We start from the raw sequence: 57,671 nt of genomic DNA, 5'->3' as shown, positions 1-57,671 counted from the left end.
CGCGCGACCATCGCTTTGTCGCGCCGCAACCGGGGGTTGATGCCGACGTTGCCTTCGTTTCGCGCGACGTCACGGGCCTGTCCACCAAGCATGCCGTGCTGCCCGCGACCCAGGCGTTCTACGACGCGATGCTGGGTGCGCCCAGCCTGCGCTGGGTGCATGCGCACTCGGCCGGCGCCGACCGGCCGGTCTACCTGGAACTGCGTGCGCGTGGCGTGGCCGTCAGCACCTCGTCGGGCGCCAACGCCGCCGTGGTGGCGCAGACCGCGCTGGCCGGGCTGCTGGCGCTGGCGCGGCGCTTTCCGCAACTCATGCGCGCCCAGCGGGCGGTCCACTGGGCGCCGCTGATCGGCACCGGCCTGCCGCGCGACCTGGCCGGACAGACCGCCGTGATCGTCGGCTGGGGGCCGATCGGCCAGCACGTCGCGGCCTCGCTCCGGCTCCTCGGGCTTCGCCTGGTGGTCGTTCGAAGCAGTGCCGAGCCCGCTGCGGCAGACGTGGAGACGCTGGCTTTCGAGGAGATCGGCCGCGTGCTGCCCCGGGCCGACTGGCTGCTGCTGGCCTGCCCGCTGACGCAGCGAACCCGTGGCCTGGTCGATGCGCGCGCGCTCGCACTGCTGCCACCCGGCGCGCACCTGGTCAACGTGGCGCGCGGCGAGCTGGTCGACGAGCCGGCGCTGGTCGAGGCGCTGACCAAGGGGCGCCTCGCCGGTGCCTTTCTCGATGTCTTCGCGCACGAACCCCTGCCGCCCGAATCGCCGCTCTGGCAACTGGACAACGTGATCGCCACGCCCCACAGCGCGGGTTTTTCGGACGGCAACGAAGCGCGCGTAGCAGAGCTTTTCACCGACAACCTCCAGTGCTGGCTGGCCGGGGAACCGCTGCGCAACCGGGTCGCGTGACACGGGCCGCCGTGCTGCACAGGCGCCGCGCAGCGGCATACACTGGCCGCTCCCAGACCCGACATGGAGCCCGCATGAAGCGACTCGCTGCCACCCTCGCCCTGACCCTCACTGCCGGACTCGGCCCGCTGCACGCGGCCACGCTCGAGACGCGCAGCTACACCGTCGAGATCACACCACTGTGCGGCGAGCGCGTGACCGACTGCGAGCAGTTCGCCTATGCCGGCACGCACAACCGCAACGGCAGCCGCATCAACCTGACCGGCAAGCCCGGCATGCGCGCCTGCCCGCCAGGCTGCGACCCGACCGGCTACCAGTTCTACAACGGCAATGTGAGCTACTTCGTCGGCAGCGACGGCTGGCTGATCGTGCACGACGGCCGCAAGATCGTGCTGCGCGAGCGCGGCACCTGGCGCAACTGAGCGGCGCAAGAAGCATGAAGAGCACCGCACCGATCGCCCCCGGCCTGGCACGCGCCTTTGCACCCGCCGGCGTGCTGCGCGCCTCCATCAACCTCGGCAACCCGATCCTCGCCAACCGCGACAAGGCCAGCGGCGAGCCGGTCGGTGTCTCGATCGACTTGGCGCGCGCACTGGCCGCGCGGCTCGGGCTGCCGATCGAACTCGTGGTGTTCGACAAGGCCGCGCAGTCGGTCGATGCCGTGAAGAACGGCGCGGCCGACATCGGCTTCTTCGCGATCGACCCGGCGCGCGGCGAGGGCCTGCGCTTCAGCGCGCCTTACGTGCTGATCGAGGGCAGCTACCTGGTGCCGCAAGGCTCCGCCCTGGAGCACAATGACGAAGTCGACCGCGCCGGCACGCGCGTGGCCGTGGGCTCGGGCAGCGCCTACGACCTGTTCCTGACGCGCGAACTGAAGCAGGCAACGATCGAGCGCGTAGCCAACGCGCCAGCCGTGCTCGCGGCGCTGCAGGCAGGCCAGGTCGAAGTGGCCGCAGGCATCCGCAAGCTGCTGGAAGACTGGGCGCAGCAGCACGCTGCGCTGCGCCTGCTGCCCGGCCGCTTCATGGTGATCCAGCAGGCCATGGGCCTGCCGGCGGATCGCGGCGCCGAGCCGGCCGCCGTGCTCGCAGACTTCGTGGAAGCCATGAAGGCCAGCGGCTTCGTGGCGGATTCGCTCCAGCGCCACGGCATCGTGGGCGGTACCGTCGCCCCTGCTTCGGCCTGAATACCGCGCGTTTTCCCTGATTTTCTGGACGGCTGATCGTCAGCTTCGGTTTCTACGATGAACAGCAGCACGGCATCCGGGCTGCATGTCCGGCGCGCGACCGTGCCTTGTTCTTCCACCATCGAAGGAGACATCAGCCATGCAGATCACCGGTATGTTGCAGGGCGCCCGCCTGCTCGAGTTCGCGGGCTTCCCCGCCTCCGAAGTGCTGGGGCCCGGCGCGAGTGAAGAAGAGATCAAGGCCCTGATCGACAAATACGGCCTGATCTTCATCAAGCCCGTGTTCAAGGGCGGCATCGGCAAGAAAGGCAAGGCCGGCCTGCTGGGCCGCGCCAAAGACCTGCAGACCGCACTGGCCGAAAAAGAGCGCCTGTACTTCGCGGAGCACCAGGTCGGCCACGTCAAGGCCAAGGCCAACGGCGTGACCTTCGAGGCTGGCGTGCCGGCCAAGCACGAAGTGTATTTCTCGATTAGCGACTCGACCCGTTTCCGCGCGCCGATGATGACGCTCACGCACATGGGCGGCATGGACATCGAGGAGCTCGACAAGAGCCAGGTGGCGATGGTGCCGTTCGACCCGCTTACCGGGCTCAAGGCCTTCGTGGTGGCCAACGCGCTCACCGAAATCGGCGCACCGAAAGAAATCATCTCGCCGCTGGTACAGCAGCTGCCCAAGCTGTGGGAGCTGTTCCACAACTTCGGCATGACCACGCTGGAGCTCAACCCGATCCGCATGCGCGAGGACAAGAAGGGCCGGCTCACGCCGGTGGCCTGCGACTTCAAGTGCGGCTTCGACCGCGACGACCCGCGCTGGCTGCGGCTCAAGCTGCCGCCGCACCTGTTCGCCGCCGACTACTCCAGCTTCGAGCAGGAGATCAACACGCTGCGCACCCACCAGGGCCAGAGCGACGTGTACGTGATCAACGACCGCGGCACAGTGCTGGCGCCGACCTTCGGCGGCGGCGCCAACTCGCTGGTCACCGAGATGCTGGGCGACGACGCGATCATCAGTTCCGATTTCGGCGGCAACCCGCCCTACGAAAAGATGAAGGAGGTGGCGCGCATCTGCTTCAAGCACTGGCTGCGGCAAGCCAACGTGCTGTTCATCATCGGTGGCAAGAGCAACAACACCGACATCTTCGAGACGCTGCGCGCCATGGCCGATGCGCTGCGCGAACACTTCAGCGCGCACGGGCCGACGCCGCTCTACGTGGTGGTGGGTCGCGGCGGGCCGAACCTGGTGCGCGGCATGGGTGCGCTGCGCGACACCTGCGATGCACTGGGCCTGCCCTACCGGCTGTTCGGCTTCGACTCCGACATGAGCGAGGTGATCCAGTTCGCCAAGAAGGTCGACACCTGGATGAAGGCCGGGGGCCGCGCGCAGGTTGCGGCACGCCTGGGCATCACCGCTCCCGCCACAGCCACCGTCACCGCCTGAAGCACGAGGAAACATCATGCACAACAACTGGCAGAACAAGGGCGTGGGCGGCTTCAAGTACCACGTCGGCATCAGTTCGCTCACGCAGGTCGCATCGCGCGACGACCGCGTCTGCGTGCTCAACATCCTGGGCGGCGAATCGAGCGAAGTCACGCCCGTGAGCCACGTCTACTCGGGCGGCAACGTGGTCTGCGGCACCGCGCCCGGCAAGGGCGGCGCCGTGCTCGAAACCAGCATCGGCAACATCCCGGTGTTCAACAACGTGCGCGACGCGCTGGCCGCGGGCCACCGCTTCAACTGCGGCGTGGTGTACCTGCCGCCCTCGGCGGCGCGCGATGGCGTGGCCGAGCTGATCCGCGTGAACCCCGACCTGCGCAAGATCTTCATCATCACCGAGAAGATTTCGGTGCACGACGCGCGCGAGATCCGCGCCATGGGCCAGCAGCACGGCATCGACATCTTCGGCGCCAACGGGCTCGGCGTGGCCGACTCGTGGAACCAGGTGCGCATCGGTGGCGCGCTCGGCGGCGACAACCCGGGCGATTCGCTGCGGCCGGGCTCAATCGCGATCTTCTCCAACTCGGGCGGCTTCTCGACCACCATCGCGCAGTACCTGCGCATGGCCGGCTGGGGCACCACCACGGTCGTCAGCAGCGGCAAGGATGTCTACATCCACTACGCCGCGCCGGAGTTCGCGTTTGCGCTGGCCAACGATGCGCGCAGCAAGGCGGCGGTGCTGTACTGCGAGCCGGGCGGCTTCTACGAACTCGAGGCGAAGTTCACCAAGCCGGTCGTGGCCTGCGTGGTCGGCCGCTGGAAGAGCAAGCTCACGCGCGCCGTGGGCCATGCAGGCGCCATGGCCGGCGGCAGCGACGACGCGCAGGCGAAGGAACGCTGGTTCATGGAGAAGTTCGGCGTGGATGCGCTGTTCACCCCCGAGAACCCGGTGGTATCGGCCAAGGGTGCGGTGGTGGCCAACATCGCCCACATACCGGCCGCGCTCACGGCAGTGATGCGGGCCAATGCCACCCTGCCCGACTTCGCGCCCGAGGGCAACCTCGCGCTCAAGCCGTGGTTCGGCTCCGACGAAGGGCTCGACCTGCCGGATGAACTGCGCCTGCCCGTGGTGGAGGCGCTGGCGCCCTACAACGAACAGGTGGCGGTGCTCAACACGCAGATCGGCGGCGTGGTGCCGCGCCAGGCCATGAAGGACGCGTCAGGCGCCTCGCAGATGGACGCGAAGACGCAGGTGAGCAGCCTGCACGGCATGAGCATGCTCGACGCGGCCACGCTACCGCTCGAATCGAACGTGGCGCTGGCGCTGGTGCACGACGCCGGCGGCGAGAACGACCGCCGGCTCATCGCGCCAACGGTCGCGGCCTACATCAACCTGTACGGCCGGCCCGAGCTTGCGGCGGCCGAGGCCAGCCGCGAGGCCGGCAATGCGCCCAACGCTGTGCTGGCCGCAGCGGCGTCCATCGTCGGGCCGAAGCGGCAGGAGGCCGCACGTGCGGCACTGCACGTGATGATCGAACGCTTCCATGCGGCCGGCCTCGGCAACGAGTTCGGTGCGTCGCTGAACGAGGCTTTCGACCTCGGCAAGGTCGACACCTCGAACCTGCCCGCGATGACCACCAACGTGCCCGACGCGCGCGCCGAGGCGCTGATGGCCGGCGTCGCGGCGCGCGGTGGCCGCTCGGTGTTCCTGCGCTGGCTCCAGCACCTTGGCGGCCATCCGACCGAAGCTGCGGTGCTGGCAGCGATCTCTGCCACTCTGGCCTGGGGGCCGTTGTCGCGCAAGCGCATCTCGCGTATCACGGCCGAGAGTTTTCCGTGGTGGCTGCAGCTGTTCGGCACGCTGATCGGTGCGTCGGCCGGTGCGTCGAAGCACACGCCCGATGCCTTCTGCGGCATCCCGCAACAGCAGATGCTGAACTCGCTGAGCCTCGGCGAGATCGCCTTTGCCGCGCTGCTCGGCCACACGCCGGGCGAAGACGACCTGTTCGCGTTCCAGACGCTGGTGGGCCTGCTGCTCACCAACGGCCCGGGCGCCATCTCGGCACAGGGCGCCAAGGGCGCGGTGTCGGCCGACGGGCCCGAGCAGCCCGAGCGCGTGCAACTGAACAAGGCGCTGGTCGGCTTTCTCACGCACACCGGCTACGCGCACGGCGGCAATGGCTACGAAGGCATTGCCTACCTGAATGACCAGTTCAAGGACAGCGGCCTGAAGGACCCGAGCAGCAAGCAGCACGGCGTCGATCTGCAGGCGCTGGCGGTCCGGGCGGTCGAACAGTACGCGCACTACAAGAAGCAAAAAAAGACGCTCGGCAGCCTCGACATCGCCAAGCTGCCCGGCGTGAACCACCCGGTGTTCAAGGACAAGCCAGTCAACCACGACCCGCGCGAAGTCTTCATCGCCGAGCTGTTCGACCGGCGCGGCGAGACCAACGTGTTCCACCAGTTCTACCGCGCGCTGGTGCAGCAGCTGTTCGATGCCGGCGTGTCACGCAACGTCTACTGCGTGAACATCGACGCCGTGATCGCAGCGCTGTTGCTGAAGATGCTGTGGAAGCCGCTGCAGGCCGGCGAGATCGGCGAGCGCGATCTGGAAACGGCGGCCTTCACGATCTTCCTGTACCCGCGCATGCTAGGCTGCGCCGCCGAGATCGACGATCACCTGAACCGCGGCCGCAACATGGACACGCGCACCGCCGCGTCGCTCTGCAAGTTCTTCGCGTGACCCTGCGCGGGTGGGCAGCGGCTCAGAGCGCCAGTTGCCGGCAGAGCTGGCCGGGTGCAAGCCGCTGCGGCTGCGCCGGCCACACGTCGAGCAGCGCCACCATCTTGGCGTTGCGCGGCGCAGCGAGACCGTTGGCCTGCGCGAGCCGCACCACCTCGCCGCAGAACGCGTCGATCTCGGTGCGCCGGCCGAGCGCCAGGTCGTCCGCCATGCTGGAGCGGGCCTTGGCGTCGATGCGCAGCATGCGCGCGGCGACGATGCGAAACAGCCAGGTGGGCAGGCGCAGCACCGTCGGCAGGCGGCGCGCCGGCACCGCGGCAAGCTGGGCCGGCGCGATGCCGGCCGCATCGAGCGCGGCCATGGCCTCGTCGATCAGAGCGGCAAGGCAGCGCCGGTAGCCGCGCTGCAGCAGCTCGTCACGCAGCGGCAGACCCGACAGCGCATTGACCGGATTGTTGAGGTTCAGCAGCAGCTTGCCCCATTGGATCGCCAGCAGGCCGGCGCGCAGATCCAGCGGCACGCCGGCGCGCTCGAACACCGGCAGCCAGGGCAGCAGCAGCGCATCGTCATGTGCCGCGAGGCGCCCGACCGTGCCGCGGTGGAACGCGCCCGGTGCGAGCTCGGCAATGTTGTACGGCACCATCGCGGGCAGCACCTTGAGCGACGGCGCCGCGGCCGATGCCACGGCTGCATTGGAGATGCCGTTCTGCAGCGACAGCACCAGCGTTCCGGGGGGCAACACCGCCGCCAGTTCGGCCGCGGCCTCCGCGGTGGCGCTGCTCTTCACGCACAGCAGCACCAGGGACGGTGCCGCATCGACCGGCACGGCACCGGCCAAGCGCAGCGCGCTGGCCGGCACGCTGTGCGCCGTGCCGTCGATGGCGCTGAGCGTGAGGCCCTGCTGCGCGATGGCGTCGAGCACGCGCGGCCGACCCACCAGCGTGACCGGCACGCCGGCCGCCGCCAGGCAACCGCCGACATAGCAGCCGACGCTGCCGGCACCCATCACGAGTACGGCGCCGGCTGTCATGAAATCAGTTTGCGCGCTCGGCGACCCAGCCCTGCACCGACTTGAGCGCCGCGGCCAGGCCGGCCGGATCGGTGCCGCCGGCCATCGCCATGTCGGGCTTGCCGCCGCCCTTGCCGCCGACCTGCTGCGCCACGAAGTTGACCAGCTCGCCGGCTTTCACGCGGCCCATGGTGTCGGCCGTGACGCCGGCCGCGATCTGCACCTTGCCGCCATCGACAGCGGCCAGCACGATGGCGGCGGTCTTGAGCTTGTCCTTGAGCTTGTCCATGGTGTCGCGCAGCGTCTTGGCATCGGCGCCATCGAGCTTGGCGGCCAGCACCTTGATGCCGTTGACGTCGACCGCCTGCGCCACGAGCTCGTCGCCCTTGGACGAAGCGAGCTTGCCCTTGAGCGACCCCACTTCGCGTTCGAGCGTGCGCACCTGGTCGAGCACCTGCGTGAGCCGGCCCTGCAGTTCGGCGGCCGGCGCCTTCAGGGTTTGCGCGGCCGTGTGCACGGTCGATTCGAGATCCTGCAGATAGGCCAGCACATTCGCGCCGGTGATCGCCTCGACCCGGCGCACGCCCGCCGCCACGCCGCTTTCGCTCGTGATCTTGAACAGGCCGATGTCGCCGGTGCGCGAAACGTGCGTGCCGCCGCACAGCTCGCGGCTGGAGCCGATGTCCAGCACGCGCACGGTCTCGCCGTACTTCTCGCCGAACAGCATCACCGCGCCGGTCTTCTGGGCCGACTCGATGTCCATAACGCGCGCCTGCGTGGCCACGTTGGCCAGGATCTCGGCGTTGACGCGCTTCTCGATCTCGAGGATCTGCGCGGGCGTGACCGGGGCGTTGTGCGCGAAGTCGAAACGCGTCTTGTCGGCATCGACCAGCGAGCCCTTCTGCTGCACGTGCTCGCCGAGCACTTCGCGCAAGGCCTTGTGCATCAGGTGGGTGACGCTGTGGTTGCGCATGGTGGCGGCGCGCCGTGCGCCGTCGACCGCGGCCTTGACGCTGTCGCCGACCTTCAGCGTGCCCTGCGTCTGCGTGCCGTGATGGCCAAACACATCGGCCTTGATCTTCTGCGTGTCGTCGACGCCGAACTGCACGCCCTCGGCCGTGAGCAGGCCCTGGTCCCCGACCTGACCGCCGCTCTCGGAATAGAACGGCGTGTTGTCGAGCACCACGATGCCGGGCTGGCCCTCCTTCAGTTCCTGCACGGCGGCGCCTTCGAAGTACAGCGCGACGACGTTGGCGCTTTCTTCGAGGTGTTCGTAGCCGGTAAAGGTGTTGCCCGCGCCGGTGTATTCAACCTTGCGCCTCTGCTGGAAAATATTTCCGCCCCGGCCCTTCTCCTTCTGCTCCTCCATTTCCGTCCAGAAGCCGGCCTCGTCGACCGCAACTCCACGCTCACGACAAACGTCTTGCGTCAGATCGAGCGGAAAACCGAAGGTGTCATGCAGTGTGAAAGCCACCTTGCCAGGCAACGTTTTCACGCCTTCGTGTAATTCGCCCTCAAGGATGGCCATACCGTTGGCAATGGTTCGGAAAAAACCTTCTTCTTCGACCTTCAACGTCTCGGAGATCTTTTTCTCATCGGCCACGAGCTTGGGATACGCCTCGCCCATCATCGCCACCAGGTCGGGCACCAGCTTGTGGAAGAACGGCTTCTTCTGGCCCAGCTTGTAGCCGTGGCGGATGGCGCGGCGGATGATGCGGCGCTGCACGTAGCCGCGGCCTTCGTTCGACGGGATCACGCCGTCGGCCACGAGGAACGCGGTGGCGCGGATGTGGTCGGCGATCACGCGCAGGCTCTTGTGGTTCAGATCCTTCTCGCCGGTTTCACGGGATGCGGCCTTGACGAGTTTGTCGAACAGGTCGATCTCGTAGTTGCTGTGCACGTGCTGCAGGATCGCGGCCAGGCGCTCCAGGCCCATGCCCGTGTCGACGCAGGGCGCGGGCAGCTTCTTGACCGAGCCGTCGGGCTGCATGTCGAACTGCATGAACACGTTGTTCCAGATCTCGATGTAGCGGTCGCCGTCTTCATCGGGCGAACCGGGCGGGCCGCCGGCGATCCCGGGGCCGTGGTCGTAGAAGATTTCGGAGCACGGGCCGCAGGGCCCCGTGTCGGCCATCATCCAGAAGTTGTCGGACATGTAGCGGCCGCCCTTGTTGTCGCCGATGCGCACTACGCGCTCGGGCGGCAGGCCGATCTCTTTCGTCCAGATGTCGTAGGCCTCGTCGTCTTCGATGTAGACGGTGGCCCAGAGCTTTTCGGCCGGCAGCTTGTAGACCTCGGTCAGCAGCTCGAAGGCCCACTTGAGCGACTCGCGCTTGAAGTAGTCGCCGAAGCTCCAGTTGCCCAGCATCTCGAAGAAGGTGTGGTGCCGCGCCGTGTAGCCCACGTTCTCCAGGTCGTTGTGCTTGCCGCCGGCGCGCAGGCACGCCTGCACCGAGGCCGCGCGCACGTAGGGACGCTTGTCTTCGCCGAGAAACACGTCCTTGAACTGCACCATGCCCGAATTGGTGAACATCAGGGTCGGATCGTTGCCGGGCACGAGCGGGCTCGAGGCCACCACCGTGTGACCCTTGGAGGCAAAGAAGTCGAGAAAAGTCTTGCGGATGTCGGCGACGGTGAAGGTGGGCTGGCTCATCGGGATCTGGTTCTGCGCAGGCGCGGGAACGCGCCTAAATGCTTGATTTGCTTGAACATTCGATTATAGGTTTGGGGCCTGTTCCAAGGCCCCGGGGCGCCCGAAGCCCTCAGTCTTCGCCCTGCGCCGCGAGTTCCCCGCTCTGCTGCTCCACGCTGCGCTCCAGGAAACGCCACAAACGCTCGTCTTCGCTGAAGGCCACGTTGAAGCGCAACCACCCGGTCGGGCGCGGATTCACCAGAAACAACTGCCCCGGGCCGAGCATGATGCCCTCGCCGGCGGCGCGCTGCGAGAGCTCGGCACTGTCCGCGATGTCCGGATGGCGGGCCCACAGGTACATGCCCGCCGCGGCCTCGTGGAACAGCTCGAAGCCCCGCGCTTCCAGCCGGCGCGCCACGGTGCCATGGGCGTGCGCCAGCCGGTCGCGCAGCGCCTTGAGATGCTTGCGCCAGCGGCCGTCGGTCACCACGCCGAAGGCCAGGCGCTCGGTGATGTCGGACGAGGTGAGGCCCGACACCATCTTGAGCTGGGCCAGGTCGCCCAGCAGTTCGGGCTCGGCAACGACATAGCCGACCCGCAGGTTCGGCGAGATGCTCTTGGAGAAGCTGCTCACGTACACCACCTGCCGCAACTGGGCGAGGCTTGCGAGCGATGGCCGCATGGAGGCGTCCATGTCGGCATAGATGTCGTTCTCGACCAGCACGAAATCGTGCGCCTGCGCCAGCTGCAGCAGCCGTACCAGTTGCGGCAGCGCCGCCATGGAGCAGGTCGGGCTTTGCAGGCGCGGCTGGGTGAAGAAGGCCTTGGGCCGATGAATCGCCAGCAGGGCTTCCAGCGCCGGCAGGTCGTAGCCCGTGGGGGTGCGCGGCACGCCAATGGGCTCCACCCCCAGGAAGCGCAGCATGAACATCAGGTTGGGGTAGCCCGGGTCGTCCACCAGCACTGCATCGCCCGGCTTCAGCAGCCGGCGTGCAACCAGATCCAGCGCCTGGCTCGAACCCTGGGTCAGCAGCACCTGCGGCGCCTCCACCTGGATCTGCCGCTCCGACAGCGATTCGGCCACCGCCATGCGCAGCGCCATGTGGCCGTACGGCAGGCCGTAACCGCCGATGTCGGCGCCGTCGGAAGCGAGCTGGCGCAGGCTGCGGCGCACGCCGTCCTCGAACAGCCAGTCGTGCGGCAGCCAGCCGCAGCCCGGCTTGAGCGGCAGGTTGCTGTTCTCGAAGATCTGTTGCAGATACCAGCGCGCATCGAAGCGCGGGTCGGCGCGCGGTGCACTGGCCGCTCCGCCACCTTCGTCGCTGCGCCGCTTGACGAAGAAGCCCGCGTTGGCCCGCGAGACCAGCAGGCCCTGGGCCACCAGCCGGTCGTAGGCCTCGACCACGGTGAAGACGCTGACGTTGTGCGCCGCGGCAAAGGCCCGGATCGAAGGCAGCTTGCTGTCGGCCTTGAGCTTCTGGCTGCCGATCAACCCGCGCAGCCCCTCCACGATCTGGCTGACCAGAGGTGTCGGCGATTCGGGGCGAAGAATGAGCATCGAGAGGGCCTCGGCAAACCGGCGTGCACCATATTGAGGAAAGTATGTACAGGATACAAGACCAGCACAGTCCACCGGCCGATCGTGCCGGGTGTACATGGCAGCGCCACCCTGCAAAACCTACAGTGCCGGCATCCCATCCATCCGGACACAGAATTCCATGCAGCGCGAACCCCATCTCAGCAATGCCGCCCTCATGGCACGGCGCACCGCCGCCGTCGCCCGCGGCGTCGGCCAGGCCCATGAAATTTTCGTCAGCCGCGGCAGCAACGCTGAGGTCTGGGACGTCGAGGGCCGGCGCTACATCGACTTCGCCGGCGGCATCGCGGTGCTGAACACCGGCCATTGCCATCCCGCGATCAGCGCCGCCGTGAAGGCCCAGGTCGATCTCTATTCGCACACCTGCTTCCAGGTGCTGGCCTACGAGCCGTACGTCGAGCTGGCCGAGCGGCTGAACACGCTGGCGCCCGGCAACTTTCCGAAGAAGTCGATCTTCCTCAGCACCGGCGCCGAGGCGGTCGAGAACGCGGTGAAGATCGCGCGCGCTTTCACGCGCCGCCCCGGTGTGATTGCGTTCACCGGGGGGTACCATGGCCGCACCATGATGACGCTTGGCCTCACCGGTAAGGTCGCGCCCTACAAGGTCGGCTTCGGCCCCTTCCCGGGCGAGGTGTTTCATGCGCTGTACCCGAACGCGCTGCACGGGGTGAGCGTAGACGATGCTTTGCACTCGGTCGAACTGCTGTTCAAGAACGACATCGAGCCCGAGCGCGTGGCGGCCTTCATCCTGGAACCGGTGCAGGGCGAAGGTGGCTTCTATGTGGCGCCGAACGACTTCGTCGAAGGCCTGCGCGCGCTGGCGGATCGCTACGGCATCCTGATCATCGCGGACGAGGTGCAGACCGGCGCCGGCCGCACCGGCACCTGGTTTGCTAGCGAGCAGTGGCCGGTGGCGCCCGACCTGATCACCACCGCCAAGTCGATGGCCGGCGGCTTCCCGATCTCGGGCGTCGTGGGCCGCGCCGAGGTGATGGACGCGCCGGCACCCGGCGGCCTCGGCGGCACCTATGCCGGCAGCCCGATCGGCTGCGCCGCCGCGCTCGCGGTGCTCAAGGTGTTCGACGACGAGCAATTGCTGGCCCGCAGCAAGGCGCTGGGCGAACGGCTGACCGCGGGCCTGCGCCGCATCGCGGCCGACGAGCCGGCCATCGGCGACGTGCGCGGACTCGGTTCGATGGTGGCCATCGAACTGTTCGAGCAAGGCGACACGGCCCGGCCCGACGCCGCGCTCACCCGCAAGGTGGTCGCCGAGGCGGCCCGGCGCGGGCTGATCCTGCTGTCGTGCGGCACCTACGGCAACGTGATCCGCGTGCTGGTGCCGCTGACGGCATCCGACTTGCTAGTGGACGAAGGCCTTGCGCTTCTGGCGGACAGCTTCGCCGCGCTGCGCTGATCGACCCCCCTCTGTGAACACCCCCATGACCGAAGAACCCCTGGTGCGATTCCAGCGCGTCCAGAAAACCTACGACGGCGAGCACCTGGTGGTGCGCCAGCTCGACCTGGACATCCATCGCGGCGAGTTCCTGAGCCTGCTCGGCCCCTCGGGCTCGGGCAAGACCACCACGCTGATGATGCTCGCGGGCTTCGAGTCGCCCACCTCGGGCGACATCCTGCTCGAGGGGCGGCAGATCACCCGCACGCCGCCGCACAAGCGGCACTTCGGCATGGTGTTCCAGAACTACGCGCTGTTCCCGCACCTTAGCGTGGGCCAGAACGTGGCCTATCCGCTCACGGTGCGCAAGGTGGCCAAGGACGAGCAGCAAAAGCGGGTGCAACGCGCACTCGACATGGTGCAATTGAAGGGCATGGCCGACCGGCTGCCGGGCCAGCTCTCGGGGGGCCAGCAACAGCGCGTGGCGCTGGCGCGCGCGCTGGTGTTCGAGCCGCAACTGGTGCTGATGGACGAGCCGCTCGGCGCGCTCGACAAGCAACTGCGCGAACACATGCAACTCGAGCTCAAGGAACTGCACCGCCAGTTGGGCGTGACCTTCGTCTACGTGACGCACGACCAAGGCGAGGCACTGACCATGAGCGACCGCGTCGCGGTCTTCAACGAGGGCGTAATCCAGCAGCTCGACACTGTCGACCGCCTCTACGAGATGCCCGCCAACCGCTTCGTTGCCGGCTTCGTCGGCGACAACACGGTGCTCAAGGGCACGCTGCAGGCCGGCGGCGACGTGGCCACCATGGCGCTGCCCGACGGCCGCGTGCTGGACGGGCTGAACGTGGGCGGCGCAGCCGTCGGCGCCGCGGTCGAACTGTGCATCCGCCCCGAGCGCGTGGTGCTGCATCGGGGATCCGACGCTGCCACGCGCAACATGCTCGCGGCCGAAGTGACGCGCGTCATCTACTACGGCGACCACCTCCGGCTGCTGTGCAGCCTGGGTGGCGGCCAGGCCGACGCCACCGTCAAGCTGCCGCTCACCGGCCTGCAGGGCGCCGCACCGCCGCAGGGTGGCGAGCGGGTCTCGCTCGAACTGCCGGTCGCGCATGCGCGCATCTACCTTCCCTGATTGATTTTTTCCGCCAACCCATAAGGACTCTTCCATCATGAAAAAGACACTTCTCACCTGCGCCCTCGCCGCCGTGTTCGCACTGCCGGCGCTCGCACAGCAGCAGATCACCGTCGTCAACTTCGGTGGCGCCAACGCCAACGCCCAGAAGAAGGCCTACTACGAGCCCTACGAGAAGACCGGCACCAAGGTGATTCCGGTCGAGTACAACGGCGAGCAGGCCAAGATCAAGGCCATGGTCGAGACCAAGAAGGTGACCTGGGACGTGGTGGAAGTCGAGTCGCCCGATGCGGCACGCGGCTGCGACGAAGGCCTGTTCGAAAAGCTTGACTATTCGAAGATCGGCAACAAGGCCGACTTCCTGCCCGCTGCCGTCACCGAATGCGGCGTCGGCGTGTTCGTGTGGTCGACCGTGATGGCCTACAACGGCGAAAAGCTCAAGACCGCCCCCACCAGCTGGGCCGATTTCTGGGACGTGAAGAAGATCCCCGGCAAGCGCGGCATGCGCAAGGGTGCGCGCTACAACCTCGAGTTCGCGCTGATGGCCGACGGCGTGAAGCCGGCCGACGTCTACAAGGTGCTGGCCACCAAGGACGGTGCCGAACGCGCCTTCAAGAAGCTCACCGAACTCAAGCCGAACATCCAGTGGTGGGAAGCCGGCGCGCAGCCGCCGCAATTCCTGGTGGCAGGCGACGTGGTGCTCACCACCGTGTACAACGGCCGCATCGACGCTGCCAACCGCGAAGGCCGCAACCTCAAGATCTACTGGCCCGGCGGCATCTATGACCTGGACTACTGGGTGATCCCGAAGGGCGCGCCGAACAAGGATGCTTCGCTCAAGTTCATCCAGTTCGCAATGAAGCCCGAAAACCAGGCCGTGTATGCGAACAACATCGCCTACGGCCCGACCAACACCAAGGCGCTGGCGTCGCTCGACAAGAAGGTGCTGGACGACCTGCCGACCTCGGCGTCGAACGCCAAGGAAGCGCTGCAGTTCAGCGTCGCGTTCTGGGCCGACCAGGGCGAGGCGCTCGAGAAGCGCTTCGCATCCTGGGCCACGCAGTAAGCGGCATGAGCGGCGCAGCGCGTAGCGCGGAGGTCTTTCAATGAGTTCGGCAACGTTGACCACCCCGACCCTGGCGGACGCGCCGCCGGGCGAACTCCGGCGCGCGCTGGCGCGTGCCGAGTCGCGCCGCAAATGGCGCGCCTTTTCGCTCACGCTACCGCTGCTGGTGTTCCTGCTGCTGACGATGCTGGTGCCGATCGTCGCGCTGCTGCAGCGTGCCGTGGAAAACCCGGAAGTGGCCAACGCGCTGCCGCGCACGGTGCGGGCGCTCGACGACTGGAACCGCAAGGACACGCCACCGCCCCAGGCCTTTGCCGCCATCGCGTCCGACCTCGGCCAGCTGGCCGACAGTTCGGACGCCGGCGCGCTGGCGCGCCGCCTCAACACCGAGATCGCTGGCGCCCGCTCGCTGGTGATGGGCACCTTTCGGGCGCTGCCGATCGCCGGCACGCCGGACGAGGTCAAGGCCCGCATGCTCGAACTCGACCCGCGCTGGGCCGAGCCGCCATTCTGGCAGGCGATCGCCAAGAACGGATCGCGCTGGACCCCCGACTACCTGCTGGCCTCGGTCGACCTGCGCCGCGATGCGGCCGGCAGCGTCGAGCGCATGCCGCCCGACCAGCGCGCCTTCGGCGGCATCCTGCTGCGCACGTTCCACATCAGCGCCGTGGTCACCTTCTTCTGCCTGCTGCTGGCCTATCCGCTGGCCTGGTGGCTGTCGACGCTGCCGGCGCGCAAGGCCAACATCCTGATGATCCTGGTGCTGGTGCCGTTCTGGACCTCGATCCTGGTGCGCGTGGCGGCCTGGATCGTGCTGCTGCAGTCCGAAGGCCTGGTCAACCGCGGCCTCATCGGCATCGGCCTGATCGACCAGCCGCTGGCGCTGCTGTTCAACCGCACGGGCGTGATCATTTCGATGGTGCACATCCTGCTGCCCTTCATGATCCTGCCGCTCTACAGCGTGATGAAAAGCGTGCCGCCGACCTACCAGCGCGCGGCCGTGTCGCTCGGCAGTCCGCCGCTGGTGGCGTTCTTCCGCGTCTATGTGCCGCAGACCTACCCGGGCATCGGCGCCGGTGCGCTGCTGGTGTTCATCCTGGCCATCGGCTACTACGTCACGCCGGCACTGCTGGGCGGGGCCGACGACCAGATGCTGAGCTACTACATCGCGCGCTACACCAATGTGGAAATCAACTGGGGCATGGCCTGTGCGCTCGGCGCCCTGCTGCTGGCCGCCACGCTGGTGCTCTATGCGGTGTACCGCCGCATCGGCAAGGCCGACCTGAGCCTGGGCTGAAGCCGCACGAAAGACCTCCATGCCGAAGCTTCTCCCCGAATTTCCCGCCTACTCGACCTTTGCCGACAAGCTCGGCTGGTGGGCGGTGCGCGCGCTCTGTGTCGCGGTGCTGGCCTTTCTGCTGGCGCCGATCCTGGTCGTGATCCCGCTGTCGTTTTCGAGCAGCTCCTTCCTGGCCTATCCGATCCCGGGCTGGTCGCTCAAGTGGTACGAAAACCTGTTCCAGTCGCCCGAATGGGGCCGCGCGGCGCGCAACAGCTTCATCGTTGCGCCGGCCGCGACGGTGGTCGCCACCGTGCTCGGCACGCTGGCGGCGGTAGGCCTCTCGCGCACCAATTTCCCGTTCAAGGGCCTGCTCATGAGCGTGCTGATCTCGCCGATGGTGGTGCCGATCGTGGTGGTAGGCGTGGCGGCGTACCTCAATTTCGCACCGATCGGGCTGGCCGACACCTACTTCGGCCTGATCGTGGTGCACGCGGCACTGGGCGCGCCCTTCGTGCTCACCACCGTGCTCGCCACGCTGGCCGGCTTCAACCACAACCTGGTGCGCGCGTCGCTGAGCCTGGGCGAAACGCCATTCAACACCTTCATGCGCATCACGCTGCCGGTGATTGCGCCGGGCGTGATTTCGGGCGCGCTGTTCGCCTTTGCCACCTCGTTCGACGAAGTGGTGGTCACGCTGTTCCTGGCGGGGCCCGACCAGGTCACGCTGCCGCGCCAGATGTTCACCGGCATCCGCGAGAACATCTCGCCGACCATCGCGGCCGTCGCGACGCTGCTGATCGTGTTCACGACCAGTCTGCTGCTGGTACTTGAGTGGCTGCGTGGCCGCCGACGCTGATCTAGGATAGCCGGCTGGCTGCAGGCAGCCCCTCTCCGCACACCTGGAAGAAAAACATGGACATGAAGACCTCCCCCCTCGCCTTGCTCAACGACCCGACCCTGCTCAAGACAGATGCACTGGTCGACGGCCAGTGGCTAAAGGGCGCAAGCCGTTTCGACGTGAACGACCCAGCCACCGGCCTGAAGCTGGCCGACGTCGCCAACCTCACCCGCAGCGATGCGGCCGCCGCCATAGCCGCGGCCAACAAGGCACTGGCCGCCTGGCGCGGCAAGACCGGCAAGGAACGCAGCATCGTTCTGCGCAAGTGGTTCGACCTGCTGATCGCCAACACCGAAGACCTCGGCCGCCTGATGACGGCCGAACAGGGCAAGCCCTTCGCCGAGGCCAAGGGCGAGGTGGCGTACGGCGCCAGCTTCATCGAATGGTTTGCCGAAGAAGCCAAGCGCGTGAACGGCGAGACGCTCCCCCAGTTCGACAACAACCGCCGCCTGCTGGTCATGAAGCAGGCCATCGGCGTGTGCGCCGCCATCACGCCGTGGAACTTTCCGCTGGCGATGATCACGCGCAAGGTCGCGCCCGCGCTGGCCGCCGGCTGCACCGTCGTCATCAAGCCGGCCGAACTCACGCCGCTCACCGCACTGGCCGCGGCCGAACTCGCGGTGCGCGCCGGCATTCCGGCCGGCGTGCTCAACGTTCTCACGGCCGACAGCAGCAACAGCATCGCGATCGGCAAGGAACTGTGCGAGAGCGACATCGTGCGGCACCTGAGCTTTACCGGCAGCACGGAAGTCGGCCGCATCCTGATGGCCCAGAGCGCGCCAACCGTCAAGAAGCTGTCGCTCGAACTCGGCGGCAATGCGCCCTTCATCGTGTTCGACGACGCCGACATCGACTCGGCCGTGGAAGGCGCAATGGCCAGCAAATACCGCAATGCAGGCCAGACCTGCGTGTGCGCCAACCGCCTCTACGTTCAGGACGGTGTGTACGACGCCTTCGTCGCGAAGTTCGCCGCCAAGGTCAAGGCACTCAAGGTCGGCAACGGTTTTGAAGACGGCGTGATGCAGGGCCCATTGATCGAGAACGCCGCCGTCGACAAGGTGCAGCGCCACGTCGACGATGCAGTGGCAAAGGGTGGCAAGGTGCTGGCCGGCGGGCACAAGATCAAGGGCCAGTTCTTCGAGCCGACCGTGATCGCCGAAGCCACCGCCGACATGCTGTGCGCGCGCGAAGAAACCTTCGGCCCGTTTGCCCCGGTGTTCCGCTTCAAGACCGAACAGGAGGCCATCGATGCGGCCAACAACACCGAGTTCGGCCTGGCCAGCTATTTCTACAGCCGCGACGTCGGCCGCATCTTCCGCGTGGCCGAGGCGCTGGAGTACGGCATGGTGGGCATCAATGCCGGCGTGATCGCCACCGAGCATGTGCCCTTCGGCGGCGTCAAGCAGTCGGGCCTGGGGCGCGAGGGCTCGCACCACGGCATGGACGACTATGTCGAGATCAAGTACCTGTGCCTGGGCGACATCCTGAAGTGACGCACAGCGCCTGACTCGCCCAGAAGCCGGGTCAGGCCGGCTCCTGCAGGAGCTCGATGGCGCGCTTGAACTGAAGATCCTGCATGGCGCGGTGCAGCGCCTCGAAGCGATTGCTGCCGAGCGAACCCTGGAGCGAGGCGGCGAGTTCGTCGAACAGCGCCATCGCGCCCAGGCTTTGCTTGCGCAGGCTGTCGATGAAAAGGGCCAGATCCTCCGGTTCGAGCGAGGCCGCAGTGTCCGCGCCGGCTGCGGAGCCCGGACCCGCACCCGCAGTCCTGGCGTCCTCGGCATCGAGAAACGGTTTCGCCGCCATCTGCAGCTTGTGCAGTTCTCCACTCAGCGCGCGCAGCATCTGGTCGGCCCGGCCCCGGTCGCCCGCTTTCAGGGCGGCTTGGGCGTCGGCCGCCAGTCGGCCGACGGCCTTGGCGCCCATCATTCCAGCGCTGCCATGGAGCTTGTGCAGGCGCGCCGGCAAGACGGCCGACGATTCGCTCCTCGAAGACGCGGCGCTCACGCGCGCAAGATCGCCGAATTCGGCGAGCAGACGGCGCAGCACGCTTCGCAGCAGCGCCACATCGCCCCCGAGGCGCTTGACCGCGTCCGCCGCGTCGATGCCTTCTATCGATGGCCAGCCCAAGGGTAAATGCACCGCATCGGCGGCCGCCTCGGCCGCCGACGGCACGCGCCGGCCCTGGGCCCGATCCGCATAGCCGCGCACGCAGCGGATCAGGGCCTCCACATCGAAAGGCTTGCTGACGAAGTCGTCCATGCCCGCCTCGAATGCGCGCTCCCGTTCGGCTACGAGTGCGCTGGCGGTCAATGCGATCACCGGCAAAGTGAGACCGAGTTCGCGCCGAATCAGTCGCGTTGCCTCGTTGCCGTCAAGCATCGGCATCTGGACATCCATCAGGACGAGGTCGAAAGCCAGAGGGGTCGAACGCAGCAGTTCGACCGCTTCGCGGCCATTGTTCGCCAACGCAACCTGTGCGCCCTCGCGTTCGAGAATGTGCTGGCAGACCTCAAGGTTGACCGGGCTGTCGTCCACCACCAGCACACGCACAGATGAAAGGCGCTGTTCGGTCGGCGTATTCCACGGCACATCGTCCACCAACGCGCCGAGTGCGGACGGCCGGGATGCGCCGTCGGGTACGACTTCGAGCGGCAGAACCACCCAGAACTCGCTGCCGCGGCCCGGCGTGCTGCTGACACCGAGCTCGCCGCCCATCAGCTCGGCAAGCTGCTTGACGATCGACAGGCCCAGCCCGGTGCCGCCGAAACGTCGCGTGGTCGACGTATCGGCCTGCGTGAAAGGCCTGAAGAGGCGGGCCAGCACATCGGCTTCGATGCCGATGCCGGTATCGGTCACCGCAAAGCGCAGGCGCAGCCGATCCCCGATGCTCTCCTGCGCCTGCACGCTCAGCCGCACCGAACCCTGTGCAGTGAACTTGATCGCATTGCTCAGCAGGTTGACGAGGATCTGCCGGATGCGGGTGACGTCTCCGCGCACCCGGGCCGGCAGGTCTTCCGGGGCGTCGAGCCGCAGCGCAATGCCCCTGTGGTTGGCGTTCACGGTCATCATGGCCGCGACGTCCTTCAGCAACTCGCGCAGGCCAAACTCGGACTCGTCCAGCGCCATCTCGCCGGCCTCGATCTTCGAGATGTCGAGAATGTCGTTGATCACGCCCAGCAGCGAATTGCCGGCGGCATCGATCTTCTGCAGGAACGACTGCTGCCGGGTGTCCAGGGGCGTCTGCCGCAGCAGATAGGTCAGCCCGATCACCGCGTTCAGCGGCGAGCGGATCTCGTGGCTCATGTTGGCCAGAAACTCGCTCTTCGCCTTGCTGGCCGACTCCGCCTGGTCGCGGCGCTCGTTCAAGGCGAGATTGAGGTTCTCGAGTTGGGTCTGTGCGCGCTTCATTTCGGTCACGTCGACCGCCACCGAGATGAAGCCTTTGACGACATCGCCGTCCCGGTCTGGAATGTAGTGCAGCCAGTAGTGCACCGTGGTTCCATCCGAGAGCGTGCGGGTGCGTTCGAGGCGCTGCTGCTGGCCGGCGAGCGCGGTACGGATGAAGGGTTCGTTCTTGCTGAATTGCTCGGTGCCGAGCAGCTCGATTTGCGTGATTCCGATCATCTGCGCCGGCGAGCGGCCCATCCAGCGCTGATGGGCGTTGTTCGCAAAAGTGCAGCGCATGTCCGGCGTCCAGTAGGCGACGACGCCGGGAATGTTGTCGGTCACGATGCGCATGATGCGTTCGTTGTTGTGCATCTTCTCTTCCGCCAGCTTGCGCTCCGAAAGATCGACCGCAATCGCAATGAAGCCGACGACGTTCGCCTCGCCGTCGTAGAGGGCGCTGACGTTCAAATGAACCGGAACCCGGGTGCCGTCCTTGCGCACGTAAGTCCACTCGCTGGCGGCTGCCAACCCCGCGCCCGGTGCGGGCTCGAACACTTCGCCGGGGGCCAGCGGCCGGCCCAGTTCGGCCGACAGCGCCGTGGCGCGCGCATGAACCTCCTGGGCGTCGTGAAACCGGTTCATCTCGACGCGATCAACCACCTCCGACGCTGCATAGCCCAGCAAGGCCTCCGCAGCCGGATTGAACAAGGTCACCACGCCGTTGACATCAGTCGCAATGATGGCGCTGCCCGCCCCGGTCAGGATCGCCCGCTCGCGCGTCGACAGCGCCAGCAGTTGAGCCGTGCGCTCGCTCACCTGCTGCTCGAGCATCGCGTTCAGCTCGAGGATGTGCGCCTTGGTCGCGTTTTCGTGCGTGATGTCCCGCACGGTCTGCGCGTCGCCGACCACCCGGCCGTCGGCCGCCCGGATCGGCGCCGCAGCGACGGAAACGGCCACCATGGCCCCGCCACGATGCCGGCGAAAGGTCTCGAATGCGGCGACGGACTTGCCCTCTGCGATGTGGCGCAGCATTTCCTTTTCTTCCGGCTCATACGCCGCAGGCACCAGCAGATCCGGCAGGGGCTGGCCAACCGCCTCCTCCGCGGTGTAGCCGAAGATCTGCGCTGCCGCGGCGTTCCAGTCGGTGATGGTTCCGTCCAGGCGCCGGCCGATGATGGCGTCGTTGGAACTGGTCACGATGGCCGCCAGCCGCGAGCGCTGCTCATCGGCAAGTTCTTGCCGCCGCCGCGTCACCTGATAGACGTACGACAGCAGCGACAGCACTGCGGCCAACGCGACCCCGGCCGCGAAGACCGCCCAGGGATTGCGCAGGTTCAGCTGGGTGGCGAACAAGGGCTGTGCGGTAACTTCCACCTGCCAGACGCGTCCGAACAGTTGCAGCGGCGATGCGGTCATCCGCGCGCCGGCCGCAGCGGAGGCACTGCCCGGCGACACGAAGAAGCGCTCGGGCTGGTCGGCGCGGGTGATGTCGGCCAGGGCAAGGGAAAACGCGCCGTCCTGATAGTCGAACCCCTTCAGCACCTCGTCGATGGCAAGCGGCGTCAAGACCCAGCCGACGGTTTCTGCGCGCGCAACCTCTGGCGCCATGGGCTCGCGAAAGCGCTGCTGAAACCTGGCGAGCTGAGCATCGATCCTGTAGACCGGCAGCAGCAGCAAGAAGGCACGCATTGGCCGGTTTTCCTGTGCCAGCGCGATCGGTGCCGTCAGGGTCGCTTCGCCGCTCAGCATCGCGCGGTCGGCGGCAGCGCGTCGATTGGGCTCTGATGCAATGTCGAGTCCGAAGCCGGGACCGTTGCGGTCGGCAGGTTCGGCGTACTGGACCACATAGCGGTCGCCGTCGTTCGGACCCAGTTGCTGCAGGGCGAAATCGGGTTTGCCGTCCAGGCGCGCCGCGGCGATGAATGCCGCTTCCTGATCGAGCGGCACCCGCCGGACAAAGCCGAAGCCGCGGGATCCCGGAAACTCGCGATCGATGTCGCGTGAGGCGCTGTACCGGGCGAATCCCAGCCGCGTGATGCCGGTCTCGCCGCCGGCGGCGATGACTGCGCCCCGCGCCCCGCGCAGGCCGTATTCGTACACCTGCATGCGGGCGGCGACCTGCTCGACCGCGCGGCGGGTCAACGCGTCAAAGCGGGTCTTCGACCGTGCTTCGTTGTCTTTGGCCTGCCAGAGTCCGGCGGCCACGGCGATGCCCAAGCCCGCCACCAGCGCGATAAAAGAACGGCCCAGGCGGCTGAGGAATCTGCTCACATTCAGCCGGGAGCGGACATGAGGCAGGCCTGGGCCCGGCCGGCTTGCTTGGCCTGCGCGAGCGCGCTGCCGGCCGCCCGGTGAAGGGGCTCGTGGTCAACCGTGGCGTTGGGTTCGCGAGGCACGGACGCATCGAAAGAGGCAACGCCAGCGCTGCACGTCACATGCCGCGAAACGGAAGAACCTTGATGCGAGATGTCCAAGGCTTCGACTTCGCCCAGCAGCCGGTTGGCAACGTGAAAGCCACCCTCGGGCGGCGTATCGGGAAGGATCAGGGCGAACCGGTCGTTGTCCAGCCGGGCCACGAAATCACCGGGCCGGCGAACACCGCGGCGCGCTACCTCGGCCACCGCCGCGAGACAGGCATCCGCAGCCTTGCGGCCGTACAGATTTTCAAACGACTTGAAGCAGTCCACGTCGAGCATGACGAGGGAAAGAGCCTGGTTCGATTCCGAGGCGCGCAGCAACTCGCGCGTCAGGGTGTCCTCGCAGGCACGGCCGTTGGGCAGACCCGTCAGACCATCGATCCGCGACAACTTGCGCAAGTCGTCCGACAGCCGCTTGAGCTTGAGCTGGGTGTTGACGCGGGCCGTCACCTGCGATGCATTGAACGGCTTGCGGATGAAGTCGACCGCGCCCATCTGCAGCACGGCCACTTCCAGTTCGGCTTCCTGGTGGCTGCTGACGAAGATGACCGGAACGTCGGCGATCGACGCGTCGGCCTTCAAGGCCTCACACACCTCCAGCCCGCTCATGTCGCCCAACTGCGCATCGAGCAGGATCAAATCCGGCAGCGCCTCCTTTGCGAGCCGCAAGGCATCCGCTCCGCTGGTCGCAAATCGAACGGTGGTGTAGTCCGAAAGTATCCGGCTCAGCACCTGGATGATCGAGGGGTCGTCATCGACAAGAAGCAGGCTCGCTTCGACCGCAGATTTTTTCATCGGAACATTCTGCATCCCGACTTTTCGTTGCCGTGCAGGAGATTACCCCGAGCCCGCTCGCGGGTCGGGCCGGAATAGCGAACTACCGACTTACTTGCGTCGACCAACGTACTCAATCAGCGCCTTCAACTTCGACGGTTGATCGTGCCTGCTGGGGTAGTAAAGGTAGAAGCCCGGGAACGTCGGTGAGAACGAAGCCAACACGCGTTTGAGGCGCTTGGCCCGGATGTGGGGCCGTGCAAGCTGTTCAAAGGTATAGGCCAGCCCGACGCCTTCGAGTGCAGCATCGATGCCGAACATCGTGTCGCTGATGGTGAGGTTGCCCTGGATCTCGTACTCCACCGGGCGCCCCTCCACTTCGAATTCCCATTTGTAGATCGTGCCTGTTGCAGCAAAGCGGAAGCGCACGCAGTTGTGCCGCACAAGTTCGTCCGGATGGCGAGGCGCGGGAACCCGCCGCAGGTACTCCGGGGAAGCCACCACCGCAACGGCGACCGGGCCACCGAGGGGGACGGCGACCATGTCCCGGTGGATGCTCTCGCCAAAGCGGACGCCAGCGTCGAAGCCTTTCTCGACGATGTCCACGAAGCCCTCGTCGTTGGTCAGTTCAAGCTGGACATGGGGATGCTCATGGAGGAAGCCGGCCAATATGGGTTGCAGAACCAGTGCGGTGGAAATCCTCGCGGCATTCAGGCGCAATGTCCCGGCGGGTCGCCCCTGCAGAACGTTCAGCTCATCCCCCGCATCGAGGACCTGGCCCAGGGCCGGGCCGATCCGGGCGAGGTAGGTCTGGCCGGCTTCCGTCAGGCTGACGCTTCGCGTCGTCCGGTTCAACAGGCGCACGCCCAGCCGCGTCTCCAGCTGCCGGATCGCCTGGCTCAGCGCAGAGGGTGATACCTCCAGATCCGCAGCAGCTGCGGTGAACCCGCGGTGTTCTGCCACCTTCCAGAACGCCATCAATCCATCCAGTTGGCTCAGCTTCATACCTTGAAGCTTACCTTCACAAGGCATGCGGCATTGACCACTTTTTCTTTCTTATCCATGTTTCTAAAGTCGGCACAACCCGCAAAGGACGAAACAGAGAAATGACCGAAGCACGGAAACCGCAATTCAGCACTGGCCGCATCACAGCCGTCCGGCATTCGCTGGCGACCTCTCTCGTTGCAGTGCTGGGCATCGGTGTCAGCGTCGCGTGGCCGACCCACGCAATGGCCAGCCTGGCGCTGGCGCAGAAGTACACGTGCGTCGCATGCCACCAGCCCGCGGCCAAGGTGGTGGGTCCCTCCTGGAAGGACATCGGCGCCAGGTACGGCGAGGGCAAAGGAACCGCCGCGCAACTGGCTGCAAGCATCAAGGGCGGCAGCTCGGGCAAGTGGGGCCCGATGCCCATGCCGCCGCAGGCCCAGGTTCCCGATGCCGACGTGCAGTCGCTCGCGCAATGGCTGCTCGACGGCGCCAAGTGATATCCATCCATCCAACCGCAGAGATTCAAACATGAGCGCGCTCCACATCAACGGCCGTGAACACGCAGTCGACGTCGACCCCGGCACCCCCATTCTCTGGGCCCTGCGCGACACGCTGGGCATGACCGGCACCAAGTTCGGCTGCGGCGCCGCGCTGTGCGGCGCCTGCACCGTGCACCTGGACGGCCAGGCCATCCGCTCGTGCATCACGCCTATCTCTGCGGCCGAAGGCAAGAAGATCGTCACCATCGAATCGGCGGCAGGTGGCAGCGACCCGGTCGGCAACGCCGTGTACGCGGCATGGGTCAAGCACGACGTAGCGCAGTGCGGCTACTGCCAGAGCGGCCAGATCATGAGCGCGACGGCCTTCCTCAAGTCGCAGCCCAAGGGCAAGCAGCCCTCGGCCGCCGAGATCGACTCGGCCATGGCCGGCAACATCTGCCGCTGCGGCACCTATGCCCGCATCCGCGCCGCGGTGGCCGATGCCGCCAAAACCCTCGCCTGAAGGATCGCCATGTTGCCCACCCACATTGACCTCAGCGAGTTGCCGCGCGCCCTGCAACGCCTGATGGCCGCAGGCCAACCTGACGAAGCCGCCACGCTGCCTCGCCGCAGCTTCCTGAAGCTGGCCGGCGTCGGCGGCCTGGCGCTCGGCGCGTTTCCCCATCTGGCATTGGCACAGGCCGATGGTGCGGCAAAGCCTGCCGGCGCCCTGAAGCCGACGCAGCAGCCGCTGGCCTTCGTGCAGATCGCCGCCAACGGCGAAGTCACCGTGACCATCAACCGGCTCGAGTTCGGCCAGGGTGTGCAGACCGGCTTGCCGATGATCCTGGCCGAGGAGCTCGATGCCGACTGGCGCCTGGTGCGAAGCAAGAGCGGCACCAACGACGCCGCCTACCACGACCCCGCCTTCGGGATGCACCTTACCGGAGGCTCCAACTCGATCAAGAACAGCTTCACCCAGTACCGCGAGCTCGGCGCCCGCGCCCGGGCCATGCTGCTGTCGGCGGCAGCGGCGCGCTGGAATGTCGACGTGGCCACGCTGCGCACGCAGGCCGGCACGGTGATCGGCCCGGGTGGCCGCAAGCTGGGCTACGGCGAACTGGCCGAAGCCGCCATGGCCCTGCCGGTGCCCGAGAAGGTCACGCTGAAAGATCCCAAGGATTTCAAGATCATTGGCCGTCCGACCACGCGGCTCGATGCGCGTGCCAAGAGCAGCGGGCGCCAGGACTTCGGCATCGACGTCAAGCATCCCGGCCAACTCACCGCGGTTGTGGCCCATCCGCCCGTGTTCGGTGCCCGCCTGAAGTCGGTGGACGACAGCGCAGCTCGCGCCATCAAGGGCGTGAAGGCCGTGCTGCGTGTGCCGCTGGATCGCGGCGCCGAAGGCGTGGCCGTGGTGGCCGACGGCTACTGGCCCGCCAAGCTGGGCCGCGACGCGCTGAAGCTGCAGTGGGACACTGCCGCCGTGGAGAAGGTCGACAGCGAACGGCAATTGGTTCAGTACCGCGAACTGGCCACGAAGCCGGGTCCGCGCAAGTTCGACGCCGACATGGCACCGCTGGCCACAGCGCCCCGGCAGTTGGAAGCCGAGTTCGTGTTCCCCTACCTGGCCCATTCGCCCATGGAGCCGCTGAACTGCACCGTCAAGCTGTCCGGTGACCGCGCCGAACTGTGGGTCGGCACCCAGTGCGCCGGGCTAGACGCTGCTGCTGCCGCGCGTGTGCTCGGCCTCAAGCCCGAGCAGGTGAGCGTGCATGTGCAGATGGCGGGCGGCGGCTTCGGCCGGCGTTTCGTGGGCTCGAGCGACTACGTGGTCGAGGCCTGCGAGATCGCCAAGGCCGCGCGCGCCGCAGGCCTGAACGCGCCGGTGCGCCTGCTGTGGAGCCGCGAGGATGACATCAAGGGCGGCTACTACCGCCCCATGCATCTGCACCGTGCGCGCATCGGCTTCGACGAGCGCGGCAAGATCCTGGCCTGGGATCACGTCATCGTCGGCCAGTCCATCCTCACGGGAACGGTGTTCGAGCCGTTCCAGGTCAAGGACGGCATCGACGCTTCGGCCACCGAAGGCATGCGCGAGCCGTACCCGGTGCCGATGCGCCTGACCGTGCACCACCCCAAGCTCAATGTGCCGGTGCTGTGGTGGCGCAGCGTGGGCTCCACCCACACCGCCTTCGTGATGGAAACGCTGATCGACGAGATCGCCCGCAGCACCAAGCAGGATCCGGTGGCCTACCGGATGCAGCTGTTCGGCGACAAGCACCCCCGCCACCGCGCCGCACTGCAGCTCGCGGTGGACAAGAGCGGCTACGGCAAGAAGAAGTTGCCAGCCGGCCGTGCCTGGGGCGTGGCAGTGCATGAGTCCTTCAACTCCGTGGTGGCCTACGTGGTGGAAGCCTCGGTCAAGGATGGCCAGCCGGTGCTCGACCGCGTCACCAGCGGCGTGCACTGCAACCTGGCCGTCAACCCGCGCAGCGTGGAAGCCCAGGTGCAGGGTGCGGCGGTCATGGGCCTGTCGATGTGCCTGCCCGGCAGCGCCATCACATTGAAGGAGGGCGAAGTGCAGCAAGGCAACTTTGGCGACTTCACCGTGGCCCGCATCACCAACATGCCGGAGTTCGATGTCCACATCGTGCCCAGCGCCGATGCGCCCACCGGCATGGGCGAGCCCGGCCTGCCCCCGCTGGCGCCCGCCTTCGCAAACGCCATCGCGCGACTGACCGGCAACCCCCTGCGGCAGTTGCCTTTCAACCTGGCGTGACCAGGCAGCATGCCCAAGCCGCGGTGTTTCTGGAAGTGGCCGATGGCCGGCGGGCGGCTTGACTAGCCTTTTGGGCATATTGCGACCGCGCGCATTGCCTTGTAGTTCTTTGGAATTAACATCGAGGCATGCCGCCCGCCCCATCTCTTTCGAGTGCCGAGTACCGCGTCTCGCCCGCCGATGCGGCCGGTTTCAGCACCCACTGCATTTCGCCGCTGAAGCACAACTTCCATGAGCATCCGCTGCTGCAATTGCCGGCGCTGGGCGAACTGGCGAAGTACCTGGCGCCGCTGAAGCAGTGCCGCTTCGTGCGCCCCGGCATCACGCAGGCCTCGAGCTTCGCGCATGACGGCGAGCACCCCGACGGCAAGAGCATCGACGAGGTGTTCGCGCGCATCCACGAGCCCTACTCGTGGGTGGCGCTCTACAACATCGAGGCAAACCCGGTCTATGCCACGCTGCTGGCGCAGATCATCGACACCGTGCGCCCGACCATCGAGCGCGAGCAGCCAGGCATCTTCCTGATCAACGGCTTCATGTTCCTCTCTGCGCCGCCCTCGGTGACGCCCTTTCACATCGACCGCGAGAACAATTTCTGGCTGCAGCTGCACGGGCGCAAGACCATGAGCGTGTGGGACCACACCGACCGCACGGTGGTTGAAGCCAGCGCGGTGGAAGACTTCATCATCACCAAGTCGCTCAGGCGCGTGCGCCTGAAAGAGGAGTACCGCGCACGCAGCCACGAGTTCGACACCGGGCCGGGCGACGGCATCTACTTTCCGAGCACCTCGCCGCATATGACCCGCTCCGAACCCGACTGGGTCAAGCCCGGCGACGGCGTGTCCGTGTCACTCGGCGTGACCTTCTACACCTCGGTCACGCGCCGGCATGCGCAGGTGCACCAGTTCAACCGCCTGCTGCGCCAGACCTTGAAGATGACACCGACCGAGCCAGGCATGTCGACGCTGCGCGACAGCGTGAAAGCGCCACTAGGCCGCATGGTCGGCGCCGCGCACTACCGCCGCAACGGCGGCACGCCGCCGCCAGGGGCCTACTGACCTGTCGAGAGAATTCGCGCGCGGCTAGAATCCGGCACGACACGCGGGTGTAGTTCAATGGTAGAACGGCAGCTTCCCAAGCTTCATACGAGGGTTCGATTCCCTTCACCCGCTCCAACATGGTGGTGGTCCACATGTTGGACTACCGCTCAGGCCTCCACATCCCTGGCAACGAGGCTCTGGCGCATCGCCTCTCCCTGGGCTTTCTGCACGTCTTCATGCTGGAGGTTGCCAACCTGCTCCGCGCAGTACGCAAGCAGCTCGTCGAGTTCGGTGGATTTGTCGAACACCCTGTCCGCACCGAGTTCTGCCGCACGCAGCCGGACTTCGCGCGTTGCGTAGTTCGTCAGTACCACGATCTTCTGGTACGGCTGCCTGTTCCGGCAGCCCGCCAGCACGCCCAGGCCGGTTCCGCTTTCAAGTTGCAGGTCGACGATCGCCAAATGCCAGCTGCCGTCGTGCGCCGCCAGCCAGTGATCGGTCTCCGCCTGGGTCTTGGAATGCGCGACCACGCGAACCTCGGCGATCTCCTGCAGGGTCTCGATCAGATTTTCCAGAATGACGGCGTTGTCTTCGGCCAGGTAGGTGATGAGTTTTTGCTGTTGCATTGGAGGTTCTCCTCCCGACAGTCTCCGCACCCTTCCCCCGCGCGCTGCCGTCAGCCTGCGTCTCGCCCCGTAGGACAGCGCGCGGCTGCGCCCGAACGGCTCTGCATGGACGTTCGACGCCGATTACTACTTTCTTATTCTTGCGTGTTCGCGCGGTGTCCGCGCAGGCGGAGGCTCGAAGCCTCACCGCCGCCGTAGCCCAAGCCCTGCCCCGCTGCAGGGGTTGAAACTACGCGTGGGCTGGCTCGCGCAATTGCTGCTGTTGGCCGGTTGCCTGCAGCGCAGTGGTCTGTGCGAGGTGCAGGATCTCTTCCACCTGATCGATCCAATCGAAGTCGGCGCTGGTCAGGAACACAGGTTTGTGCGGCGCCGCCAGGTAGCGCACCATGGCCTTCTCGCCGATTTCATCGCTGTGCAATTGGTACGCTTCGAGCAGCGATTCACCGCCACCGGTCGCGCCGAAATGATCACGCAACGGATCTTCCCCGATCTCCACGATGACACGGGTCGCGCCAGCTGCGCCCGGCGGGTAGATCGCAAACCGCACGCTGGCGGTGTCGAAACAAAATATGGCTTCGCTCACAGCTGTCTCCTCAGGTTGTCTCCTAATTTTTGAGCGTCGGTATCAGATGCTTCCGCGAAAGCGGCGGAGGACGGTAAATCGAGCAAGGTTCTGTAGGATGCGTCCTACGTTCGGGTGCGCCCGCGCCTGGCACGGCCTGACTAGGCCTGCAATCGACTCCGTAGCTGGGTCAGGCCGGTTCTCAGCGTCGCCAGATCGTCAGTCGAAAGGCCACATACCTTGGCGAAGGATTGATTCACCTTGACGCCTTTCTCCCGGAGGGCCCGCCCCTTCGGCGTCAGAGTCAAATCCAGGTTGCGCTCGTCCTGCTTGTCCCGCTTGCGCAAGAGCAGTCCTTCGGCCTCGAGACGCTTCACCACCGGCGTGACGGATCCTGAATCCTGCGACAAGCGTTCTGCGAGCGACTTGACGGTGAGCCCATCGCGCTCCCACAGCACCAGCATGACGAGGTACTGAGGGTAGGTCAGGCCAATGTCCTCCAGGAGCGGCTTGTACGCCTGCGTCATTGCCAGTGACGTCGAATACACGCTGAAGCACAGTTGCTGGTCGAGCAGCATCGCCTCTGACATCTTGCTCATAGAAAAGCCTCCATAACGTCCAGCATGATAATCATTAGCGCGCTAAGGTCATCGGCAAGAATGCAGGCTCGGAGACCGCGACTTCGCAGCCGGAGCAGCGTTGCTCCGGCTGGTTGGGTTCGCGATTACTTCAGGTGCTTTTTCAGCTCTGAAGAAGCCTGGAGCAGCGCCGAGCGGGTACTCGGAACTTTGGCCAGCACGTTGAGCAGCCCGAAGTCGTGAATCATCCCGTTGTAGCGCGTGACCGTGACATCGACACCGGCGGCGTCCAGCTTGCGGCCGTACGCCTCGCCCTCGTCGCGCAGCACATCGAACTCGGCCGTCTGGATCAGCGCAGGCGGCAGGCCTTGCAGCTGAGGCACCGTCGCCTGCAGCGGCGAGGCGTAGATTTCCTTGCGCTTTGCAGCGTCAACCGTGTAGTTATCCCAGAACCACTTCATCATGTTCCTGGTCAGGAAGTAGCCGTTCTCGAACTGGTTGTATGACGCATTGTCGAAGCTGGCGTCGGTCACGGGCCACAGCAGCGCCTGGAACCTGATCTTCGGTTCGCCCTTGTCCTTGGCCATCAGGCTGACGACCGCGGCCATGTTGCCGCCGACGCTGTTGCCCGCCACGGCCAGGCGGCTGCCGTCGACCTTGATCTCCTTGCCGTGCTGGGCAACCCACTTGGTGGCGCCGTAGGCCTGGTTGATTGCGACGCCATAGCCAGCTTCGGGCGATGGCGTGTAGTCGACATAGACGGCCACTGCGCCGGAGCCGACGACCAGATCCCGAATCAGTCGCTCATGGGTCGGAAAGTCGCCCAGCACCCATCCGCCGCCATGAAAGAACATGAACGCCGGCAGGGTGCCGGTCACGCCGGCCGGTCGCACGATCTTGAGCTTTACGTCTTTGCCATCGACCTTGATCGTCTTTTCCGAGACGTCGGCCTTCGGCAGTTCGAGCTTGACGCTCGCCTGGGCGCCTACGAGAACGGCACGTGCGTCAGCGGCCGACAGTTGTTCGAGCGGCTTGCCGCCGCCGGAGGCCAGCGCGTCAAGGAAGGCCTTGGTGGTGTGCTCCGGTGCGGCGGCTATCGCCCCGCTCACGGCGGCGCTGACAAGAGAGGCCGCAATCGCTTTGGCGAACATGTTCATGATGAATCCTTTCGTCGATGATGACTTCAATAACTACGCAAATGGTTAGTGCGGTAAGTATTTATGACGCAACTCCCGCACTTCCTACGCCGGCCCCCAAGTGCATGTCCCCGGGGGGCCAACGCACCAATGTTATCGCACTAATGATTAGCGTGCAATGTAAATAGAAGCGCCGCAGTGTCGAAGGGACAAGGGGCCGGCTACGAACCCAGCAAATCCTGCGCTTCGTCGTCGAAACCGGGCACCGGCTGCGCCCTGGCCAGCGCCATCCACACGCCGAACGGAATGCGCTGCACTGGCCGGTGCAGGGCGGCACGGGCCACGGCGAGGTGGCCCTCTTCGAGCACCAGCACACCGCAGCCTTCGGGAACCTCGTCGGGCGACGCGATGCAGCGGCCTCTGGCGTCGTTGCCCAGCACATACCAGCACTCCCCGCCCAGATCGAGGTAGGCGGCCCGCTTGTCGGGCTTGCGCAGGTCGCCGAGCAGGTCGGCGCGGCTCACCTTCACCTCGTGCACGACCGGTTGTGCATAGGCCTCGACGCTGGTGTTGCGGATCGAGAACACGTCGGGCCGCGCGATGCACCAGCGTGGCTTGCCGCCCTCCTCTGTCGGCGCGAGCCGGGCCCGCAGGCTCAGGCCGCGCCAGGCGATGCGGCCGTTGCGCGTCATCTCGCGCGCCACACGTTCGACCAGTGCCTCGTGCGTGGACAAGGCGCCGCGGTTGACCACGAGCGAGTCCGCGATGTGTGCGATGCCGCGGTCGGTCACGCGCAATGTCTCGTGGCCCTGCGCCGAACGCACCCGCGCCAGCAGGCCGGCTGCGAGCAGGTCGACTTCGATGGCGTCGCAGCAAGGCCAGCCGGCCGAGCGGTACACCTCGCGCAGCCTGCGCGCATGCACGCGGCCCAGCATGAGCGTGTTGAGCGGCGGGTCGGCCACCGGCGGCGTGATGATCGGATCGATGATGGGCGGCTCGACCGCGGGCGGGTCGCCCTCGGGTGGCGGGCCGGGCGGCACCGCAGGCGGCATCGGCGGCACGCCGGTCGGCGGTGGATCGACGGGCACTTCGTGGGCAGTGATTTCGACAGCGTGCATGGCGACAGATTAAGGGCTAATGGAAGTCGCGGCTCGTGTGGTTGTGCGCCAGCCGGCCCATCAGCGGGGTCAAGTCCCTGAAGCCGGTGGCGACCAGGTGGCAGACCTTGCCGCCGCTGTCGACATCGCGCTGCCAGGTGCCTTGCACGGCCAGCAGATGCGACTGCAGCAGCGGATCGCGCCAGGCCTCGACCACGTGGTTCCAGACGATCACGTTGACGTTGCCGGTCTCGTCTTCGAGCGTGACGAAGATGGTGCCCTTGGCCGTTTGCGGGCGTTGCCGGCCCATCACGATGCCGCAGGCACGCACGGTGCGGCCGTCGGGCAGCGCCAGCAGTTCCTGCGCGCTCAGCAGCTTCATGCGCGCCAGCCGCGGGCGCAGCAGCTCGAGCGGATGGCGGCGCAGCGTGAGGCGCAGCGCGGCATAGTCGCCGACGATCTCCTCGCCCTCGGGCGCAGCGGGCAGCTGCAGGGCGCGCTCGTGGATCGGCACGCCCTTGAGCAGCGCGGGTGCACGGCGTTGCGCGGTCGCGTCCCAGACTTGCTGGCGGCGGTGGCCCGACAGTGCCATGAGCGCGTCGGCACCGGCGAGTACGGCCATGTCCTTGCCTTCGAGTTCGGCCCGCACGGCGAGGTCTTCGGTGCTGGTGAACGGGGCCTGCGCGCGGGCCTGGACCAGGCGTTCGGCACCGGCTTTGCTCAGGCCCACGATGCGGCGCAGGCCGAGCCGCACGGCCGGCTGACCGGGGTTGCCCGAGCGGTCGAGGAAGCGCGGGTCGACCGTCGTTGCCGCATCGGGCGCACGCGCCTCGATCGTGCAGTCGAGCGCGCTCACCATCACATCCACCGGGCGCACTTCGACGCCATGCCGCCGCGCGTCCTGCACGAGTTGCGAGGGCGAATAAAACCCCATCGGCTGCGAGTCGAGCATCGCAGCGAGGAAGCAGGCGGGCTCGTGGTATTTGAGCCAGCAGCTCACCACCACCAGCAGCGCAAAGCTCGCCGCATGGCTCTCGGGAAAGCCATATTCACCGAAGCCTTCGCACTGCTTGAAGATGGCCTCGGAAAACGGCCGGTCATAGCCATTGGCTTCCATGCCGCCCACCAGCTGCTGGCGGAATTTGTCGATGCCGCCAGTCCGCTTCCAGGCTGCCATGGCGCGCCGCAGGCGGTCGGCCTGGTCGGGCGTGAACTTGGCGGCAATCATCGCGATCTGCATCACCTGCTCCTGGAAGATCGGCACGCCGAGCGTGCGGCCCAGCGCTTCGAACAAGGCCGGATATTTGTAGACGATGGGCTGGCCCTTGCGCTCCTTCTCACGGTTCTTCAGATAGGGGTGCACCATGCCGCCCTGGATCGGCCCAGGCCGCACGATGGCAACTTCGACCACGAGGTCGTAGTACTCGCGTGGCTGCAGGCGCGGCAGCATCGACATCTGGGCCCGGCTCTCGATCTGGAACACGCCGATGGTGTCGGCGTCGCAGATCATGTCGTAGACCTCGGCGTCGTCGTTCGGGATCTGGTGCATCTCCAGCGCGCTGCCCCGCCACTGGTTGACGAAGTCGAGCGAGCGCTTGATGGCGCTCAGCATGCCGAGCGCCAGCACGTCGACCTTGAGCATGCCCATCGCTTCGAGGTCGTCCTTCTCCCACTGGATGACCGAGCGGTCTTTCATGGACGCCTTCTCGACCGGCACCAGCCGCGTGAGCCTGGTCTGCGTGAGCACGAAGCCACCGACGTGCTGGCTCAGGTGGCGCGGAAAGCCCTTGAGCTGCTGCGTGAGCTCGAGCCACTGGCGCAGCCGGAGCGTGCTTTCGCGCACGCCGGCGCTGGCCATCACTTCCTCGAGCCGCGCATCGAGGATCTCGGCGTCGAACCAGTGATGGTCCTTGGCAAAAGCGTCGATCAGCCGCGCGTCGATGCCGAGCGCCTTGCCCACGTCGCGCAGGGCGCTGCGCGTGCGGTAGCGAATCACGACCGCGGCGATGGCAGCACGCTCACGGCCGTATTTCCCGTAGATGTACTGGATGACCTCTTCGCGCCGCTGGTGCTCGAAGTCGACATCGATGTCGGGCGGCTCGCGGCGTTCGCGGCTCAGGAAGCGCTCGAACAGCATGTTGCCGGTTTCAGGGTCGATCGCCGTGATGCCGAGGCAATAGCAGACCGCCGAGTTGGCCGACGAGCCGCGCCCCTGGCACAGAATCTCTTTCGAGCGGGCGAAACGCACGATGTCTTCGACCGTGAGGAAGAACATCTCGTACTCGAGCTCGGCGATGAGGTCGAGCTCGTGCTGAAGCTGGCGCCGCACCTTCTGCGGAACGCCTGCCGGATACCGCGTGGCCGCGCCCTCCCAGGTTCGGCGCACCAGCGTCTGCGTCGGCGTTTCGCCGCCACCGACGTTCTCGAGCGGGTACTTGTAGGTCTCGCGGATCACGTCGGGGTCGAAGCGGCAGCGTTCCATCACCACCAACGTGTTGGCAAGCAGCGCTGGTGGACAAAGGTCGGCCAGCCGCAGTCGCGGCCGCAAGTGGCGCTCGGCATTGGCCTGCAGCGCAAAGCCGCAGCCGGCCACGGCCTTGCCTTCGCGGATGGCGGTGACCACGTCCTGCAACGGCTTGCGCGAGCGCACATGCATGTGCACATCGCCTGCGGCCACCAGCGGCACGCCGGTGTCGGCACTCAACTGCGCCAGCAGCCCGAGCCAGAGGTCGTCGTCGAGTTCATTGAGCAACTCGACCGCGATCCACAGGCTCGCGCCGAACCGGGCTGCAGCGCCCGCCACATCGTCGCGGAGCGCCGCCAGATCGACAGCGCCGCCAAAGACACGCTGTGGCACGAGCAGCACTTCGCAATGGCGCAACGAGGCGACGTCGCTGGCGTCCCAGCTCACGCGGTAGTCGCCCTTGGGAGCTTCGGTGGTGCGCGCCGCGGTAATGAACTCACAGAGGTTGCCCCAGCCTTCGAGGTTGTGCGCGATCACCACGAGCTTGAAGCGCTCGAACCGGAACTCGCTGCCGAACAGCAGGCGGAATCCGGGGTTGCGTGGCTGCGGTGCTTCGTCGGGATGCGTTTTGTCGTACTCGTCGAGCGCTTCGAGATGCTCGCGCAGGCCGACGTGCGCGCGCACCACGCCGGCGACCGAGCATTCGTCGGTGATGGCCAGCGCGCGGTAGCCGAGTTGGTAGGCGCGCGCCACGAGTTCCTCGGGGTGCGAGGCACCGCGCTGAAAGCTGAAGTTGGTCAGGCAATGAAGTTCGGCGTAATCCGGCAAGGCCAGGGCCGGCGCGGGCGCTGCAGGGAGCGGCAGCGCATGCAGCCGGGCCGGCCTGCGCGCTTGCAGTTGCTTGTCGCTGAGTTCAGGCATAGAGGCCCTGCAGATACCAGCGCGGCACTTCGTCGGAGGCGAGCGGCGCCGACAGCCGCTCGCGGTACACCCACACCAGGCCGGCTTCGGGGCTTTCGGCGATGTAGTAGTCGCGCACCGCGGGGTGGCCGCCCTCTTCGGCCGTGCCGCCCCACCAGCCGGCCTCCAGCCGCTGCGGGCCGACCAGGCGGCGCAGCTTGCCGCGGTAATGCGGGTGGCCATCGCGCATTTCGAGCGGCAAAGGCTCGCGCAGCAGCCAGGGCGGATAAATGTCAGCCCCCCGGCTTGCCACTTCGTGTGCTTCGCCACCCCCCGGGGGGGAGGCGCGGCCCGCCTTGGGGCGGCCCGGCGGCGACCGCATCTCCGCTCTGGAGGCCAATGCCGGCCGCCACGCCTGCATCGCCTCGGGCCGATGGTCGGCCTGCGCCACCGGCACCACCACCTGCTGCGCGCCGAGCCGCGCACTGAGCCGCTCGACCAGTTCGTGCAGCTTGTCGCCCTTGCGGTTGTCCTCGGGCAGAAAGCTCGTGCTGGCGCCGGCCCAGGGCGAGGTTTCGAGCGAGCGCAGGCGCAACCAGCTTGCGGGCGCGGCGAGTTGGGCGAGCGCGAGCCGCTCGCTCATCAAACGGCGCAGATGCGCCATGTCTTGCGTCGGCTCGGCCGTGCGCACGGTGATGCTCTGGTGCGGCGGCAGGTTGACGCCGTTGTAGCGCTTGAGATCCAGCGTCCACTGCAGTTCGAGCGCGACCGCCCCGCGCTGACGCGCGCGCAGCCAGATCTGCAGCGCCGCGAGCAGGCGGTTGGCCGACCACATGAGTTCGGGCGCCGTCTCGGCCAGCGCCGGCAACTCGAGCTTCTGCTCGAACACGTCAGGCAGCGTGAGCCAGCGGTGCTGCTCGGGACTCAGGCCCCAGGCCACATCGAGCGCCTCGCGCAAGGCCGTGCCGAAGCGCCGCGCCAGCCCGCCGCGCGGCAGCGCCGCCACGTCGCCCCAGGTGCGGCAGCCCAGGCGCTCCAGCACGTCGAGGTGATCGCGCGCGGCCGTGAGCGTGTGCAGGGGCAAGGCGGCGGGTGTGTCCGCCGGCGGCTTCACGCCGGCCGCATAAAGACGCAGCCGCGCCAGCGCGATCAGGCTGGTGGCACCCTGCGCCTGCTGGAGTCGCTGCGCCGGTGTGGATGCCGAGAGCAGGCGCATCAAAGGCAGCCGCCCACCCCACAGCCGCTCGCAGGCCGACACCTCGAGCAGCAGCGCTTCATCGAGCCAGGCTACCCGCGGCGTGTAGCCGAGCGCCCACCAGCCCAGGGCCTCTTGCGAGGGCATGGCGCAAGCAGGATCCTCGGGAAGTGGCGAAGCACACGAAGGGGCAAGCCGGGAGGCCTCGTCACGCCACTGCAAGGCGATCCAGTGCATGGAGCTCCCTCCTGCGCAGATCGAGTCGCACCACGATGCCGCCGGGCGCTGCGGGCATCGCAACGCCTTGCTGCTGCAGCCGCGCCTTGCGGCGCAGCTGGCTGGCAGCCAGCAGCGCCGTCATGCGCGCATTGCGGGCCGGCAGCGTCAATGGCGCGGCCAGCGGCGGGCCGCGGCGCTTGAGCAGGTGCACGTCCATCTGCCCGGCTTCGGCCGACACCACCTGCAACCGCAACCGGGCCGGCGAGGCCGACTGCGCCACCGATTCGGGCCGGAACACGAACAACAAGCCTTCGTGCTGCGCGGCCGCGAGCTGCAGCCGGCGCAATTCGCCCACGCGCGCCTGCGGCAGCCAGGCCAGCACGGCCGCCACATCGGCGCAGCGCAGCGCCTGCTCGCAGGCCCACAAGCGTTGAGCCCCCCCGCCCGGCGCGCCGCGCACCCACATCAACGCCTCCACCGGCAACCCGCCCGCCGCGAGTGCGGGCCCGAAGGGTTCGTGCGGGGCGCCGATCAGCACCACCGGCCCGCCCCGCGCCTGCACCGCCTGCGCCAGCGCAGGCAGTAGCAGTTGCCACACATGCGCCTCGGGGGCCGACTGCAGCACCTCGGTCATGGCGCCGACCGGCCAGCCGCCTCCCGGCAACTGCGCATCGAGCGCGGCATGGCCGGAGCCGACAACCTGCGCATCGGCCCCGCCCAGCTCGTCGCCGCGCCACATGTTGTGCCGCCCGGAGGTCAGAAAGGGGTCGAGGGAAGGAAGGCCCATGATGCAATCGAGTAACTGTATTTTTATACAGTATTCTGGCGGCATGGGTTTTTCTTTTTGCATGACCGCAGCGATCATTCGGGAACCCGCCATGAACCCTCCTTCCCTGCGTCGATCCCGCTTCCTTCGTCTCGGCGCCGGGCTCGCCTTCGGCGCCACGCTGCCGTTGTCCGCCCTCGCCCAACCCCGCCAGCCCACCCCCATGAACACCCGCCCCATTCCCGCCACCGGCGAAGCCCTGCCCGTGATCGGCTGCGGCACCTGGATCGGCTTCGATGTGGCACCCGACAGCGCCGAATACCAGCGGCTGCCGGGCGTGCTCGACGCACTGTTCGCCGCCGGCGGAAAGGTGCTCGACAGCTCGCCGATGTACGGCCGCTCCGAGGCCGTGGCAGGCGACCTGCTCGCCGTGGCGAAGCAGCGCGACCAGGCTTTTCTGGCCACCAAGGTCTGGACGAGCGGCCGCGAGGCCGGCATCGCGCAGATGGAGCAGTCGTTTGCACGTCTGCGCACCGAACGCATCGACCTGATGCAGGTGCACAACCTGGTCGACTGGCGCACCCACCTCAAGACGCTGCGTGGCTGGAAAGAACAAAAACGCGTGCGATATGTCGGCATCACGCACTACACCGCTTCGGCCTATGCCGAGGTCGAGGCCGTGCTGCGGGCCGAGAAGCTCGACTTTCTGCAGATCAACTATTCAATGGACGACCGCGCGGCCGAGCAGCGCCTGCTGCCGCTGGCGGCCGAGCGCGGCGTGGCGGTGATCGTCAACATGCCGTTCGGCGGTGGCGGCCTGCTGCGCAAGCTGCGCGACCAGCCCCTGCCCGGCTGGGCGGCCGGGATCGGCTGCACGAGTTGGGCGCAGGTGCTGCTGAAGTTCGTGCTGAGCCATCCGGCCGTGACCTGCACGATTCCCGGCACGAGCCGGCCGGAGCACATGGCGGACAACGCGGCGGCGGGGTCGGGCCCTGCGCCCGACGCCGCGTTCTGGCGCCGGCATGCGGCGTCCGTGCCGGTCTGACCGGCTCAGGCCAGAAAGCGCAGCAGCAGCGCGTTGACCTCGTCGGCCCGCTCGTACTGCACCCAGTGCCCGGCGCCGTCGATCACCACGCCTTCACGCCGCGGGTGGCCCGAAGTCAGTTGCGCCACCAGCGAGCGCGGCTCGGCGGTGACGTCGTACTCGCCCCAGACCAGCAACTGCGGCGCCGCGATCACGTCGAGCGCGGCCTGAAGCCCGCCGGCGAGCGACACCTCCTTGCTGCGAAAGCGTGTGCCGTGGCAGCTGATGTCGTGAATCTCGAAAGCCAACGGGTCGAAGCCCTTGTCGTGCAACATCAGCGCGCCAAGGTTGTGCTGCAGCGCGGCGCGTTCTTCCGCCCGGTTCGCGGCGGCGCGCCAGTTGATCATCTCGACCGTCATGCGCCGCAGCGTGCCGTGGCCACCGCTGCCCATCAGGGCAAGTCGCCGCACCGCGCCGCGCCCGGCCGCGAACTTCGCGGCCACCAGGCCGCCGAACGAAAAGCCGCCAAGGTCGATCGGCGTACCGGCACCGATCAGCATGTCGAGCGTGCCGCCCAGCGCTTTCAGCAGCGGGCCGACCGCCGCGTCGTCCGCCCCGGGCCGCGGCGGTGTGCCCGAATCGCCGAAGCCTGGCATGTCGGGCAGCCACAGCGTGCGTTCTGCCGCCAGCGCTTCGACGTTGCGCAGCCAGTGCATCCAGCTGCCATGGCCGCCGTGCAGCAGCACGATGGGCGGCTGCGCGGAGTCGGCCTTGCCGAAGCGGCGCCATCGCACGCGCACGCCTTCGTGCACCGGGTCGTGATGGGTGGCGAGCGCCTCGATGCGCTCGATGGCCGCGCGTGCGCCGGGGTCGGAATCGGGCGGGAAGTTCATCGGGGCAGCATGCGTTGCAGCTCTGGTTCGCCGTCCATGAACTGGTGCTTCAGCGCGCCCAGCACATGCAGGGCGAACAGCACATACAGCACGTAGCCGGCCCATTCGTGGACGGCGCCGAAAACGGTGTGCAGCGTTTCCTTCATGACAGGCTCGATGTCCATGATCCAGCCGATGCGCGGCCAGGGCACCAGGCCGAACAGTTGCATCGGATGCGTGGCCGCGTCCTTCCAGGCCGAATCGTGCATCCAGCCCGAGAGCGGCAGCAGAACCATCAGCAGGTAGAGCGCGCCGTGCGCCGCATGCGCGGCCCAGCGCTCGAGCCGACCGTAGCTGCCGGGCATTTCGGGTGGGCGGTGCGTGGCGCGCCAGAGAATGCGGACAATCACCAGGCCCAGCACCGTGATGCCGAGCGACTTGTGCGTGTCGACCACCGGCCGCACCCATTCGTCGGGAAACTGCTCGACCGTCAGGATCAAGGCGATGTTGAGGATCATCAGCGCGGCAATCAGCCAGTGCAGCAGGATGGCGGGGCGGGTGTAGCGGTCGGGAATCATGGGCATGTGGAATTTTTGCAGGGGAATCGAGTCTGTCAGCATTGTCCCGGGTCAGTCCGGGCCATCGAAACCAAAACCGCGCGGACTGCGTACCCCTTGATCGACCGGACATTCTCTTGAAAGATTCCCAGCAGCGCGCCCTTTCCGCAGCCTTCACGGCCGCCTCGCCACGCCTCTCCCCACCGCCCACGCCTGCACGCAGCCTGCTGATCCACGGCGGCGTGCTGCTGCTCTGGCTCGGTCTCTTCAGCATGGCCTTCATGGTTGGCGGCGTCTGGAGCTGGTCGGTGGGCGTCGCCTACATCGCCTACGACACCGTGCTGCTGCTGTTCGTGGCCTGGGCCACGTTGCCGATCCTGCGACCAGCCCGCCGGCCCGCGGCCGACCTGCGGCCGGCCACGCTCGGCGTGATCATCGCGTCGCACAACGAGGCCGCAGTGCTGCCCGTCACGCTGGCCGCCCTGCTCGGCCAGACCGATGTGCCCGACCAGATCGTGATTGCCGACGACGGCTCCAGCGACGGCACCGCGGCGCTGCTGACCACGCGCTACGGCTTCACGGAGCCCGCGCCCGGCGAACTCAGCGCCGCCAGCACCTTGCACCCCGCGCTGTACTGGCTGCGCCTGCCGCATGCCGGCAAGGCCCGCGCGCTCAATGCCGCGATGCTCTGCATCCGCACCGAGACCGTGCTCACGGTCGATGGCGACACGCTGCTCGACCGCCAGGCCATCGCGGCGGTGCGCCGTGCCTTCTCGGCCGAGCCCGAACTGGTGGCGGCCACGGGTGTCATCACCCCGGTGTGCAGCCGCACGTTGAGCGGCCGCTGCCTGCAGTGGTTCCAGACCTATGAGTACATCCGCAACTTCCTCTCGCGCTACGCGTGGATGCGGCTGAACGGGCTGCTATTGATCTCGGGCGCATTCGCCGCATTCCGGCTCGACGCAGTGCGCGCCGTCGGCGGCTTCGACCCCGACTGCCTGGTGGAAGACTACGAACTCATCCACCGGCTGCACCGCCACGCCGAGGCCCACCAGCTGCCATGGCGCGTGCGGGTGCTGGGCGACGCGCAGGCCCATACCGATGCACCCAGCAGCGTGCCGGCCTTCCTGCGCCAGCGGCGCCGCTGGTTCGGTGGTTTTCTGCAGACGCAGTATTGGTACCGCGCGATGGTCGGCGACCGGCGCTATGGCTGGCTCGGCACCGCGATGCTGCCGGTCAAGGCGATCGACACGCTGCAGCCGCTCTACGGCCTGGCGGCGTTTGCGCTGCTGCTGGTGTACCTGGTGCGCGGCCAGCTCGGCATCCTCGCGCCGGTGGCGGGCGTGATCGGCGCCAAGATCGCGCTCGACCTGCTGTTTCACCTGTGGTCAGTGCACCTTTATCGACGCTGGATCGGCCAGGCCAGCGGGGCCAGCATGGCGCAAGCCTTTCTGGCGGCGCTGATCGAGCCCTTCACTTTCCAGATCCTGCGGCACACCGGTGCGGCGCTGGGCTGGTGGATGTTTCTCACCGGGCGCGGCACCTGGGGCCGGCAGTCGCGTGCCGGGCTGCTGGCGCGCGAGGGCGACTGATACCGGATCGCGTTCAGAGATAAAGAACCTGGCTTTTGCCGGCAGGAGCATCTGGCGCCCGCGCTTCGTGCTTGGCGTTTCGGGGTTCGTTCGGGGTAGGCCGCTGGCGGCGGGTGGCCCCTTCCGCGAATGTCCCCCGCCTTCGGCTCCTCCTTTATTTCGCTGCAGGGGCCACCCACCACCAGCGGCCTGGGCACGCTCGTGGTGTTCAGCGCGAAACGGTCACATCGCTTCCAGGATCAGGGCGGTGGGGCACGCTGCGCAGCGAAATAAAGGGGGAGGGCGAAGCCCGGAGGACATTCGCGGAGCAGCGTGCCCCGCCGCCCTGATCCCGCCCCGGAAACCTCAGCGCTCCGATCAACGCCGGATCGAGATCCTTGAATGCAAGACCGTGGTTCATGTCTTGCGGCCATTGTGCGGATCGGGCCGCAGAACAATGGTGAGGAGCAGCGATGCGTTTTCGAGGCAGCGCAAGGCATGCGGATCGTTCCTTGCGAGGTGAATCAGCTGGCCTGCGATCAACTCGCGCTCGCCTGCCGAATACGTCAATACGACACGGCCCTCCATGCATTGAAGGGTGATCTCCCCAGCCACCGCGTGCGACGGCATGGTGTCGCCGGCCAGCATGACGATCCGCATTACCTCGAGATCCTCGGACTTGAAGAGCGCGTGCGTGCGCGTGCCGACGAGATCCGCACCGAGCGGCATCACGTTCGCGATTTCGCCGGCTTGCACATGGGGAATGGCCATGGTGATCTCCTTCGGGGTGTTGTCGGCGCGGCTGCGCCCAGCGACGCAGGTTGACACAGAAAGTGCCATCGCTTCAACCGGGTTGCCGATGCACGAGGCTGCTGCCCCTGCCTGCTGCTGCTAGCGCGGGCTGGCCTTGTCGAGTCGATGCCAGAAGCCGAGCGCGGTTTCGTTGAAGCGTTGCGCGCATTCAACCTGCAGTGCATGGCCGCAGCGATCCCAGATTTCGACCTGCACGGTCGGCAGCCTTCGACGCAGCACCTCAGCGTGGGTGCAGGGCACGAAACGGTCGTCCCGGCCCCACAGCACCAGCGTGGGCGCCTGGATGCCCGGGAGCGCGGCAGCGAGCTGCTCGACCAGTTCGGGACGAAAACCCCGGAAGTCGACAAAGCCGCGAAGCGTCTTGAGGAACGCAGCCTGTGCGCCCGGCTGGCGCGCCAGGAAAAGCTTCGTCGTGACCAGCGCTTCGGTCACGAACGAAGACGGTGCGGCGAATGCCTTGCGCCACAGCATCCTGGTTCCCAGCCTGTGCGGCCGGGTGAAGATCTCGCCCAGGATCGGCAGCGTTGCAAGACGAAACTCGAAGAGCGTCCCGCGCCGCGCCATGCCGGCGGGATCCACCAGCAAGAGCGACGCGACCTGCTCCGGCGCAATGGCGGCGCACTCCAGCGCGAGGCGGCCGCCCAGCGAGTTGCCGGCAACATGGGCCCGATCGATTCCCTTCACCTTCATGAAGTCGAGAACGAACTGGGCGAGGCGGCGCAGGCTGTAGGTGTGATCGGCCGGCTTGTCCGACAGGCCGAAACCCACCAGATCCAGTGCGAATACGCGATGCCGTGTCGCGAGCGCCTCGATATTGCTTTCCCATTCCAGCACCGAACATCCGATGCCATGCAGCAGGAGCACGGCAGCGCCCGAAGTTCCTGCCTCCCGATAGCGCGTCCTGATGCCATCGACTTCGGTGAATTGATCCTGGATCATTTCAGAAGAATATCGGCCATGCGTTCGCCGATGATCACTGTGGGCGCCATCGTATTGCCCGTCGACACCGTGGGCATCACGGAGGCGTCGGCGATCGACAAGCCTTCAACGCCGCGCACGGAGAGCCTGCCGTCGACCACCGCCATGTCGTCGCGTCCCATCTTGCAGGTGCAGCTCTGGTGGAAATAGGTGCCTGCGGCGTTGCGCAGGAAGCTGGTCATCTCCTTCCCGGCCAGCGGGCCCGGCATCACCTCGCGTTTCACGAACTCCTTCATGGCCGCCGAATTGCCGATCTCGCGGCACAGCTCGATGCCACGCAGCAGGGCCTTGACGTCGTCAGGATGGGTCAGGAACGCACCGTCGATCTGCGCCATCGCCGCGGGGTTGGACGACGCCAGGCTGACACGCCCGCGGCTCTTCGGGCGAACCAGTCCCGGGGCAATCGACCAGCAACCTGCGGGCGCATTGAACTGAGGGCCCGTCACCTCGGAGGCATACGGCACCTCGATCTGGAATGGCTGCAGATCCGGCCCGGGCAAGGACGCATCGCTCTTCCAGAAGAACGTGGCCTCGGCCGCGCTGTTCGCTGGCGGCAACGCTTTGTTGTACTCCCAGACGCAGCCCGCAACGAGCACGTGATCCTGGAAGTTGCGGCCCACGCCCGGCAGCTTGGCCACGGTCTTGATGCCGTGCCGCTTGAGTTCGACCTCGTCGCCGATGCCTGACAGCATCAGGATCTTCGGGGTATTGATCGCTCCCGCGCTGAGCACCACCCGGCGTGCCGCAGCGACCGTGTGCACCTGGCCGTTGCGAACGAAGGTCAGGCCCTTGACCCGGTTGCCTTCCATGCGCAGCGTCTGCACTTCTGCGCCGGTCAGCAAGGTGATGTTGCGGCGCTTCAGCGCCTGGTAGAGGTAGTCGGACGGAATATTGCGCCGGCGCCCATCGCGGATTCGCAGATTGGCGAGTGCCGCGCCACCCGCGCCTTCCATCATGGCCCCGTTCTGGTCGGCGAACTTCGGGATGCCGACCGAAGCCGCTGCATCGAGCATCGCAGGCGCGATCGGGTTGGGATTCTGCGGCGGCGTCACCCACAGGCGGCCGCCCTTGCCGCGACGTGCCGGATCCGGCGTTCCCTGCCAGTCCTCGATGCGCTTGTAGATCTCCAGCACCCGCGCGTAGCTCCAGCCGGGATCGCCGGTCTCGGCCGCCCAGGCGTCGAAGTCGTTCTTGTGTCCGCGCGACCAGACCATGACGTTGACGGAAGAGCCACCGCCCACGACCTTGCCCATCGGAAGGATCAGCGCGCGGTTGTTCACTGCCGCGCCCGGCGCGGCGGAGTGGCCCCAGTCGCGCTCGCTGCGGATGTTGGTCGGCCACAAGCCGGGGTTGAGCACGGCCTCCACCCGATCGGAGCCGCCCGCCTCCAGCACGAGCACCCGCGCGTCGCTCTCGGCAGCGAGCCGGCCGGCCACCACCGCGCCGCCGCTGCCCGAGCCGACGACAATGTAGTCGTACTCGGGCTGCAGGTTGGCCGCGTTGTAGAGCTGCGTGATGGCCGCGTCGCTGCCGTCCTGCGCCATGGACTGGGCCGTCGCCATTCCGGCACCGGCTGCCGCGGCCAGGCGAAGAAAGTCGCGGCGCCCCAGCTTGCCGCGGTAGAGCGCGTCTTCCAGCGCGTTGAGGATGTCGCCCTGCAGTAGATCCGGGTTGCCGTGCTGCTGATTCATGTTTGTCTCGCTGTCAGAAGAAGAACAGGCGCCATGCTGGGTCGTCGATCTCTTCCGGACAATCGGCCGCGCGCAGCCGCTATCGGAATTGCGCAGGCCGACCGGCAGGAAAATCCCGATTGACGGGGCGTACAGGTTGATGAAACTGCAACCCCCTTCACCCCTCGCAGCGACTGCTTCCCCGCCCATGAACACTTCGCCGGTTGCATCGCCGCTCTTCGCCGGCGTGGACTTCGAGCGAGGCCGCTTGTTCGAAACGCGGGATGCGGACGAAGCGCAGTTCCTCTGCGGACGCGTGTTCAGTCCACACCGGCTTCGTCTGCTCGCCCCCGGTGGCTCGCTGCATGCGCGGATGGACAACCTTCCGATGGGCGCCCTGTCGTTGAGTCGGCTGTCATGGCAGGCGCCGGTTGAGGTCGATCCGGGCACCCTCGAGAACTACTACCTGCTGTGCCTGCCGACGCGCGGCGGGATCGAGTACTGGCACGGCCGCCACGCCTACCAGGCCACACCCGGTCAGCTGGCCATCGTGGGCGGTGGGCAACGGTTCCACTTCACGGCCACCGAGAACTACGAACAGATCGTCGTGCGGATCGAAAGAACGGCGGTAGATGCCGCGTGGGCCGCACTGGCGGGAGCGCCGCCCCACGATGCGATCTGCTTTCGCGGCGATGTGCCCACGGATGGCTCGACATGGTGCGCAATCGAGCCGGCGCTGCGGATGATGGCGGAGGCGGCGCGTGGCGATCCGGCTCTGGCTGCGCTGCCGCATCTTCACGCGCGGCTGGAAGACCTGCTGGTCACGGGCTTGTTGCTGCGCCAGCCCCACTCCCATCTGCAGATGCGCCCGCCGGGCGGCGCGGCGGTGTCGCCGACACTGAGGAAGGCCAAGGCCTACATGCTCGAGCGGCTCGAGGAGCCGCTGACGCTGACGACGCTGGCCCACGGCATCGATGTCCCGGCGCGAACCATTCAATCAGCCTTCCAGGCCGCCGAAGAAATGGGGCCCCTGCAATGGCTTCGGATCAGAAGGCTGCATGCAGCGCGCGAAGCGCTGCTCTCGGCAGACGGGAAGGCTCCGCGCGTGGCCGATACCGCCTTTAGATTCGGCTTTTGCCACCTGGGCGAGTTTGCGCAGCACTACCGCCGCGCCTTCAACGAAACGCCACGCCAGACGCTGTTACGGCGCGCGTGACCCCGGGCGTTGAAAAAACTCAGGCCTGCGCCGCGCCGAAGCGGAAGCTCGAGACGACCAGGCCGCCCATGAACGCGTCTTCGTGATAGACGCGCACGCCGGCTTCGCTTTCGGCCGCCCCCACCGCGACCATCAGCGGAATCAGGTGCTCCTCGCGCGGGTGGGCGATGCGTGCCGAAGGTGCCGAAGCCCAGTCGTTCAGGCGCGCTGCACGGGCGCTGGGAGCACCCTGCACCACCGTCTGGTCGAGCCAGTCGTCGAAGGCCTTCGACACGTCGTGTGCCTGCGGGCCGAAATTGCGCAGGTTGTGATAGCTCAGGCCACTGCCGACGATCAGCACGTCTTCGTCGCGCAGGGGCGCGAGCGCACGGCCCAGCGCCAGATGCTCGGCCGGGTCGAGCCCGCGCTTCAGCGACAACTGCACCATCGGTACATCGGCTTGCGGGTAGATCGCGGCCATCGGCGAGAAGGCGCCGTGGTCGAAGCCGCGCTCCGCATCGAGCGCCACCGGCAAGCCTGCGGCCGCGATCAGTTGCCGCACGCGGCGCGCAAGCTCCGGTGAGCCCGGTGCGTCGTAGTGCACCTGGTAGGTGTGCGCCGGAAAGCCGCCGTAGTCGTAGATCATCGGCGGCTTCGGGCTGGCCTGCAGCGTGAAAGCCGGTGCCTCCCAGTGCGCCGACACCATGAGGATGGCGCGCGGCGTGCGGCCGATCTGGCGCGGCATGTCCGCCAGTGAGGCTTCGAGCTGGCTGTAGGCCGGGCCCATCTCCTTTTTCATCCAGGGCCAGGGGCCGCCGCCGTGCGAGATGAAGTAGGTGGGCAGGCGCGGGGTGTGGTTGTCACTCATGGTGAGAAAAATTCCTTTGCACGAATGTAGGGGTTTCCCATATGGAATTCGAGAGCGCTACATTCAATGGTTCATTTCTCCAGAGGAAATCATCGATGGATCGCATGACCAGCCTGCGCGTGTTCCGCGAGGTCGTCGAAGCGGGCAGCTTCACGGCTGCGGCGGATCGGCTCGCGATCTCGGCGCCGATGGTGAGCAAGCATGTCGCGCAACTCGAGAAATCGCTCGGTGCGCGCCTTTTGAACCGCTCCAGCCGGCATCTGAGCCTGACCGAGGCCGGCACCGCCTGGTATGCACAGAGCACGCAGGCACTCGATCTGCTCGACGCGGCCGAAGTCGCCATTGGCCAGCGCAACGACACGCCGCGTGGTCGGCTCAAGGTGAGTGCGCCAGTGTGGTGCGCCACGCCGCGCTTCGCGCGCGTGCTGGCTGACTACCGCGCGCACTGCCCCGAAGTACTGGTCGACATCCACCTCGAAAACCGCAAGATCGATCTGGCCGCCGATGGCTACGACCTGGCGCTGCGCGCCACGCAGGAGCCCTCGCCGGCGCTCATCGCGAGGCCGCTGTGCCGGGTGCCGTTTCACCTGGTCGCGGCCGCCGCCTACGTCGGGCGCATGGGCCTGCCTGCGACGCCGGCCGATCTGGCAAGACTCGGCGCGATCGTGCCGAGCTACGTGAAGCTCGAAGGGCTCTCGCTGAAAGGCGCTGGCGGCCGCCACGCGCCGCTTCGCTTTCAGCCGGTGATGTTCTCGGACGACACCACGCTCACGCTGCACGCAGTGCGCGCCGGCATGGGAATGGCCTTTCTGCCTGAGTGGCTGGTCGACCACGACCTGGCACAGGGCGGCCTGATCAGGCTGGTGCCCGACTACGCCGCACCGCCGGTGACGCTGTTCGCGGTGTACACCAGCCGGCAATACATGGCGCCCAAGCTGCGCAGCTTCATCGACTTTCTGGCCGAGCAGCTTTCCGATCGATAGCGCTTGCACCAGCCGGGGCAAGGGAATCGCTGCGCGGCTACAGTGGCGGCTCGCTGGAGACTCCCTGCCTTGTTCCGCCTTTTCGAGAAACTGCTCCCTCCCTACCCCGCCACCGAGCCCGCACTGCCGCCCTCCGGCTTCTTTGCCTTCATCTGGTCTTGCACCGACGGCGTGCGCGGCAAGATCGCTGCGATGGCGCTGCTCACCGCCGCCATGTCGGCCTTCGAGGCGCTGCTGTTCGCCATGCTCGGGCGCATCGTCGACTGGCTCGGCGGCCAGGTTCCGGCCCGGCTCTGGGACGAACGCGGCACCACGCTGATGTGGCTGGGCACGGCGCTGGTGGCCAGCATCGGCGTGGTCGCGCTGCAGACCATCGTCAAGCACCAGACGCTGGCCGTGAACCTGCCGATGCGGCTGCGCTGGAACTTCCACCGCCTGATGCTCGGACAGAGCATGGCCTTCTACCAGGACGAGTTTGCCGGCCGCATCACGGCCAAGGTGATGCAGACCGCGCTGGCCGTGCGCGAAGTGGTCTTCGTGCTGGCCGACGTGCTGGTGGCGATGGGCGTGTATGTCGCGACCATGATCGTGCTGGCCGCCGTGCTGGACCGGCAGCTGATGCTGCCCTTTGTCGTCTGGCTGCTGCTCTACCTCGTGCAGCTGTGGTTCTTCGTGCCGCGGCTCGGCAGGATCGGCAAGGCGCAGGCCGACGCCCGCGCGCTGATGACCGGCCGCGTGACCGACGCCTACACCAACATCGCAACCGTCAAGCTGTTCTCGCACACGCACCGCGAGGCCGGCTTCGCGCGCTCGGCCATGAAGGAGTTCATGCACACCGGCTACGGCCAGATGCGCCTGGTGAGCACGTTCGAGATCAGCAACCACGTGCTGAGCATGGGCCTCACCGCGGGCATGGCGGGAACGGCCCTGTGGCTCTGGTCGCACGGCGCCGTCGGCATCGGCGCGGTGGCGGCCTCGACCGCGATGGCGCTGCGCCTGCAGGGCATGTCGCACTGGATCATGTGGGAGATGACGAGCCTGTTCGAGAACATCGGCACGGTGCAGGACGGCATGAAGACGCTGTCGCGTCCGCGTGCCGTGCTCGACGCGGCCGATGCGACGACGCTCACGGTACCGCGCGGCGAGGTGCGTTTCGAGCAGGCGAGCTTCCGTTATGGCGACGCAGGCCGGCGCGTGATCGACAACATGACACTGACCGTGGCGCCGGGCGAAAAGATCGGCCTGGTCGGCCGGTCCGGCGCGGGCAAGTCGACGCTGGTGAACCTGCTGCTGCGCTTTCACGACCTGGAAAGCGGCCGCATCCTGATCGACGGGCAGGACATCGCGCAGGTGACGCAGGACTCGTTGCGCGCCCACATCGGCATGGTCACCCAGGACACCTCGCTGATGCACCGCTCGGTGGCCGACAACATTGCCTACGGCCGGCCCGATGCGGGCGCGGACGCGATCCGCGCCGCGGCCGAGCGCGCCGAAGCGCACGATTTCATCCAGACCCTGGGCGACGCGAATGGCCGGCGCGGCTACGACGCGCATGTGGGCGAGCGCGGCGTCAAGCTCTCGGGCGGGCAGCGGCAGCGCGTCGCGATCGCGCGCGTGATGCTCAAGGACGCGCCCATCCTGCTGCTCGACGAAGCCACCAGCGCGCTCGACTCCGAAGTCGAAGCCGCGATCCAGGCCAGCCTGTACCGCCTGATGCAGGGCAAGACGGTGATCGCCATCGCGCACCGGCTCTCGACCATCGCGGCGATGGACAGGCTGATCGTGCTCGACGAGGGTCGCGTGGTCGAAGAAGGCAACCACAAGACGCTGCTGGCGCAAGGCGGCCTCTACGCACGGCTGTGGGCGCACCAGAGTGGTGGCTTCCTGGGCGACGGCTCGGACGACGAAGCGGCCTGATTCCTACAGCAGCCGCTCCCCCCTTCCGACAGGCCGGGCGGACGCGGCCGGCAACACTGTGCCGGTCTTCAACAAAGAGGAGTCTTCGCCGTGAATTCCATCATCTACATCGTCGGTCTGGTCGTGGTCGTGGTTGCAGTGCTGTCTTTCTTCGGAATGCGCTGAGCCTGAATGCGCCGATCCCGGCCACGCCGGGTCGAATCCCTTCGGGGCCGCTGTTGCGGCCCCGTTTCATTGGCACTGGCACGGGCATAATTTCAGCGCTCTGATGCCCGAGGGAAGCCATTGAACACCGCCCTGCGCGAAACTGACCTGTTGTCGAACGCGGTGATCACCGAAGCAGTGCAACTCATCGAGCAGGCCGGATCGCTCGATGATGCGGCCGCCATGCGCGAGGCAGTCGTCCACCAGCGCGAACCCGCGGCCCGCATTGCGCAGCGCGCCAGCGCGCTCGGCCGGCGCATCGGACTGCAAGCCGAGCTGGCACGCGCGCGGCATTGGGCCCCGTGGATCGCGCTCGCCCTGGTGCTGCTGATCGTGTTCGCAGGCCTGGCGCTGGCGGGCAATGTGGTCGGCGGCAGCGAGCGGCGCATCAACATCATGGTGGCACTGGTCAGCCTGCTCGGCGTGCACGCGCTCACGCTGTTGCTCTGGCTGGTCGGCCTGGTCGTGCCGCTCAGTTCCTTCAATGCGTCTTTCGGGTGGCTCTGGCTGGCGCTGACTGCGCGCGTGGCTGGCGGCAGGCAGGGCCAGGCACCTGTGTTGCTGCGCGCCGCCACGCAGTTGCTGGCGCGGGCTCGGCTGTTGCCGTGGGCTTTCGGCTTTGTGAGCCACGGCATCTGGGCGCTGTCGTTCACTGTGGTGCTCGGCGCCCTGCTGTTTGCGCTGGCCTTCCGCAGCTACACGCTCGGCTGGGAAACCACGATTCTGGATCCCGGTGTCTTCGTGGAAGGAGTGCGGCTGTTGGGCTGGGCGCCGGGCTGGCTCGGGTTTCCGGTACCGGACGCCGCGACCGTGTTGTCGCCCGTGACGAAAGCTGCCGATCAGCGCGCCTGGGCCCTGTGGCTCACGGGGTGCATCGTGGCCTACGGCCTGCTGCCGCGCGTGTTCTTCGCGCTGGTCAGTGCGCTGGTGTGGCAGCGGCGCAAGCCTGCGCTGCAACCGGATCTTGCGGCGCCCTACTACCGCAAGCTGCTTGCCCGTTTCGAGGCAATGGCGCCGGCCACGATCGTCGACGGCGATCCGGGCCCCCAGCACCTGAACGCACCCGTCGGCCTGGCCGCCGGCGAAACCGGCGATGCGCTGGTGGTGGTCGGCTTCGAACTGCCGCCGGAATCGGCATGGCCGCCGCCGGGCCTGCCCCCAACCGCCGCGCCGGTGCTGCGCATCGACGGCAGCGCGATGCAGCGGCACGAACTGCTCGACACGGTGGCCAGGCTGCGCCCCCGCGCGCTGCTGGTGGCCTGCCATGCAGCATCGAGCCCGGATCGCGGCACCAGCCGCCTGCTGCGCGAGCTGCTCGCCCACTGCGGCGAATGCCGGCTCTGGCTGGTGGCGGGCGATGCTGCGGCCGGTCAGCGCTGGCGGCATTGGCTGGTCGACGCGGGGCTGGAACGCGTTACGGCCCATGACGATCTCGCCACGGCGTTGCGGGGGTGGACATGAACGCGCCCGCCATCCGCATCGCCGTGGTCGGCCACACCAATGCCGGCAAGACTTCGCTGCTGCGCACGCTGACGCGGCGCGTGCATTTCGGCGAGGTGTCCGAGCGCCCCGGCACCACACGCCACGTGGAGAGCATCGAACTCAAAATGCAGGGCCGCGCCGCCGTGACCTTCCTCGATACGCCCGGCCTCGAAGACGCGGTCAGCCTGCGCGAGCACCTTGAGGCCTTCGCGGCCGACGCGCAGACGCCGCCCGAGCGCATTCGCGCCTTCCTGCAGGGCCCCGAAGCGCATGGCGCGTTCGAGCAGGAGGCCAAGGTGCTGCGCGCGCTGCTGGAGGTTGACGCGGCGTTCCTGGTCATCGATGCGCGCGAGCCGGTGCTGCCCAAGTTCCGCGCCGAGATCGAACTGCTGAACTCCTGTGCACGCCCGGTGCTGCCGGTGCTGAACTTCGTGCGCGACGGCGCCAGCCGCGAGCCAGCCTGGCGCGAGTTGCTCTCGGCCTACGGGCTGCACGCGGTGGTGCGGTTCGACGCGGCGGCGCCTTTCGTCGGCGCCGAGCGCGAGCTGTACCAGGATCTGGGTGCGCTGCTGCGCGACCGGCGCGAGCAGTTGCGCGGCGTGGTGGAAGCGCTGGAAGCCGAGGCCGTGCAACGCCGCGCCGCCGCCGCCGCCCGGCTGGCCGAGCTTGCAGTCGATACCTCGGCCTTGCGCCGCGGCGTGCCATCGGAAACCTTCAACGATCCCGTGCGCCGCCAGGCGCCAATCGCCGAGTTGCAGAAAACCGTGTCGACCAAGGCCCATCGCTGCGCCGACGATCTGCTGGCGCTCTACGGCTTTCGCGAAGGCGACGCCGACGAGGCGCCGCTGCCGCTGCTCGAAGGCCGCTGGAGCATGGACTTTTTCAGCCCCGAAGCCATGAAGGATGCAGGCGTGCGGCTCGGCAAGGGTGCGGCCGTCGGCGCCGCGGTCGGCGTCGTGGCCGATCTTGCGCTGGCCGGCCTCTCGCTCGGCGCGGCCACGGCGCTGGGCGCATCGATCGGCGGCGCCGTGTCGCAAGGCTGGGGCCCGGTGGGCCGCAAGCTCGCCAACCGGCTGCGCGACGTGCAGGAGCTCACGGTCGAAGACGGCGTGCTCCTTGGGCTGCTCGCATGGCAGCTGCAACTGGTGCGCGCGCTCGAGCAGCGCGGCCATGCGGCGATGCGGCGCATCGCGGCCGGCGAACCGCAAGACGGCGCGTCCAGCCAGCGGCAGGTCGCCGACATCCTGCGCGCGGCCCGGCCGGCGCGCGGGCATCCCGATTGGGAAGCCGGCCTGCGCACCCGTTGGATCGCATCGCCGCAGCGCCAGGCGGTTGTCGACCAGGTTGCGCAAGCGGTGCGCGAGGCCATCGACGCGGCCGTGCGCCCTGCGGCATGATTGCCGGCATGGAAGACCTCGTCCCCCATCCGCTCGTCATCCTCAAGGCCGGCGACACCCTCGACGCCCTGCGCGACGCCAGTGGCGATTTCGAACACTGGGTCGCCCACGGCCTTGGCGACACGCGCCTCCCGGTGGTGGTGCTCGACCCCCGCCGCGGCGACACCCTGCCCGCGCCCGGCACGCTCTCGGGCGTGGTGCTGACTGGCTCGCATTCGATGGTGTCGCACCGCGAAGACTGGAGCGAGGCCACCGCCGTCTGGCTGGCCGGCATCGTCGCCAGTGGCACGCCGGTGCTCGGCATCTGCTACGGCCACCAGCTGCTCGCACATGCGCTGGGCGGCGCGGCAGACAACCACCCGGGCGGCCTCGAGATCGGCACCGTGACGGTGCACCTCACCGACGCAGCGGCCGCAGACGCGTTGTTCCACGACTTGCCGCACGAATTTCCCGCGCACGTGGTGCACCGCCAGAGCGCGCTGCGCCTGCCCGATGGCGCGGTGCGCCTGGCCGGCAATGCATTCGAGCCGAACCAGGCCTTCCGCGTCGGCGAACGCGCATGGGGTGTGCAGTTTCACCCCGAGTTCGACGCGGCCGCGATGCGCGGGTACATCGATGCGGTGGCCGACGATCTGCGTGCCGAAGGCAAGGATCCGGCCGCGCTGCGCGACGGCGTCGAGGCGACGCCCACCGCGGCCCAACTGCTGGGCCGCTTCGCCCATCTGGCCGAAGAACACGACGCTGCAGCGCGCTGAGTCGCCGGTCTGGTCTGACACGCCCGCCGCGGCCCATGCGTTAAGGTGCGTTGCCACTCTCCGGAACTGCGCCATGCCCCTGCCCAACGCTGCCACGCCCCCGCGCAAGCATTTCTCGATGATTCGCGGTTTCCACCTGGCCGATGCGTTCACGCTCGGCAATGCAGCCTGCGGCGTCGGCTGCGTGTTTCTTGCCATGGCCTATGTGGCGAAAAACGATCTCTCGGTCTATCTCTGGGCTGCGGCGCTGGCGCCGGCGGCGTTCATCTTCGACGTGTTCGACGGCCGCATTGCGCGCTGGCGGCAAACGCATTCGGCGCTCGGGCGCGAACTCGATTCGCTGGCCGACGTGATCTCGTTCGGTGTGGCGCCGGCCGCGCTGGCCTTTGCGGCCGGCGCCAACGGCGGCTGGGACGCATTGCTGCTGATCTACTTCGTCTGCTGCGGCGTGAGCCGGCTGGCGCGCTACAACGTGACGGCCGAAGCGCTCTCCGAGGGCGCCGACAAGGTCAAGTACTTCGAAGGGACGCCCATTCCCACCAGCGTGGTGCTGGTCGGCGTGCTGGCCTTCGCCGCCTGGAAGGGTGCCATTGGCGGCGCGCTGTGGGGCGGCGCCTGGACGCTCGGGCCCTGGGTGCTGCACCCGATCACGCTGCTGTTCGCGCTGTCGGGCACGCTCATGATCAGCAAGACCCTGCGGATCCCGAAGTTCTGAATCCGGCCAAGGAGTCTGCCGACATGATGAAGCTTTACTTCAACCCCTACAGCCGCGCCCTGGTCGCCAAGTGGATGCTCGACGAATGCGGGGCCGAGTACGAGATCGTGCCCATCGACCTCAAGAAGCGCGAGCACAAGCAGCACGCTTTTTTGCAGGTCAATCCCGCCGGCAAGCTTCCGGCGCTGGTCGACGGCCGTGTGCGGCTGTTCGAGAACGCGGCCATCTGCATGTACCTGGCCGAGAAGTTTCCGGCCCGGCGGCTGGCCCCGCCGGTCGGCTCCGACGAGCGCGGGCGCTACCTCTCGCTGATGGTGTATTCGACCTCGCAGCTGGAGCCCTCGATGGGCGACTGCCTGCTCAAGCAGCCGACCCTGCCGTCGCGCGGCTGGACGGAGTTCGACGAGACCATTCGCGTGGTCGAGCGCGAGCTCGGCTACGGGCCCTGGCTGTTCGGCGCGCAGTTCACCGCGGCCGACGTGATGGTCGGCTCGATGTTCATCTGGCAGCGCATGTTCGGCGGGCGTTCGAACAGCGCAAAGATCGATGCCTACATCGAGCGCCTGCAGGCCCGGCCCGCGGCGATCCGGATGGGTTGAAGACCGAACCCGGATGCACATGCCAGCCCCAGCCTCCCTCGTCACACCCGCCCACTTCACCCCCGGCGGGCTCGACCTGCTGGTGCAGCTGGCCGCCGCGCAGTCGATTGCGCCGGCCTGCGACCACTTCTACTTTCTGCGGCACGGCCAGACCGGCTGCAACGCGCGCCGCATCTTCCAGTCGGCCGAAGAGCCGCTGAGCGAGTTGGGCCTGGCCCAGGCGGCGCAGGCCACCACCCTGCTGGCCGGGGAGACGATTCGCACCATCGTCTGCAGCGACATGAACCGCGCCCACATCACGGCGCAAACCGTGGCCGCGCCGCACGGGCTCGTTCCCACGGCCGATGCCGCGCTGCGCGAGCGGCACTTCGGCGCGCTGATCGGCACGTCGTCGGCCGCCATCGACTGGGCCTGCGAGCCCGAGGGCGGTGAGACGCTGGCGCAGTTCGTCGACCGCAAACGCCCGGCGCTGGCGGCCGCATTGGCCCGGCCCGCGCCGGTGCTCGTGGTGGCGCACGGCGGCACGTTGTTCGTGCTGGCCGCCCTGCTCGGCGTGCCGATCGACATGGGCGTGCTGGGCAATGCGCAGCCATTGCGTTTCGAGCGCAGCAGCGCCCTGTGGACGGTCGTTGCCTTGCAGGCCAAAGGCGACGCGGCCGCCGGCATCGCCTGACCCGCCATCATGGAATTCAAGGACTACTACAAGACCCTCGAGCTCGAGCGCGGCGCCTCGGAGGACGAGGTGCGCAAGGCCTACCGAAAGCTGGCCCGCAAGTACCACCCCGACGTCAGCAAGGAAGCCGACGCGGAGGTGAAGATGCGCGACATCAACGAAGCCAACGACGTGCTGCGCGACAAGGAAAAGCGCGCGGCCTACGACGGGCTGGCCGATCGCGTGGCGCGCGGCGGCTCGCCCGAAGGCGACTTTCAGCCGCCGCCCGGTTGGGACGCCGGCTACGAATTCCATCGCGGGCCCGGCGCCGGGCCGGCCGACCATGCCGGGTTCAGCGATTTCTTCTCTTCGCTGTTCGGCGCGGCCGAGCGGCGCGGTGCCACGCGCCAGCACATGCGCGCACGCGGCGAAGACCACCATGCAGCGATCGAGATCGCGCTCGAAGACGCCCTCAACGGTGCCGAGCGCGAGATCACGCTGCGCGCCCAGACCGTCGACGCGCAAGGCATGCCGCAGTGGGAAACGCGCACGCTCAGCGTCAAGATTCCGCCCGGCGTGCACCCGGGCCAGTACATCCGCCTCGCAGGCCAGGGCATGCCCGGCCACGGCGGCGAGCCGGCCGGCGACCTCTACCTCGAAGTGCGCATTGCGCCCCACCCGCTCTACCGCATCGAGGAGCGCAACCTCTACATGACGCTGGCG

At 67.5% G+C, this 57,671-nt stretch carries 47 protein-coding genes and 1 tRNA gene (2 of these 48 only partly in view); 28 read left to right on the top strand and 20 right to left on the bottom strand.

The genetic code is table 11. The annotated features are described in order from the left end of the window. The 5 genes from ACSFA8_RS22255 to ACSFA8_RS22235 form a co-directional block, all read left to right on the top strand. Positions 1-902, top strand: the 3' portion of a protein-coding gene (locus ACSFA8_RS22255) for a D-2-hydroxyacid dehydrogenase (protein WP_435481655.1). It extends 94 nt beyond the left edge of the window; only the last 902 of its 996 coding nucleotides appear in the window; its start codon lies beyond the left edge, outside the window; it ends in the stop codon at positions 900-902. Between the two features lie 74 nt (positions 903-976). Further along, positions 977-1,324, top strand: coding sequence for a hypothetical protein (locus ACSFA8_RS22250; RefSeq protein WP_435481654.1), 348 nt, complete (start codon positions 977-979; stop codon positions 1,322-1,324). A gap of 14 nt (positions 1,325-1,338) precedes the next feature. Continuing rightward, positions 1,339-2,088: a transporter substrate-binding domain-containing protein gene (locus ACSFA8_RS22245; RefSeq protein WP_435481653.1), complete on the top strand. Its 750-nt coding sequence runs from the start codon at positions 1,339-1,341 to the stop codon at positions 2,086-2,088. 139 nt (positions 2,089-2,227) lie between these two features. Then, a complete protein-coding gene (locus ACSFA8_RS22240) occupies positions 2,228-3,526 on the top strand; it encodes an ATP citrate lyase citrate-binding domain-containing protein (protein WP_435481652.1) in 1,299 nt (432 codons plus the stop codon). A 16-nt stretch (positions 3,527-3,542) separates the two neighbouring features. Beyond that, positions 3,543-6,266 (top strand): CoA-binding protein, encoded by a 2,724-nt coding sequence (locus ACSFA8_RS22235; protein ID WP_435481651.1) that lies wholly within the window; start codon positions 3,543-3,545, stop codon positions 6,264-6,266. A 22-nt stretch (positions 6,267-6,288) separates the two neighbouring features. On the opposite strand, the gene ACSFA8_RS22230 is transcribed toward ACSFA8_RS22235, so the two are convergent. The 3 genes from ACSFA8_RS22230 to ACSFA8_RS22220 all read right to left on the bottom strand — a co-directional run bounded on the left by ACSFA8_RS22230 (position 6,289) and on the right by ACSFA8_RS22220 (position 11,465). Further along, complete coding sequence (locus ACSFA8_RS22230) at positions 6,289-7,296, bottom strand: 2-dehydropantoate 2-reductase (protein ID WP_435481650.1); 1,008 nt, start codon at positions 7,294-7,296, stop codon at positions 6,289-6,291. 4 nt (positions 7,297-7,300) lie between these two features. Beyond that, positions 7,301-9,928, bottom strand: a complete 2,628-nt coding sequence (alaS, locus tag ACSFA8_RS22225; RefSeq protein WP_435481649.1) for an alanine--tRNA ligase — start codon at positions 9,926-9,928, stop codon at positions 7,301-7,303. A gap of 109 nt (positions 9,929-10,037) precedes the next feature. Then, the gene (locus tag ACSFA8_RS22220; RefSeq protein ID WP_435481648.1) at positions 10,038-11,465 is read right to left on the bottom strand and encodes an aminotransferase-like domain-containing protein; all 1,428 of its coding nucleotides are present in this window, start codon (positions 11,463-11,465) and stop codon (positions 10,038-10,040) included. A 160-nt stretch (positions 11,466-11,625) separates the two neighbouring features. On the opposite strand from ACSFA8_RS22220, the gene gabT reads away from it, so the two are divergent. From gabT to ACSFA8_RS22190, 6 genes are read left to right on the top strand one after another with little or no spacing between them, the layout of a single operon-like run. Next, positions 11,626-12,918, top strand: coding sequence for a 4-aminobutyrate--2-oxoglutarate transaminase (gene gabT / locus ACSFA8_RS22215; protein WP_435481647.1), 1,293 nt, complete (start codon positions 11,626-11,628; stop codon positions 12,916-12,918). A gap of 25 nt (positions 12,919-12,943) precedes the next feature. Further along, on the top strand, positions 12,944-14,038 hold the full coding sequence (locus ACSFA8_RS22210) for an ABC transporter ATP-binding protein (RefSeq protein WP_435481646.1): 1,095 nt from the start codon (positions 12,944-12,946) through the stop codon (positions 14,036-14,038). A gap of 37 nt (positions 14,039-14,075) precedes the next feature. Next, positions 14,076-15,104: a polyamine ABC transporter substrate-binding protein gene (locus ACSFA8_RS22205; RefSeq protein ID WP_286544968.1), complete on the top strand. Its 1,029-nt coding sequence runs from the start codon at positions 14,076-14,078 to the stop codon at positions 15,102-15,104. A gap of 40 nt (positions 15,105-15,144) precedes the next feature. Then, entirely contained in the window at positions 15,145-16,401 is a 1,257-nt protein-coding gene (locus ACSFA8_RS22200; protein ID WP_435481645.1) for an ABC transporter permease, read from the top strand. 19 nt (positions 16,402-16,420) lie between these two features. Next, positions 16,421-17,242 carry an ABC transporter permease gene (locus tag ACSFA8_RS22195; RefSeq protein WP_435481644.1) on the top strand — a complete coding sequence of 274 codons (822 nt, stop codon included), beginning with the start codon at positions 16,421-16,423 and terminating at the stop codon, positions 17,240-17,242. 56 nt (positions 17,243-17,298) lie between these two features. After that, positions 17,299-18,777 (top strand): NAD-dependent succinate-semialdehyde dehydrogenase, encoded by a 1,479-nt coding sequence (locus tag ACSFA8_RS22190; RefSeq protein WP_435481643.1) that lies wholly within the window; start codon positions 17,299-17,301, stop codon positions 18,775-18,777. A 31-nt stretch (positions 18,778-18,808) separates the two neighbouring features. On the opposite strand, the gene ACSFA8_RS22185 is transcribed toward ACSFA8_RS22190, so the two are convergent. The 3 genes from ACSFA8_RS22185 to ACSFA8_RS22175 form a co-directional block, all read right to left on the bottom strand. Then, positions 18,809-22,945 (bottom strand): CHASE domain-containing hybrid sensor histidine kinase/response regulator, encoded by a 4,137-nt coding sequence (locus tag ACSFA8_RS22185; RefSeq protein WP_435481642.1) that lies wholly within the window; start codon positions 22,943-22,945, stop codon positions 18,809-18,811. Between the two features lie 2 nt (positions 22,946-22,947). Next, the gene (locus ACSFA8_RS22180; protein WP_435481641.1) at positions 22,948-23,886 is read right to left on the bottom strand and encodes a GGDEF domain-containing response regulator; all 939 of its coding nucleotides are present in this window, start codon (positions 23,884-23,886) and stop codon (positions 22,948-22,950) included. 90 nt (positions 23,887-23,976) lie between these two features. Further along, positions 23,977-24,870: a LysR family transcriptional regulator gene (locus ACSFA8_RS22175; protein ID WP_435481640.1), complete on the bottom strand. Its 894-nt coding sequence runs from the start codon at positions 24,868-24,870 to the stop codon at positions 23,977-23,979. A 101-nt stretch (positions 24,871-24,971) separates the two neighbouring features. On the opposite strand from ACSFA8_RS22175, the gene ACSFA8_RS22170 reads away from it, so the two are divergent. The 5 genes from ACSFA8_RS22170 (at position 24,972) to ACSFA8_RS22150 (ending at position 29,288) form a co-directional block, all read left to right on the top strand. Next, the gene (locus ACSFA8_RS22170; protein ID WP_435481639.1) at positions 24,972-25,349 is read left to right on the top strand and encodes a c-type cytochrome; all 378 of its coding nucleotides are present in this window, start codon (positions 24,972-24,974) and stop codon (positions 25,347-25,349) included. Between the two features lie 31 nt (positions 25,350-25,380). Continuing rightward, a complete protein-coding gene (locus ACSFA8_RS22165; RefSeq protein WP_435481638.1) occupies positions 25,381-25,854 on the top strand; it encodes a (2Fe-2S)-binding protein in 474 nt (157 codons plus the stop codon). A gap of 9 nt (positions 25,855-25,863) precedes the next feature. Then, positions 25,864-28,113 carry a xanthine dehydrogenase family protein molybdopterin-binding subunit gene (locus ACSFA8_RS22160; protein ID WP_435481637.1) on the top strand — a complete coding sequence of 750 codons (2,250 nt, stop codon included), beginning with the start codon at positions 25,864-25,866 and terminating at the stop codon, positions 28,111-28,113. A gap of 128 nt (positions 28,114-28,241) precedes the next feature. Then, positions 28,242-29,171: a JmjC domain-containing protein gene (locus ACSFA8_RS22155; protein ID WP_435481636.1), complete on the top strand. Its 930-nt coding sequence runs from the start codon at positions 28,242-28,244 to the stop codon at positions 29,169-29,171. A gap of 43 nt (positions 29,172-29,214) precedes the next feature. Further along, positions 29,215-29,288 (top strand) — tRNA-Gly (locus ACSFA8_RS22150). 32 nt (positions 29,289-29,320) lie between these two features. On the opposite strand, the gene ACSFA8_RS22145 is transcribed toward ACSFA8_RS22150, so the two are convergent. The 8 genes from ACSFA8_RS22145 to imuA all read right to left on the bottom strand — a co-directional run bounded on the left by ACSFA8_RS22145 (position 29,321) and on the right by imuA (position 38,717). Next, a complete protein-coding gene (locus ACSFA8_RS22145; RefSeq protein WP_435481635.1) occupies positions 29,321-29,779 on the bottom strand; it encodes a response regulator in 459 nt (152 codons plus the stop codon). 229 nt (positions 29,780-30,008) lie between these two features. Continuing rightward, positions 30,009-30,362, bottom strand: coding sequence for a hypothetical protein (locus ACSFA8_RS22140; protein WP_435481634.1), 354 nt, complete (start codon positions 30,360-30,362; stop codon positions 30,009-30,011). A gap of 140 nt (positions 30,363-30,502) precedes the next feature. After that, on the bottom strand, positions 30,503-30,940 hold the full coding sequence (locus ACSFA8_RS22135) for a MarR family winged helix-turn-helix transcriptional regulator (RefSeq protein ID WP_435481633.1): 438 nt from the start codon (positions 30,938-30,940) through the stop codon (positions 30,503-30,505). Positions 30,941-31,065: 125 nt separating this feature from the next. After that, the gene (locus tag ACSFA8_RS22130) at positions 31,066-32,076 is read right to left on the bottom strand and encodes an alpha/beta hydrolase (protein ID WP_435481632.1); all 1,011 of its coding nucleotides are present in this window, start codon (positions 32,074-32,076) and stop codon (positions 31,066-31,068) included. A gap of 200 nt (positions 32,077-32,276) precedes the next feature. Next, positions 32,277-33,173, bottom strand: coding sequence for a hypothetical protein (locus tag ACSFA8_RS22125; RefSeq protein ID WP_435481631.1), 897 nt, complete (start codon positions 33,171-33,173; stop codon positions 32,277-32,279). Between the two features lie 16 nt (positions 33,174-33,189). Continuing rightward, positions 33,190-36,537 (bottom strand): error-prone DNA polymerase, encoded by a 3,348-nt coding sequence (locus ACSFA8_RS22120; protein ID WP_435481630.1) that lies wholly within the window; start codon positions 36,535-36,537, stop codon positions 33,190-33,192. Continuing rightward, entirely contained in the window at positions 36,530-37,858 is a 1,329-nt protein-coding gene (locus ACSFA8_RS22115; protein ID WP_435481629.1) for a DNA polymerase Y subunit UmuC family protein, read from the bottom strand. Before ACSFA8_RS22115 ends, ACSFA8_RS22120 begins: the two co-directional genes overlap by 8 nt. 61 nt (positions 37,859-37,919) lie before the next feature. Continuing rightward, positions 37,920-38,717 carry a translesion DNA synthesis-associated protein ImuA gene (imuA, locus tag ACSFA8_RS22110; RefSeq protein ID WP_435481628.1) on the bottom strand — a complete coding sequence of 266 codons (798 nt, stop codon included), beginning with the start codon at positions 38,715-38,717 and terminating at the stop codon, positions 37,920-37,922. 106 nt (positions 38,718-38,823) lie between these two features. Here imuA and ACSFA8_RS22105 point away from each other — a divergent pair, with 106 nt between their 5' ends. Continuing rightward, positions 38,824-39,741 (top strand): aldo/keto reductase, encoded by a 918-nt coding sequence (locus tag ACSFA8_RS22105; protein ID WP_435481680.1) that lies wholly within the window; start codon positions 38,824-38,826, stop codon positions 39,739-39,741. Positions 39,742-39,746: 5 nt separating this feature from the next. On the opposite strand, the gene ACSFA8_RS22100 is transcribed toward ACSFA8_RS22105, so the two are convergent. Then, positions 39,747-40,613 carry an alpha/beta fold hydrolase gene (locus ACSFA8_RS22100; protein ID WP_435481627.1) on the bottom strand — a complete coding sequence of 289 codons (867 nt, stop codon included), beginning with the start codon at positions 40,611-40,613 and terminating at the stop codon, positions 39,747-39,749. Then, positions 40,610-41,176, bottom strand: coding sequence for a cytochrome b (locus ACSFA8_RS22095; protein WP_435481626.1), 567 nt, complete (start codon positions 41,174-41,176; stop codon positions 40,610-40,612). The genes ACSFA8_RS22100 and ACSFA8_RS22095 overlap by 4 nt, the downstream gene beginning before the upstream one ends. 110 nt (positions 41,177-41,286) lie before the next feature. On the opposite strand from ACSFA8_RS22095, the gene ACSFA8_RS22090 reads away from it, so the two are divergent. Then, positions 41,287-42,741: a glycosyltransferase family 2 protein gene (locus ACSFA8_RS22090; protein ID WP_435481625.1), complete on the top strand. Its 1,455-nt coding sequence runs from the start codon at positions 41,287-41,289 to the stop codon at positions 42,739-42,741. A gap of 396 nt (positions 42,742-43,137) precedes the next feature. Here the strand turns inward: ACSFA8_RS22090 and ACSFA8_RS22085 are convergent, their stop codons facing one another. From ACSFA8_RS22085 to ACSFA8_RS22075, 3 genes are all read right to left on the bottom strand, one after another. Beyond that, entirely contained in the window at positions 43,138-43,491 is a 354-nt protein-coding gene (locus ACSFA8_RS22085; protein WP_435481624.1) for a cupin domain-containing protein, read from the bottom strand. A gap of 120 nt (positions 43,492-43,611) precedes the next feature. Continuing rightward, positions 43,612-44,472 carry an alpha/beta fold hydrolase gene (locus tag ACSFA8_RS22080; protein WP_435481623.1) on the bottom strand — a complete coding sequence of 287 codons (861 nt, stop codon included), beginning with the start codon at positions 44,470-44,472 and terminating at the stop codon, positions 43,612-43,614. Beyond that, complete coding sequence (locus ACSFA8_RS22075; RefSeq protein WP_435481622.1) at positions 44,469-46,202, bottom strand: GMC family oxidoreductase; 1,734 nt, start codon at positions 46,200-46,202, stop codon at positions 44,469-44,471. The genes ACSFA8_RS22080 and ACSFA8_RS22075 overlap by 4 nt, the downstream gene beginning before the upstream one ends. On the opposite strand from ACSFA8_RS22075, the gene ACSFA8_RS22070 reads away from it, so the two are divergent. Next, positions 46,201-47,397, top strand: coding sequence for a cupin domain-containing protein (locus tag ACSFA8_RS22070; RefSeq protein WP_435481621.1), 1,197 nt, complete (start codon positions 46,201-46,203; stop codon positions 47,395-47,397). The two genes, ACSFA8_RS22075 and ACSFA8_RS22070, sit on opposite strands and share 2 nt — an antisense overlap. 19 nt (positions 47,398-47,416) lie before the next feature. Here the strand turns inward: ACSFA8_RS22070 and ACSFA8_RS22065 are convergent, their stop codons facing one another. Beyond that, positions 47,417-48,244 (bottom strand): DODA-type extradiol aromatic ring-opening family dioxygenase, encoded by an 828-nt coding sequence (locus ACSFA8_RS22065; protein ID WP_435481620.1) that lies wholly within the window; start codon positions 48,242-48,244, stop codon positions 47,417-47,419. A gap of 95 nt (positions 48,245-48,339) precedes the next feature. On the opposite strand from ACSFA8_RS22065, the gene ACSFA8_RS22060 reads away from it, so the two are divergent. From ACSFA8_RS22060 to ACSFA8_RS22020, 9 genes are all read left to right on the top strand, one after another. Then, entirely contained in the window at positions 48,340-49,227 is an 888-nt protein-coding gene (locus ACSFA8_RS22060) for a LysR family transcriptional regulator (protein ID WP_435481619.1), read from the top strand. 69 nt (positions 49,228-49,296) lie between these two features. Continuing rightward, a complete protein-coding gene (locus tag ACSFA8_RS22055) occupies positions 49,297-51,144 on the top strand; it encodes an ABC transporter ATP-binding protein (RefSeq protein WP_435481618.1) in 1,848 nt (615 codons plus the stop codon). 285 nt (positions 51,145-51,429) lie between these two features. Beyond that, entirely contained in the window at positions 51,430-52,809 is a 1,380-nt protein-coding gene (locus tag ACSFA8_RS22050) for a DUF2868 domain-containing protein (protein WP_435481617.1), read from the top strand. Next, the gene (locus ACSFA8_RS22045; protein WP_435481616.1) at positions 52,806-54,227 is read left to right on the top strand and encodes a GTPase/DUF3482 domain-containing protein; all 1,422 of its coding nucleotides are present in this window, start codon (positions 52,806-52,808) and stop codon (positions 54,225-54,227) included. The genes ACSFA8_RS22050 and ACSFA8_RS22045 overlap by 4 nt, the downstream gene beginning before the upstream one ends. Before the next feature lie 8 nt (positions 54,228-54,235). After that, a complete protein-coding gene (locus ACSFA8_RS22040) occupies positions 54,236-54,982 on the top strand; it encodes a glutamine amidotransferase (protein ID WP_435481615.1) in 747 nt (248 codons plus the stop codon). A gap of 73 nt (positions 54,983-55,055) precedes the next feature. Then, the gene (locus ACSFA8_RS22035) at positions 55,056-55,697 is read left to right on the top strand and encodes a CDP-alcohol phosphatidyltransferase family protein (RefSeq protein ID WP_435481614.1); all 642 of its coding nucleotides are present in this window, start codon (positions 55,056-55,058) and stop codon (positions 55,695-55,697) included. A 23-nt stretch (positions 55,698-55,720) separates the two neighbouring features. Further along, on the top strand, positions 55,721-56,296 hold the full coding sequence (locus ACSFA8_RS22030; RefSeq protein ID WP_435481613.1) for a glutathione S-transferase family protein: 576 nt from the start codon (positions 55,721-55,723) through the stop codon (positions 56,294-56,296). Between the two features lie 19 nt (positions 56,297-56,315). Continuing rightward, positions 56,316-56,969, top strand: a complete 654-nt coding sequence (locus ACSFA8_RS22025; protein ID WP_435481612.1) for a histidine phosphatase family protein — start codon at positions 56,316-56,318, stop codon at positions 56,967-56,969. A gap of 9 nt (positions 56,970-56,978) precedes the next feature. Continuing rightward, on the top strand, positions 56,979-57,671 hold the 5' portion of the coding sequence (locus tag ACSFA8_RS22020; RefSeq protein WP_435481611.1) for a DnaJ C-terminal domain-containing protein. The gene runs 270 nt beyond the window's last position; the window shows 693 of its 963 coding nt (coding positions 1-693); its start codon is at positions 56,979-56,981; its stop codon lies beyond the right edge, outside the window.

The organism is Variovorax nitratireducens (assembly GCF_051216545.1).
GTDB lineage: Bacteria > Pseudomonadota > Gammaproteobacteria > Burkholderiales > Burkholderiaceae_C > Variovorax.
The sequence above is the reverse complement of the archived record's forward strand: the minus strand, read 5'-3'. Positions and strand labels throughout refer to the sequence as shown.

Coding starts and splice junctions, on each gene's coding strand:
- ACSFA8_RS22250 (WP_435481654.1), top strand. CDS start 977: ATGAAGCGACTCGCTGCCACCCTCGCCCTGACCCTCACTGCCGGACTC.
- ACSFA8_RS22245 (WP_435481653.1), top strand. CDS start 1,339: ATGAAGAGCACCGCACCGATCGCCCCCGGCCTGGCACGCGCCTTTGCA.
- ACSFA8_RS22240 (WP_435481652.1), top strand. CDS start 2,228: ATGCAGATCACCGGTATGTTGCAGGGCGCCCGCCTGCTCGAGTTCGCG.
- ACSFA8_RS22235 (WP_435481651.1), top strand. CDS start 3,543: ATGCACAACAACTGGCAGAACAAGGGCGTGGGCGGCTTCAAGTACCAC.
- ACSFA8_RS22230 (WP_435481650.1), bottom strand. CDS start 7,296: ATGACAGCCGGCGCCGTACTCGTGATGGGTGCCGGCAGCGTCGGCTGC.
- alaS (WP_435481649.1), bottom strand. CDS start 9,928: ATGAGCCAGCCCACCTTCACCGTCGCCGACATCCGCAAGACTTTTCTC.
- ACSFA8_RS22220 (WP_435481648.1), bottom strand. CDS start 11,465: ATGCTCATTCTTCGCCCCGAATCGCCGACACCTCTGGTCAGCCAGATC.
- gabT (WP_435481647.1), top strand. CDS start 11,626: ATGCAGCGCGAACCCCATCTCAGCAATGCCGCCCTCATGGCACGGCGC.
- ACSFA8_RS22210 (WP_435481646.1), top strand. CDS start 12,944: ATGACCGAAGAACCCCTGGTGCGATTCCAGCGCGTCCAGAAAACCTAC.
- ACSFA8_RS22205 (WP_286544968.1), top strand. CDS start 14,076: ATGAAAAAGACACTTCTCACCTGCGCCCTCGCCGCCGTGTTCGCACTG.
- ACSFA8_RS22200 (WP_435481645.1), top strand. CDS start 15,145: ATGAGTTCGGCAACGTTGACCACCCCGACCCTGGCGGACGCGCCGCCG.
- ACSFA8_RS22195 (WP_435481644.1), top strand. CDS start 16,421: ATGCCGAAGCTTCTCCCCGAATTTCCCGCCTACTCGACCTTTGCCGAC.
- ACSFA8_RS22190 (WP_435481643.1), top strand. CDS start 17,299: ATGGACATGAAGACCTCCCCCCTCGCCTTGCTCAACGACCCGACCCTG.
- ACSFA8_RS22180 (WP_435481641.1), bottom strand. CDS start 23,886: ATGAAAAAATCTGCGGTCGAAGCGAGCCTGCTTCTTGTCGATGACGAC.
- ACSFA8_RS22175 (WP_435481640.1), bottom strand. CDS start 24,870: ATGAAGCTGAGCCAACTGGATGGATTGATGGCGTTCTGGAAGGTGGCA.
- ACSFA8_RS22170 (WP_435481639.1), top strand. CDS start 24,972: ATGACCGAAGCACGGAAACCGCAATTCAGCACTGGCCGCATCACAGCC.
- ACSFA8_RS22165 (WP_435481638.1), top strand. CDS start 25,381: ATGAGCGCGCTCCACATCAACGGCCGTGAACACGCAGTCGACGTCGAC.
- ACSFA8_RS22160 (WP_435481637.1), top strand. CDS start 25,864: ATGTTGCCCACCCACATTGACCTCAGCGAGTTGCCGCGCGCCCTGCAA.
- ACSFA8_RS22155 (WP_435481636.1), top strand. CDS start 28,242: ATGCCGCCCGCCCCATCTCTTTCGAGTGCCGAGTACCGCGTCTCGCCC.
- ACSFA8_RS22145 (WP_435481635.1), bottom strand. CDS start 29,779: ATGCAACAGCAAAAACTCATCACCTACCTGGCCGAAGACAACGCCGTC.
- ACSFA8_RS22135 (WP_435481633.1), bottom strand. CDS start 30,940: ATGAGCAAGATGTCAGAGGCGATGCTGCTCGACCAGCAACTGTGCTTC.
- ACSFA8_RS22130 (WP_435481632.1), bottom strand. CDS start 32,076: ATGAACATGTTCGCCAAAGCGATTGCGGCCTCTCTTGTCAGCGCCGCC.
- ACSFA8_RS22125 (WP_435481631.1), bottom strand. CDS start 33,173: ATGCACGCTGTCGAAATCACTGCCCACGAAGTGCCCGTCGATCCACCG.
- ACSFA8_RS22120 (WP_435481630.1), bottom strand. CDS start 36,537: ATGCCTGAACTCAGCGACAAGCAACTGCAAGCGCGCAGGCCGGCCCGG.
- ACSFA8_RS22115 (WP_435481629.1), bottom strand. CDS start 37,858: ATGCCCTCGCAAGAGGCCCTGGGCTGGTGGGCGCTCGGCTACACGCCG.
- imuA (WP_435481628.1), bottom strand. CDS start 38,717: ATGGGCCTTCCTTCCCTCGACCCCTTTCTGACCTCCGGGCGGCACAAC.
- ACSFA8_RS22100 (WP_435481627.1), bottom strand. CDS start 40,613: ATGAACTTCCCGCCCGATTCCGACCCCGGCGCACGCGCGGCCATCGAG.
- ACSFA8_RS22095 (WP_435481626.1), bottom strand. CDS start 41,176: ATGCCCATGATTCCCGACCGCTACACCCGCCCCGCCATCCTGCTGCAC.
- ACSFA8_RS22085 (WP_435481624.1), bottom strand. CDS start 43,491: ATGGCCATTCCCCATGTGCAAGCCGGCGAAATCGCGAACGTGATGCCG.
- ACSFA8_RS22080 (WP_435481623.1), bottom strand. CDS start 44,472: ATGATCCAGGATCAATTCACCGAAGTCGATGGCATCAGGACGCGCTAT.
- ACSFA8_RS22070 (WP_435481621.1), top strand. CDS start 46,201: ATGTTTGTCTCGCTGTCAGAAGAAGAACAGGCGCCATGCTGGGTCGTC.
- ACSFA8_RS22075 (WP_435481622.1), bottom strand. CDS start 46,202: ATGAATCAGCAGCACGGCAACCCGGATCTACTGCAGGGCGACATCCTC.
- ACSFA8_RS22065 (WP_435481620.1), bottom strand. CDS start 48,244: ATGAGTGACAACCACACCCCGCGCCTGCCCACCTACTTCATCTCGCAC.
- ACSFA8_RS22060 (WP_435481619.1), top strand. CDS start 48,340: ATGGATCGCATGACCAGCCTGCGCGTGTTCCGCGAGGTCGTCGAAGCG.
- ACSFA8_RS22045 (WP_435481616.1), top strand. CDS start 52,806: ATGAACGCGCCCGCCATCCGCATCGCCGTGGTCGGCCACACCAATGCC.
- ACSFA8_RS22040 (WP_435481615.1), top strand. CDS start 54,236: ATGGAAGACCTCGTCCCCCATCCGCTCGTCATCCTCAAGGCCGGCGAC.
- ACSFA8_RS22035 (WP_435481614.1), top strand. CDS start 55,056: ATGCCCCTGCCCAACGCTGCCACGCCCCCGCGCAAGCATTTCTCGATG.
- ACSFA8_RS22030 (WP_435481613.1), top strand. CDS start 55,721: ATGATGAAGCTTTACTTCAACCCCTACAGCCGCGCCCTGGTCGCCAAG.
- ACSFA8_RS22025 (WP_435481612.1), top strand. CDS start 56,316: ATGCCAGCCCCAGCCTCCCTCGTCACACCCGCCCACTTCACCCCCGGC.